The 41,506-nt window shown below is 73.7% G+C and carries 40 protein-coding genes and 3 pseudogenes; 20 read left to right on the top strand and 23 right to left on the bottom strand.

Going from position 1 to position 41,506, the window contains the following annotated elements:
* The first annotated feature begins 193 nt into the window (after positions 1-193).
* On the top strand, positions 194-349 hold the full coding sequence (locus IE329_RS35610) for a DUF6131 family protein (protein ID WP_190215182.1): 156 nt from the start codon (positions 194-196) through the stop codon (positions 347-349).
* 921 nt (positions 350-1,270) lie between these two features.
* Here IE329_RS35610 and IE329_RS35605 read toward each other — a convergent pair.
* Positions 1,271-2,251, bottom strand: a complete 981-nt coding sequence (locus IE329_RS35605) for a DMT family transporter (protein ID WP_190215181.1) — start codon at positions 2,249-2,251, stop codon at positions 1,271-1,273.
* Positions 2,252-2,318: 67 nt separating this feature from the next.
* Between IE329_RS35605 and IE329_RS35600 the strand changes: the two genes are divergently transcribed.
* Positions 2,319-3,152, top strand: a complete 834-nt coding sequence (locus IE329_RS35600; RefSeq protein WP_229928026.1) for an AraC family transcriptional regulator — start codon at positions 2,319-2,321, stop codon at positions 3,150-3,152.
* 191 nt (positions 3,153-3,343) lie between these two features.
* On the opposite strand, the gene IE329_RS35595 is transcribed toward IE329_RS35600, so the two are convergent.
* The 3 genes and pseudogenes from IE329_RS35595 to IE329_RS42230 all read right to left on the bottom strand — a co-directional run.
* Positions 3,344-3,514: a hypothetical protein gene (locus IE329_RS35595; RefSeq protein WP_190215180.1), complete on the bottom strand. Its 171-nt coding sequence runs from the start codon at positions 3,512-3,514 to the stop codon at positions 3,344-3,346.
* A 7-nt stretch (positions 3,515-3,521) separates the two neighbouring features.
* Positions 3,522-3,743 (bottom strand): XRE family transcriptional regulator, encoded by a 222-nt coding sequence (locus IE329_RS35590; RefSeq protein WP_229928025.1) that lies wholly within the window; start codon positions 3,741-3,743, stop codon positions 3,522-3,524.
* A 254-nt stretch (positions 3,744-3,997) separates the two neighbouring features.
* Positions 3,998-4,611, bottom strand: a pseudogene (locus tag IE329_RS42230) (transketolase-like TK C-terminal-containing protein); the annotation flags it as partial.
* Between the two features lie 524 nt (positions 4,612-5,135).
* Between IE329_RS42230 and IE329_RS35580 the strand changes: the two are divergent.
* The gene (locus tag IE329_RS35580) at positions 5,136-6,188 is read left to right on the top strand and encodes an AI-2E family transporter (RefSeq protein WP_229928024.1); all 1,053 of its coding nucleotides are present in this window, start codon (positions 5,136-5,138) and stop codon (positions 6,186-6,188) included.
* A 471-nt stretch (positions 6,189-6,659) separates the two neighbouring features.
* Here the strand turns inward: IE329_RS35580 and IE329_RS35575 are convergent, their stop codons facing one another.
* Together IE329_RS35575 and IE329_RS35570 are read right to left on the bottom strand one after the other, a co-directional pair.
* Entirely contained in the window at positions 6,660-7,139 is a 480-nt protein-coding gene (locus IE329_RS35575) for a nuclear transport factor 2 family protein (protein ID WP_190215177.1), read from the bottom strand.
* Positions 7,140-7,546: 407 nt separating this feature from the next.
* Complete coding sequence (locus IE329_RS35570) at positions 7,547-8,812, bottom strand: hypothetical protein (RefSeq protein ID WP_190215176.1); 1,266 nt, start codon at positions 8,810-8,812, stop codon at positions 7,547-7,549.
* A 524-nt stretch (positions 8,813-9,336) separates the two neighbouring features.
* Here IE329_RS35570 and IE329_RS35565 point away from each other — a divergent pair.
* Positions 9,337-10,068, top strand: coding sequence for a hypothetical protein (locus IE329_RS35565; protein WP_190215175.1), 732 nt, complete (start codon positions 9,337-9,339; stop codon positions 10,066-10,068).
* On the opposite strand, the gene IE329_RS35560 is transcribed toward IE329_RS35565, so the two are convergent.
* From IE329_RS35560 to IE329_RS35540, 5 genes are all read right to left on the bottom strand, one after another.
* A complete protein-coding gene (locus tag IE329_RS35560) occupies positions 10,025-10,309 on the bottom strand; it encodes a LexA family protein (RefSeq protein ID WP_190215174.1) in 285 nt (94 codons plus the stop codon). The two genes, IE329_RS35565 and IE329_RS35560, sit on opposite strands and share 44 nt — an antisense overlap.
* A 134-nt stretch (positions 10,310-10,443) precedes the next feature.
* Positions 10,444-11,100 carry a DUF6461 domain-containing protein gene (locus tag IE329_RS35555; protein ID WP_190215173.1) on the bottom strand — a complete coding sequence of 219 codons (657 nt, stop codon included), beginning with the start codon at positions 11,098-11,100 and terminating at the stop codon, positions 10,444-10,446.
* Positions 11,101-11,302: 202 nt separating this feature from the next.
* Positions 11,303-11,680, bottom strand: a complete 378-nt coding sequence (locus tag IE329_RS35550) for a hypothetical protein (protein ID WP_190215172.1) — start codon at positions 11,678-11,680, stop codon at positions 11,303-11,305.
* A gap of 46 nt (positions 11,681-11,726) precedes the next feature.
* Positions 11,727-12,182 (bottom strand): PIG-L family deacetylase, encoded by a 456-nt coding sequence (locus IE329_RS35545; RefSeq protein WP_190215187.1) that lies wholly within the window; start codon positions 12,180-12,182, stop codon positions 11,727-11,729.
* Between the two features lie 459 nt (positions 12,183-12,641).
* Complete coding sequence (locus IE329_RS35540; RefSeq protein ID WP_190215171.1) at positions 12,642-14,921, bottom strand: MMPL family transporter; 2,280 nt, start codon at positions 14,919-14,921, stop codon at positions 12,642-12,644.
* 175 nt (positions 14,922-15,096) lie between these two features.
* Between IE329_RS35540 and IE329_RS35535 the strand changes: the two genes are divergently transcribed.
* The 3 genes and pseudogenes from IE329_RS35535 to IE329_RS41165 all read left to right on the top strand — a co-directional run.
* A complete protein-coding gene (locus tag IE329_RS35535) occupies positions 15,097-16,269 on the top strand; it encodes a sensor histidine kinase (protein WP_190215170.1) in 1,173 nt (390 codons plus the stop codon).
* On the top strand, positions 16,244-16,906 hold the full coding sequence (locus tag IE329_RS35530) for a response regulator (protein WP_190215169.1): 663 nt from the start codon (positions 16,244-16,246) through the stop codon (positions 16,904-16,906). The genes IE329_RS35535 and IE329_RS35530 overlap by 26 nt, the downstream gene beginning before the upstream one ends.
* A 75-nt stretch (positions 16,907-16,981) precedes the next feature.
* Positions 16,982-17,177 (top strand): annotated as a pseudogene (locus tag IE329_RS41165) (IS5/IS1182 family transposase); the annotation flags it as partial.
* A 118-nt stretch (positions 17,178-17,295) separates the two neighbouring features.
* Here IE329_RS41165 and IE329_RS35525 read toward each other — a convergent pair.
* On the bottom strand, positions 17,296-17,727 hold the full coding sequence (locus IE329_RS35525) for a VOC family protein (protein ID WP_190215168.1): 432 nt from the start codon (positions 17,725-17,727) through the stop codon (positions 17,296-17,298).
* A 645-nt stretch (positions 17,728-18,372) separates the two neighbouring features.
* Here IE329_RS35525 and IE329_RS41930 point away from each other — a divergent pair.
* From IE329_RS41930 to IE329_RS35500, 5 genes are all read left to right on the top strand, one after another.
* Entirely contained in the window at positions 18,373-20,007 is a 1,635-nt protein-coding gene (locus IE329_RS41930; protein WP_190215167.1) for a hypothetical protein, read from the top strand.
* Between the two features lie 15 nt (positions 20,008-20,022).
* Complete coding sequence (locus IE329_RS35515) at positions 20,023-22,158, top strand: WD40 repeat domain-containing protein (RefSeq protein WP_229928023.1); 2,136 nt, start codon at positions 20,023-20,025, stop codon at positions 22,156-22,158.
* A 318-nt stretch (positions 22,159-22,476) separates the two neighbouring features.
* Positions 22,477-22,680, top strand: coding sequence for a hypothetical protein (locus tag IE329_RS41925; RefSeq protein ID WP_190215166.1), 204 nt, complete (start codon positions 22,477-22,479; stop codon positions 22,678-22,680).
* Positions 22,681-22,825: 145 nt separating this feature from the next.
* Entirely contained in the window at positions 22,826-23,452 is a 627-nt protein-coding gene (locus IE329_RS35505) for an RNA polymerase sigma factor (RefSeq protein WP_190215165.1), read from the top strand.
* The gene (locus tag IE329_RS35500) at positions 23,452-24,204 is read left to right on the top strand and encodes a hypothetical protein (protein ID WP_190215164.1); all 753 of its coding nucleotides are present in this window, start codon (positions 23,452-23,454) and stop codon (positions 24,202-24,204) included. Before IE329_RS35505 ends, IE329_RS35500 begins: the two co-directional genes overlap by 1 nt.
* Before the next feature lie 90 nt (positions 24,205-24,294).
* On the opposite strand, the pseudogene IE329_RS35495 reads toward IE329_RS35500, so the two are convergent.
* The 3 genes and pseudogenes from IE329_RS35495 to IE329_RS35485 form a co-directional block, all read right to left on the bottom strand.
* Positions 24,295-24,690, bottom strand: a pseudogene (locus tag IE329_RS35495) (transposase); the annotation flags it as partial.
* Between the two features lie 22 nt (positions 24,691-24,712).
* On the bottom strand, positions 24,713-24,964 hold the full coding sequence (locus tag IE329_RS35490; RefSeq protein ID WP_190215163.1) for a hypothetical protein: 252 nt from the start codon (positions 24,962-24,964) through the stop codon (positions 24,713-24,715).
* A 140-nt stretch (positions 24,965-25,104) separates the two neighbouring features.
* Complete coding sequence (locus IE329_RS35485) at positions 25,105-26,079, bottom strand: helix-turn-helix transcriptional regulator (protein ID WP_190215162.1); 975 nt, start codon at positions 26,077-26,079, stop codon at positions 25,105-25,107.
* A 79-nt stretch (positions 26,080-26,158) separates the two neighbouring features.
* Between IE329_RS35485 and IE329_RS35480 the strand changes: the two genes are divergently transcribed.
* Complete coding sequence (locus tag IE329_RS35480) at positions 26,159-26,893, top strand: alpha/beta fold hydrolase (RefSeq protein WP_190215161.1); 735 nt, start codon at positions 26,159-26,161, stop codon at positions 26,891-26,893.
* Between the two features lie 380 nt (positions 26,894-27,273).
* On the opposite strand, the gene IE329_RS35475 is transcribed toward IE329_RS35480, so the two are convergent.
* Both IE329_RS35475 and IE329_RS35470 read right to left on the bottom strand, forming a co-directional pair.
* Complete coding sequence (locus IE329_RS35475) at positions 27,274-27,738, bottom strand: phage tail protein (RefSeq protein WP_190215160.1); 465 nt, start codon at positions 27,736-27,738, stop codon at positions 27,274-27,276.
* Between the two features lie 58 nt (positions 27,739-27,796).
* Positions 27,797-28,516 carry a flavodoxin family protein gene (locus tag IE329_RS35470; RefSeq protein WP_190215159.1) on the bottom strand — a complete coding sequence of 240 codons (720 nt, stop codon included), beginning with the start codon at positions 28,514-28,516 and terminating at the stop codon, positions 27,797-27,799.
* Between the two features lie 265 nt (positions 28,517-28,781).
* Here IE329_RS35470 and IE329_RS35465 point away from each other — a divergent pair, with 265 nt between their 5' ends.
* Positions 28,782-30,200, top strand: coding sequence for an MFS transporter (locus IE329_RS35465; RefSeq protein ID WP_190215158.1), 1,419 nt, complete (start codon positions 28,782-28,784; stop codon positions 30,198-30,200).
* Positions 30,201-30,370: 170 nt separating this feature from the next.
* Positions 30,371-30,670, top strand: a complete 300-nt coding sequence (locus IE329_RS35460; protein WP_190215157.1) for a hypothetical protein — start codon at positions 30,371-30,373, stop codon at positions 30,668-30,670.
* Between the two features lie 133 nt (positions 30,671-30,803).
* Here the strand turns inward: IE329_RS35460 and pip are convergent, their stop codons facing one another.
* The 5 genes from pip to IE329_RS35435 all read right to left on the bottom strand — a co-directional run bounded on the left by pip (position 30,804) and on the right by IE329_RS35435 (position 35,988).
* Complete coding sequence (gene pip / locus IE329_RS35455) at positions 30,804-31,802, bottom strand: prolyl aminopeptidase (protein ID WP_190215156.1); 999 nt, start codon at positions 31,800-31,802, stop codon at positions 30,804-30,806.
* Between the two features lie 113 nt (positions 31,803-31,915).
* Positions 31,916-33,241, bottom strand: coding sequence for an AI-2E family transporter (locus IE329_RS35450; protein WP_190215155.1), 1,326 nt, complete (start codon positions 33,239-33,241; stop codon positions 31,916-31,918).
* A gap of 182 nt (positions 33,242-33,423) precedes the next feature.
* The gene (locus tag IE329_RS35445; RefSeq protein ID WP_229928022.1) at positions 33,424-34,647 is read right to left on the bottom strand and encodes a winged helix DNA-binding domain-containing protein; all 1,224 of its coding nucleotides are present in this window, start codon (positions 34,645-34,647) and stop codon (positions 33,424-33,426) included.
* Entirely contained in the window at positions 34,644-35,405 is a 762-nt protein-coding gene (locus tag IE329_RS35440; RefSeq protein ID WP_190215154.1) for a glycerophosphodiester phosphodiesterase, read from the bottom strand. The genes IE329_RS35445 and IE329_RS35440 overlap by 4 nt, the downstream gene beginning before the upstream one ends.
* Positions 35,406-35,574: 169 nt before the next feature.
* On the bottom strand, positions 35,575-35,988 hold the full coding sequence (locus IE329_RS35435) for a TOBE domain-containing protein (RefSeq protein WP_190215183.1): 414 nt from the start codon (positions 35,986-35,988) through the stop codon (positions 35,575-35,577).
* A 397-nt stretch (positions 35,989-36,385) separates the two neighbouring features.
* On the opposite strand from IE329_RS35435, the gene IE329_RS35430 reads away from it, so the two are divergent.
* Positions 36,386-36,580 (top strand): hypothetical protein, encoded by a 195-nt coding sequence (locus IE329_RS35430; protein ID WP_308438428.1) that lies wholly within the window; start codon positions 36,386-36,388, stop codon positions 36,578-36,580.
* Between the two features lie 115 nt (positions 36,581-36,695).
* Here the strand turns inward: IE329_RS35430 and IE329_RS35425 are convergent, their stop codons facing one another.
* On the bottom strand, positions 36,696-37,889 hold the full coding sequence (locus IE329_RS35425; protein WP_190215153.1) for an ROK family transcriptional regulator: 1,194 nt from the start codon (positions 37,887-37,889) through the stop codon (positions 36,696-36,698).
* Between the two features lie 145 nt (positions 37,890-38,034).
* On the opposite strand from IE329_RS35425, the gene IE329_RS35420 reads away from it, so the two are divergent.
* The 4 genes from IE329_RS35420 to IE329_RS35405 all read left to right on the top strand — a co-directional run bounded on the left by IE329_RS35420 (position 38,035) and on the right by IE329_RS35405 (position 41,455).
* Entirely contained in the window at positions 38,035-39,261 is a 1,227-nt protein-coding gene (locus IE329_RS35420) for an MFS transporter (protein WP_190215152.1), read from the top strand.
* Positions 39,262-39,385: 124 nt separating this feature from the next.
* On the top strand, positions 39,386-40,114 hold the full coding sequence (locus IE329_RS35415; RefSeq protein ID WP_190215151.1) for a TVP38/TMEM64 family protein: 729 nt from the start codon (positions 39,386-39,388) through the stop codon (positions 40,112-40,114).
* 153 nt (positions 40,115-40,267) lie between these two features.
* Positions 40,268-40,792, top strand: a complete 525-nt coding sequence (locus IE329_RS35410) for a DinB family protein (protein ID WP_190215150.1) — start codon at positions 40,268-40,270, stop codon at positions 40,790-40,792.
* A 270-nt stretch (positions 40,793-41,062) separates the two neighbouring features.
* Entirely contained in the window at positions 41,063-41,455 is a 393-nt protein-coding gene (locus tag IE329_RS35405) for a cell division protein SepF (RefSeq protein WP_190215149.1), read from the top strand.
* Positions 41,456-41,506 lie beyond the last annotated feature (51 nt).

Here is a 41,506-nt window from a genome sequence, read left to right as displayed (position 1 = left end):
CATCCTCCTGAGCGGCCTCACCGCCACCCTCGCCCCGCAGCCGTAGCGGCCCCTCGCGCAGGAGCGCCACGGGCAGGGACGAAACGGCACAGCACCCCATTCCTCACAGCCGGCACGGAAAACAGGAAGCGAAGCATCACCTCCGCACCGACGGAGAATCTGCATCGACGGGGGGCCAGCATCGGAGACCATCGTGATCGTCCTCGGAGTCATCCTCCTCGTCATCGGGTTCCTCACCAGTCTTTCCTTCCTCTGGACGATCGGCATCGTCCTGCTCGTCGTCGGCCTGATCCTGTGGGTCATGGGCGCGGTCGGCCACGAGGTCGGCGGACGCCGCCACTACTACTGAGCCGTCCCCACCGGTTCCAGGCCTCCGGCACCACGTCCGCGAAACCGCACGGCCCCCTCGTCGGCGCCGTGGGCCCGATGGTTTCCAGCGCCCGGCCCCCCAGCGGGGTCGGGCGCCCCCTCACGCTCGGCGTCGATGCGGGCGCGCAGCAGGGTGGCCCGGGTCGCATGAGGGCGCGCAGAAACGGACACCCGGAGCGGTGGACCGTCAGCAGGTGCCGGTCATCGGCCGGCTGTGAGCCCAGGCGCAGCAGCCGTCCCATGGCCAGGCAGACCCCGACGGCCAGGCCGATGGTGGCGAAGTTGGCGCCGGCGAGGCGCAGCAGGCCACCGAGCCGCCCGTCGGTCGCCCGCGGTCACGCCCGCTCCGGCGTCCGGACAGGGCACGCGGTGCACAAGGCGAGGCGACCTGCGGGCACGGGCACCGAGGACAGGCTTCCGGGGCTGCCCCGCTTCTCCGCCTGCCTGTGGTTGCCACGCAGCACAAAGCCTCGAAAACCCTTCACGGACGACCCTCTCCCTCATCTCTGCTGCACGGTTCGCTCCTGCCCACGACCAGGCCGGCACACCGCGGCATCGAACTGTGGCGCGCGCAGGACCTGTCGAAACCTTGGAACCGTGATCGTCTGCCCGCCCCGCTCGTGAGCACTCCCCCCGCGCCGATCCGGGCGGCTCCGGCACCGTGCTTCGCCGGGGCCGCCGTCACCGTCCAGCGGGAGCGCGCTTCGCTGCGGCCCTGCCGTGCATCACCCGATGCGTACAGGGACCACGTGAGCGATGCCCCCGGTCGCGGCGATGGCGATCAGCCGTTCCCGGCGCCGGCAGTGCCTGCTCGCGGGCTGCGACGTCCTGACCGGGCTCGCTCGTGCCGGCGAAAGCAGTGGTGCGCGCGGGCTCGGTACCGCGGAGCACAGCCGCCGGGTCAGCGGCGGACCACATCCTCGGACTCACCCCGGCCGGCGGGCCCAACACCCCGGTGGTGCCGGGCAGTCGACCGCCACGGCAGCCGTCCCTGCGTGACCGCGAGGGCAGCCCCCGACAGCAGCACCAGCGCGCCCGCTCCCTGCAGCGCGCCGAAGGACTCGCCGAGCAGGATCGTCGCGCACAGCGTGTTGACGACCGGCACGGCGAACATCATCAAGGAGGCCGACGCGGGGCCGACGGCCGCCACACCCCGGTAGTAGAACAGGTTGGCGACAGCGGCGGGGCCCACGGCCAGATAGGCCGTGTTCAGCCACACCCCCGCCGGCAGTGTGCTCCAGTGCATGCCCGGGATGTCGGGCGCGGCGAGCAGGCCGAGCAGTACCGCGCCGGCACAGGTCGCGTAGGTGGTGGCGCGCAGGGGCTCGACAGCGGCCATCACCTTGGGACCGACGAGTGTGAAGGCCGCCCAGCACACCGCGCTGAGGAGGAAGAGCGTGTCCCCTGCGAGCTGGGTCGAGTTCCCGTGCGTGCTGCCTCCCGCGCCGAGGAAGAAGACCACCGCCCCGACCAGTCCCAGGGTGAGTCCGGCCAGCCGCGCCCTGGAGGCCGTCTCCCGCCTGGTGACCAGGAGGAAGGAGCTGGTGAGGACGGGGCTCATGACGGGAATGAGGATGCCCGCGTCGAGCGAGGGGGCGAGTGAGAGCCCCCAGAAGAAGAAGCCGTTGTAGGCGAAGACGCCCAGGACGCCTGCCGTCATCGCCCGCCGTCCGGCTCGCGGCGGTACCCTCGCGGACCGGTTGCCGAAGATCGCCACGGCCGCCAGCAGCGCCAGTGCGCCCCCGCCGAAGCGCAGAAAGGCGGCCACGGTGTGCGGGACGTGCTCCACCACCGACTTCGAGCTGGAGAACGCGCTTCCCCAGAGCACCATGGTGACCATCAGCAGCAGGTAGGGGCTGCCCGTCCTCTGTTTCGCTTCCATCGCCCCACCCTGGCCGCCCGGTCCCCCACAGGTCTTGAACGCTGGTGCGCGGGCCACAATGGGAGGCATGGGGATCGGGGACGGCTGGGCGCGGTACTGGCGCGACGGGAGCCGCCCGCTGGAGGCCATGCACGCGCACTTCCTGGACCACGTCTATCCGCCGCACAGCCACGACTCGTACTCGTTCGGCATCACCGACGCCGGTGCCCAGCGCTTCCGGTGTCGCGGCGCCGCCCACACCAGCGGCGCCGGGATGGTGATGGTGTTCAACCCGGACGAGGTGCACGACGGCCGGGCCGCGGCGGAACTCGGCTACCAGTACCGCATCGTGCACATCGGCCCGACGCTGCTGAGGGAGATCCTCACCGACGCGGCTGACGGCAGGATCACCGCGATGCCGCTGTTCCCGCAGCCGGTGCTGACCGATCCCGTGCTCGCCGGGGCCCTCGCCCGGCTGCACTCGGCCCTGTCCTGCCAGGCGGACCCGCTGGTGCGCGACGAGCGGCTGTCGGCGGCCGTCACCGCGATCGCGCACCTCGGCGCCGCCCACCCGCCCCGCACCCGCTCGCTCACGGGGGGCGCGCAGCGCAGAACCGCAGTGCACGCCCGCGAGTTGATCCGCGAGGCGTATCTGCGGCCGATCCCGGCCGAGGAACTGGCCGACTCGGTCGGCTGCAGCCGGTTCGCGCTCTACCGGGCCTTCCGCGCCGAGTTCGGCCTGGCCCCCAGCGAATACCAACGCCAGCTCCGGCTGCGCCACGCCCGTTCGCTGCTCACCGCCGGCGCCGCGCCCGCCGAGGCGGCCGCGGCGGCGGGCTTCGCCGACCAGGCCCACTTCGGCCGCTGGTTCCAGCGGATGTACGGCATCACCCCCGGCACCTTCGTCCGCGCGGCGATCTGAGCGGAGATTCGACGGCGGCCGCACCCGGAGGTCGTCACGGTCCGTAGACCTGGAGCCGGTCCTCCACGCCTCCGGCCGGCTGCGCTCCGGGCCGTTCGCCCGTGGTGAGGTGCGCGGCAGCGGCGGTGTGACCGTGTGGACGCGGCAGGCCCCCGGCGGCCCCCTCCGGTCGGCGCGCCGAGCGATCGGTGTCAGCGCACCGCGTGACGGCCGGTGCCTCGGCGCAGCCGCAGACCGGCGTAGGTGAGGTCGGCGATGAAGAGGGCGATCGCGATGATCAGCAGGTAGAGGAGTCCGTGGGCGACGGCGCCGATGATGCCGAGCACCATCGCCAGCAGGAGCAGGAACAGGAAGAGGACCATGGCGCGACTACCGTTCTCCTAGGGGGTCGGCGGACCGAGGCAGGGCGAGCACGTCGGTGAGCTCCGCCAGTTCCTCGGGCGTGGGGCGGACGGGCCCTTCGGTGCCGTCCTCGGCGAAGGCACGGATGCGGGGGGTGCGGATTCCCGTGAGGTCCGCGACGGCTTGAGCGGTCAGATGCCGTCGCCGCATGGCTCGACTCAGGATTCGGGCAAGATCGGTGTCGGTCACAGCGGCCCCTCAGCATCGGGATCCTCGTCCCCGGTCGTCTGCCCGGCTGCTGGACAAGTAAGCCGGTACCTGTGCTGAAGGAACAGGGAGGCGGCTGCGGACCCGGCCGGCCCCGCGCCGACCGCGTGGACCGTGTCGACGGAGGAGCCGGCACCGGGGAAGCCCTCGCACCGGCGAGGTGGGGGCGCCCCGCGCGGGGTCGGCTGCATGCGCGGACCACCGGTGCCACCGCCGCCCTTGCCGGGTGCCGGCCGTCATCCCGTCCCGGCGAGGCTCTCGCGTGCGGCGGCCACCGCCTCGGCGGTGAGGCCGAGCTCGGCGTAGAGCCGCTGGTGGTCGGCGGAGGCGCCGAAATGGTCCAGGCTGACGATCCGGCCCCGCGGGCCGACCCCCTGGCGCCGGCCGAGGGCCACGCCGGCCTCCACGCTCACCCGCGCGGTGAGGGCGGGCGGGAGGAACTCCTCGCGGTCGGCCAGCACCTGGGCCGCCAGGGCCAGGTGCACCTCCGATCCGGTTGCCATCAGCAGCACCTGGGGCTGCTCGCCGTCGGCCGCGTCGCGCAGCACGCAGCCGCCGAGCGCGGCGCCCTCCGCGCGGGCGCAGCCGTCCGGGCCGCGGTCGAGGACGGGCACCTTCTGCGCTTCTCCTGCGAGACCGCCCCCGACCAGGACTTCGACGGGTTGTTGCTGCCCGCGAGGTCGGCGGAGCCGCCCCGCAGTTCGGGCAGGACAGGTACCAGGGCGGTCAGCACCTTGCCGGAGGCGGCGCGGGTGGCCAGCCCCCCGGGGTCGGCGGGAAAGGCGGGGATCCGGGTGTGCCAGCCGTCGGGCAGCCGGGGCTCCCGCAGTCGGTCCAGCAGTGCGGCCCGCCGGCGTGGGTACCGGCGCCGCGAAGGCCGGTCGGGTCAAGCTCATCGTGCTGCTCGCCCTGCTCCTGTTCGATGCCGGCTTCGCGGTGAAGAACCTCTGGTGGGTGGCCGTCGTCCTGCTGGTGCTTTGGCTGGTCGGCTTCGTTGCCCGTGGCACCCACTCCTCCGGGCGCCGCGACCGCTGCACCGCTGGAGGGCCGGCCCGGTACCGGACCTGGGCGGGGTGCACGCGGCGACGCGGCGACGCGGCACCCCGCCCGCGCGCGCCCGCCGGTCGGCCACCGGAGCCCCCAGCAGGCAGGGAGCGGGTTCCGTGGCGTGTTCGGGGCGGAACGGGGAACACGGGCGGTGGGCTACGGCGGGCGTGGCCCGTGGGAGAACGGAATCCGGGCATGAAGGTGCCGCCGAGGTTGCGGGTGATGACGACCACGGCGTCGGGGGAGGTCCGACGCCGGCTGTTCGTGCCGGAGGGGGCCGCCCCGTCGTCGGCGCCGGCGGCACCTCCGGCCGGGGAGCCGGCGTCGGTGGCACGGCGGGACGCGGGCGGGGTGCTCGCGTCGGTGCCCTGGTTCTCGGCGGGCCTGCGGTTGGCGCTGGGTGCGCTGGTCGGCTGGTTCCTGTTCGAGCAACTGCTACGGCTGGAAGCACTGCTGACGCTGCTGGTGCTGTCGGCGTTCATCGCGGTCAGCCTGGAGCCGGTGGTGGCCGCGCTGTGCCGCCGGCGGCTGCGGCGCGGGTGGGCGGTGGCCACCGTCCTGAGCGTGTTCCTGTTGTTCGCCGCGGGGTTCCTGGTGCTGGTCGTACCGCCGGTGAGCCGGGAGGCCGGCGTCCTGATGCGCAGCGTTCCGGGCTGGTTGCAGCAGTTGCACGACCATCACTCCGCGCTGGGCCGGATCGAGGACCGCTACCACCTGGTGGCGCGGGCGAAGCAGGCCCTGGGCGGCGACGGCGGGCCGGGCGTGCTGGGTGGCGTCCTCGGCGCGGGCCGGCTGCTGCTCGACACGGTGACGTCGCTGGTCGTCGTGGTCACCATGACGCTGTACTTCATGGCGGGGCTGCCTGCCATCAAGGAGTTCTGCTACCGCTTCGTCGCCGGCCGCCGTCGGGACCGGGCCCGTGAGCTGACGGAGGAGATCCTGTCGCGGACCGGTCGGTACATGCTGGGCAACGTGGTGACCTCGGCGATCGCCGGGATCGCCACCGCCGTGTGGTGCGCGGCGGTCGGAGTGCCGTACGCGGCCGCGCTGGGGGTGTTCGTGGCGCTGATGGACCTGGTGCCGATCGTCGGCTCGACCGTCGGCGGAGTGGTCGTCAGCCTGGTCGCGCTGGCGGTCTCCTGGCCGGTCGCGCTCGCCACGGCCGGCTTCTACGTCGGCTTCCGGCTGCTGGAGGACTATCTGATCATGCCGCGGACGATGCAGTTCGCGGTCGACGTGCACCCCTTCGTCACCGTGGTGGCCGTCCTGGCCGGCGGCGCGCTGATGGGCATCGTCGGCGCGCTGGTCGCCGTCCCCGCCGCGGTCGCCCTCGGCCTGGTCCTCGACGAGTTCGTGTTCCCCCGACTGGACGGCCGGTAGTCGCGGGGAACGACAGCACGGGCATCTGTCCTGCCAAGCGGACATCGGCGCGCCGGGCCCGTCGAGGGGCTGCCCACTTGGACGGGGGCAGGCGAGGCGGGTTGGCGGGCGGTGGGGCCGGGCGCCGGAAGATCCGGTGTATTCGCCGTTCCCCGTGAGGCATTCGACCAGGAACAGCCCCAGACTGTATCCGTCGGCAGGTGCCACTCCTTGGCCGCGGCCTCTTCGAGGGCCGGCAGCGGTGCCGGTGATCAGGCCGGTGCGGGGTCAGTACCCCGTCGTCGGCGGCACGCCCCTGGTCGAGAGGGAGGTCGTCCACCGGCCGTCCACGGGGCCTCCCCTTCATCAGGGACCACCTGCCGTAGTGCAGCCAGGAGTGCCGCGTCATGGTGTGGGCGTTGTCCGAGCCGGGCGGCATGAGCGTCCGCCGCCGCACGGTTCCGGATGCGATCGGGGTCATGGAAGCCGGTGTCAGGCGGGCGACGCATCCGTGCCGGGGAGCCGTTCGGTCCCGCCGCCGAAGGGAAGGAAAACAGTGCGGCCGGCGAGGAACCAGGCACCCTCGACCCTGCGGAAGATGTCCTCGTAGTGGCCGACGTTCGCCGGGAGCCCGGGCTGGGTCATCCCGCCCGAGTAGCCGTCGACCCGGTATGTCGTCAGATACGAGACAGCCCGCGCTGCCGCCTCGGACTCCACCGTGACCAGGATGTTCGTCATCAGACGGCGCGACAGCCTGTCCGCCGGACGGGAGGCGAAGTAGGCGCGCAGGGCCTCGCGCCCCTCAATGCGCCGGTCCCCGAAGGGCCAGTGCCAGACACCATCGGGCGTGAACAGCTCAGCCACCGAACCCGGGTCGCCGAGGTCAAGGCGGTGGACGAAGTCCACGACGATGCGCTCGCAGGCGCGTTCCGCGAGCATCCGCTCGACCGGGGGAATGATCTCGTCGTCCATGCCCCCTTCTATCAGCCCGAACAGGTTCCGGGGCAAGAGCTTTTCCGCATCAGCAGTGCCCGGGAAGGCCGGCGGCGCCGGGGACGGGTGACGGTCGTCCGATGAAGCCCCCGTTCCGGGGACCGCACCGGGAGCGGCTCACCAGCGGGTCCCCGCGGGCGCGGGGAGCAGACGGTGTCATGAACGCCTGGCACTCGGTCGAGGGACCCGCCACCTGGTCCCAGCGCCCGCGGGGTGCCGTGTTTGGGGGGGTGTCCGACCCTTCGCTCCCGGCTACGGCCCGACCCCACCGGAACTCCCTGACCTCCCGGATGCGGCCGTCGGCGGTGCACCGGCGGACTCGGCAGGAGCGGCCGGTGTCGCCCCTGCGACGGGGGAACCGGTCGCAGGGGCGGAACCGCGAGGGACTACGGTCGCCAGACCACGGCCAGGTGGGACGCGTACATGGCGCCGCCGTGGAGCAGTTGGACCCCGGCGACGAGACCGGCGTCGTTGACGAACAGGGCGGCCGCGTACTGCTCGCCCCCGGCGAGCGGCAGCACGGTGGCCGTGCCGTCGGGGCTCCAGCGCACCGCCTGCTGGTACTCGCGGGCGGGAATACCGCTCCAGGTGTATCCGACGACGGTGGCGGCGGCGTTGATGCCGCTGGGGACGGTGCCCGCTGTGCCGGCGGGCGCCGCGAGCGTCCTGCGCGCACCGTCGGGGCGCCAGAGGGCCGCGTCCTGCCGGGCGGTGTCCGGGTCGGCGGGCGGCACGGTGCCCGCGATGTGGCCCGAGGCGTTGAGGGCCGTGGCACTGGTGCCCGCGCCCAGATCCCGGCGGCTGTGGCCGGCGCCCCAGACCAGGGCGTGCCCGGCGCCGGAGTCGGGATCCGTCGTCCCGCCACCGATCACGGTGCCCGCGTCGTTGATGCCGGTGGCGGACGTGTAGCGGTAGGCCGACGGTGCACCGAGGGCGGTGACGGCCCCGCCGGGGCTCCAGAGCACCGCGTGCCGGGGGTCGAGGGGGCCGGCCCCCGCGGAGTAACCGACCACCGTGCCAGAGCTGTTGACCGCGGTGGCGACGGTGCGGACATCGCCGGCGAGCGCGGCGAGCGAGATCACCGTGCCGTCCGGGCGCCACGCCACGGCGTGCTCCTGTCCCGCGTCGTTCCAGGAGTACCCGACCGCGGTTCCGCCGCGGTTGACCGCGGTGGGCCGGCTGTAGAGGTCGCCGGGCAGCGCCGCCAGGGCGGCGGGGGCGGCGCCGGGGGCCCAGCGCACGGCGTGTCCGCCGCCCGGCAGGCCGGACTGCCAGGAGAACCCGACCACGGTGCCCGCGTCGTTGAGCGCGACGGTCCTGCCGTAGTGGTCGCCGGGGAGCGGGTCGAGGACGGCGACGGTGTGGTCGTTGTCCCAGCGCACCGCACGGGGACCGTCACCGGGGCTGCCGGAGGACACGCTCCCGATGACGACGCCGAACCTGTTGACCCCGGTGGGGTCGCCGTAGGGGGCGCCGGGCGGGGTGGGCAGCACGACGGCCACCGAAGGGGCCGTGCCAGGGCCGGCGGCTGCCGCGCTGGGTACGGCCGGCGCCGCGAGGGCGACGGCGGCCGTGGCGGTGGCCACCGCGACGGCGGCCCGTAACGCGCCGGTGGTGCGGAAGATCGCTCGGGTGGCTGCGGGTGTGCTCATGACGTTCGGTTCCTGTCTCGTCGACTGTGCAGATCGGCTGGACGGTGACTGGACGGGCCGGCTGGCGCCGGCCCTCATGAACTGCGCACGGTGCGAGGGCCGTTGACGCGACGTACGGCGGCACCGGCCGGCCCTGACCGACGCCCGGTGCGGCCTCCAGTCTCCGCCACTTCGGGGCGCACCCGCAGGCCGTTCGGAAAGCTGCTGCCCCCGGGACGCAGGGGGCGCAACCTCCTCCCGGAGGCCCCCCGCGCACAGAACCGGGCCGATCCGGGAGCAGCAGCAGACGGCCCCCGCCCTACCTGGAGGCGGGCAGGAGCGGGAGAGCCGGCCGAGGATGGCCGTCCGACCGGCCGGGTCGGGGTCGTGGGCGGGCTTGCGGGACACCGGCCGGGGTGCCCTCCGCGATGGGTGCCGGTTCGGCCGGCGGTGCACGACGCAGCCGCGGTCAGCGCGTTTGCCGGACCGGCGTCGGGCCCGTAAGTCGGACCCGCTCTCCCTTCGGGGCCGGTACCTTGCTGATCATGGGCCTGCGGGAAGCGCTGCCCCGCCTCAAGGGACCGGCCGGACCGGCCAAGGGAGTTCCACGCATGCATACGTACCGGTCGATAGCCCTGCTTGGCGTCCTGGCCGTACTGGCGGTCGGATGCACCACGGCCGATTCCGCCGCCGAACCGGCCGGCGGGACCGTCACCTCGGCGGGCGACGGGAGTGCCGCACTGACGCCGGAGCTGCCCGCCAAGAACGAACTGACGGCCCCGCAGGCCGTCGGTGACGCTCGGAAGATCATCCGAGCGGGCTACGCGCAGCAGATGGGCGTGCAGTTGGCCTCGCTCTTCGCCGAGCGCTCGCCGGCCGCCGTCGCGGCCGGGTTCGACATCAACAAGCCGTTCTACTTCGCCGGGGTCAACCTTCCGCGGCCCTACCCGCAGGACCTGGCGGGGCAGGCAGATCTGGCTCTGCGGGCGGCAGCGCTGGCCAACACGTCCAACACCACGCTCACCCTCGCCTCCACCCCCGCCCAGGGCTTCGCGACGAAGGACACAGCGGTGGTGTTGCACTGCACGGTGGCGACGTTGCGCGGATCGGCCTCCTCGCACGACATCCCGGTGTGCGCCTGGGCTGACAGCTGGACGATCGGCGTCGTAGCGGCCTTCAGCACGAAGATCGAAACGGGGCAGGGAGCGGCCGACCTGCAAGGGGCGGCTGATCTCACCATCGCCACGCGCACCGCTGCAACGCAGTCGAGCCCCTGACCCGACCGCCTTCGTCCGGGGAGCCGGCCCGCCCCGGCCCGCTCCACGGGCGGCGGAGGAGGGAGACGACCGTGCCGGGGATGGTCGCCTGCCCGGCGGGGACCGGATCGTAGGCGGGGTGTCGGGGGATCAGCCAGGTGCGGCCGCCCACGATCCGCAGATGCTTGACGGTGGCCCCGCCGTCGCGGGGGGCCGCGACGACGTCCCCGCACCGGGCGGTGTCCTGGCGGCGGATCGTCACCCCGTCACCGGATGAGGATCAGCCCACCGTGCAGCACCGGCAGGTGACACCAGCCACCAGCAGACGGAGATCAGCCGGAGCCGTCCTGCTCGGCCTCCCAGCGGTCGGCAAGTTCCTTTCAACGGCCCCACCCGTCAAGGAGTCACGCTCCGGTCGGCGAGCAGGACGGCCGGCAGCGGGGCCTCCAGCACCACGGCGCGCGGGAGCGCCAGACCGAATTGCCGCTCCAGCACCGCCAGGGTCGTCCGGTGCACCTCCCGGTGCGTTCGTTTCTCGTCCGGCAGGCCTTCCATGCTCAGCAACCCCCTGACCTTGTCCACGAGTTCGGGATCTCCCGCGACCTGGCCGTTGCCCCAGGAGTCGTCCAGGTGCAGATTGAACGAGCAGACCGTCCGGCCGTCCCGGTGGTAGTGGAAGGTCGGCGGCACCGGCTTGCCGTTCTCCTCCTCGTACTCCAGCAGGAAGACGTCGGCCCCGCCCTCGGAGATCGCCGGATCGTTCCGGAATTCCCCGAACCAGCCCCCGTACGCCACCGCGAAGGTCCACCCGCCGCTCACCCCCAGGCGTAGCCCGATCCCGTCCCAGGCGTCCCCGTACTCCGAGTCCAACGCTTCGACCAGTCCGTCCCCGGTGAGCTCCCCGACCGGCTCCACGGTCCGCTCCGACCACTGGGCCGAGGCCGCGATCCGCGCCGCCAGCACCTCGACCCCGAGCCCTCGGGCCAGGACGACGTTGTAGCCGCCGAAGGCAATGCTCCGTGGCTCCGCGAGCCAGGCGATTCCGTCCGTCATGCAGGTGATCCTGCCGCACCACACCGACACACCCGCCCCGGGCCGCCGGACTGCTCCGATCCGGCTGCCCGCCCGGGTCGGGTACCCGGAACCGCGGCCGCGGCCGCCGCCGTCGGCCGCGGGCGGGCCGGTGGCGGTACCGGCAGGGCAGGGGGCAGCCCGGACTCTCCGAAACCTGTGTACCCACCCCCGGCCCGCCGGGTCAGTGCCCGAAGTGGAGTCGCCGGCGCGTACGCGGCAGAGCGGTGCTACCGACCTCGTCGGTCGGCCTCGGTGCCGCCGGTTGTCCAGGTGCTCGGTCGCCCTGGCCGGCCTTCCCCGCGACCGCGAGCCGAGCGGAGCGGATGAGCCGGCGACGTCGGCCGGCCCGGGCGGCACCGACCTTGATCATGACGAGGGCGAGGCCGGCCACCAGTGTCAGAGCCACACCGGAGAGGAAGATCGCGAGGCCGGTCATGGTGGCGATCTGGTGTCCGAGGATCGTCACGTCGTAGCTGGGACCACCGGTGTTGTCCGCGATCAACAAGCCGACGAAGGCTCCGGTCGCCCCGAGCAGCAGAAGGCCGAGCAGCAACAGCATGGCGTACACCCTTTCGTCGAACGCCCCCCGGCTGTCGGGCATGCGTCTACCCGCCGAAGTGGCCCCGAAGCCTCCGCCCGTCCCCAGCACCTCGCAGGGCGCTCCGAGGCCGGGCCGGGCCCGCCACGACGGGCCCCGCTGAGAACGCCGGGCCGCACGACCGCTTTCGGTGAGGTCCGGCTCGTGGCGGGCGATCCAGCCGTCGGGACTCAAGGCCCACGCCTTGCAGGTCGTCGTTCAACCGGCCGAAGGCGTGGTGCAGTTCCCGGGTGCGGACGGCGGCGAGGTACCGGGCGGCCGGCGCCCCGCTGTGGGGGTGGGAGGCCTCCCCGTTCGTGACGGACACCAGGCGAAGCCGGACACCGGCCGCCGCCGGGACTGCGATCGTGCCACCGAGGCAGAGGACCTCGTCGTCGGGATGGGCCGCCACGATCAACGCCCTGGGCCGGGCGGGCCACTTCGGTGAGCACAGGCCGAGCCGGCCGGCGGCGCGCACCCGCATCGTCCGAAGTGCGGCGGCGGCGTCGACACCTCCGAGGTCGGCGTCGACGGCTGCGGTAGCGCTGTCCAGCCGTGCGTCGACGGCGGCCGGGCGCGCGTCGGCGGCGCCGAGGTGCGCCAGGGCGTGCGGGTCCAGGTCCCAGGTCCGGGAGGCAGTCGGCGGTGTGCGGGCGACGGCGCGCGCCGCCGGGCCGGCGGGCGGCACCCCGATGTCCGCCGTGGGGGAGGCCGGGGTGCTCCAGGCAGGCTCGCGGGCCGCCCACCGGCGTGGCGCGGGCGTCGTCGAAGGTCGGTCGCCACCCGATGCGCACATCTCCCGACAGCTACCTCGCCGGTCTCCTCCTGCGCGCCTCGATGATCTGGATCAAGGACCTCACCAGGACCACCCGATGATCACGACCCGACATGCCCCTGGGTGACGCGCTGAGGTGCCGGACGCCGACGGCGGGCAGGAGTCGAGTCAACGGTCGGCCAGCCGTGGACGCGGGGCCTCACCCGTGGATTCAGCGTCGGTGTCGTCGGTGCCGACCGGGCCGCGGGGAAGCATCCGGTCAAGCCACTCGGGCAGCCACCAGTTGGCCCGGCCGAGGAGTGTCATGGTCGCCGGTACCAGCACCATGCGGACGACCGTGGCGTCGATGAAGATCGCGGTGGCCAGGCCGAGCCCGAACATCTTGGTGGAGGGGTCCTCGGCGACGGCGAAGGACAGGAAGACCGCCACCATGATGAGGGCGGCCGAGGTGATGATCCGGGCGGTGCGCGAGACGCCCTCGACGATCGCCGTGCCGTTGTCGCCGGTGCGCAGGTACTCCTCGCGTACGCGGGAGAGGAGGAACACCTCGTAGTCCATCGACAGGCCGAACAGGATGGCGAAGAGGAACATCGGGATGAACGACACGATCGGAACCGTCGCTTCCAGCCCGATGAGTGCGCCTCCCCAGCCCCACTGGAAGACCGCGACCATGACGCCGTAGGCCGCGCCGATGCTCAGCAGGTTCAGCAGGACCGCCTTGAGCGGTACGAGTACCGAACGGAAGACCAGCATCAGCAGCAGGAAGGACATCGCCAGCACGGCGGCGACGAGCACCGGCAGGCGTTCGCTGGTGCGGCGGCCCACATCGGACAGGCTCGCGGCGGCGCCGCCGACGTGCGCCCTGGCCGGGCCGTGCCCGATCGCCGTGGGCAGCACGTCGGTGCGCAGCCGGGCGATGGTGTCGGCCGTGGCCTTGTCCTGGGGACCGGTGGTCGGGAACACCACGAGGGTGGCGATGCCGGTGGCCCGGTCGATGTGCGTCGGCGCGACGGATGCGATGCCCGGATCCGCCGCGACCGCCCCGACGATTCGGTCCAGCGCTCCCGGATCACCGGTGGCGTCCGCGGCGATGACGAGGGGACCGTTGGTGCCCGGGCCGAACCCCTCGGCGACGAGGTCGTAGGCCCGGCGCTCGGTACGGCTGCGGGGCAGTGAGCCGTCGTCGGGCAGGCCGACGCGCAGGCCGAGCACGGGCAGCGTCGCGGTCAGCAGCAGACCCGCCGCACCTACCGCGTACGGCACCGGGTGGCGACTGACGTGCCCGATCCAGCGGCGCCACCCGGCGGCGTGGGCGGCGCCTGCCGCCGGGTGGCGCCGCCGTGCGAGTCGGCCCGGCCTCCCGGTCCGCAGTGCCCGGCCGATCCGGCCGATGCGGCCGGCCCGGGCCAGGCGTGGGCCGGCGGCGCCGAGGAAGGCCGGCAGCAGCGTCACCGACGCGACCACCATGATCAGAACGACGATCGAGACGGCGAGCCCGCCCACCGTCATGAACGGGACGTTCGCGACTGCCAGGCCGAGGATCGACACGACGACGGTGCCGCCGGCGAAGACCACGGGCCTGCCCGCCGTGGCCACCGCCCGCCCCGCCGCCTCGCGCGGATCGAGCCCGCGCGCGAGGTACTCCCGGTGCCTGGCGAGCACGAACAGCGCGTAGTCGATGCCCACTCCGAGCCCGACCATGCTGCCCAGGACCGGTGCGAAGGTCGGGACGTCCGTCACCCCCGCCAGTACCGTCATCGTGGCGACCCCGACGGTCAGCCCGAAGACCGCCATGCCGATCGGCAGCGCGGCGGCGACGAGCGAACCGAACGCCAGGAACAGGATCGCGGCCGCGGCGAGGAGGCCGATCAACTCGCTCGCGCCGCCGTCGGCGTCGGAGAAGGCGTAGAAGAGGCTCCCGCCCATCTCGATGCGCAGGGGCAGTTCGGCACGCAGCCGGGCGCCGAGGTCGACGAGGGCGTCGAGGTCCTCGGCCGACAGCCGGCTCTGGTCGGGGTACTGCACCCGGACGACCGCGATCCGCCCGTCGGCCGAGACGAGGCCGCCGCGCACGGCGGTGTCCCCGCCTGCGTCGAGTGCCCCCGCCGGGTCGCTCGTGCCGAGCACGTGCGGCAGCCGCTGCACCTCGGTCTGCAGCCGCACGAGAGCGGTGCGCGCACCGTCGTGGCCGAAGAACGTGGCGGCGCCGTCTAGGGGGGTGACGACCACTTGGGCGGTCATCCCCTCCTGGCCGGTGCCGGCCCGCTCGATCAGTTCCGCGGCCCGTTGGGAGTCCAGTCCCGGAGCCGTCATCGAATCCGCATTCCGCCCGCCGAGGGCGACGGCTGCGAGGACGGCGAGCGTGGCGACGACCAGCCATGCCGCGATCACCCGCCAGGGATGGCGCGCGGCGCCTGCGCCCAGGCGCAACAGGGCTTTCGAGAGCATCGGGTCCTCCAACCACTTCGTCGGCCGTCCTTGTACGGCCGCCGATGTCGAGGCTCGTCGCCCCGGCGCTCCGCGGCATCGGCCCGCGGGTCGCGGATCCCCCGGCCCCGGGGCGGAGTGACGACCCGTCCTTTCGGCCGATGCGCGGCACGCCGCGGTCCCTAGGCTGGGAACCATGCTCCGAGACGACCTGCGAACCCTGTGGACCGAACCCCGGCCGCCCGACCCGCCCGCCCGGGTGCGGCGGGATTGGGCGCTGCTCGCCGCGGGCCTTGCCGGTGTGGCGCTGGAGGCCACTCTGCGCGAGAACCTCGTGTGGCGTCCGGTGGCGGTGGTGTTCGCCGTGTGGCTGTGCCTGCTGCCCCTGCGGCGCCGGACCCGCCCGCTGGCGACGGCCACGCTGGCGTTCGGCTCGGTGATCCTGCTTCAGGTGGCCTCGCTCGTCGCCGCACCGCGCGAGCCCGTCGGCCTGTACACCGGCGCGGTCGTGCTCGTGCTGGTGTACGCGCTGCCCCGGTGGGGATCGGGACGGGAGATCGTGCTGGGCGGCGCGATGATCGTCGCCGCGTGCGCACTGTGTGCCTTCACGGACGGGACCCCGGTCCTCGAACAGGTCGTGGGCTTCGTCTTCGGGCTGCTGCCCGGCGTGCTCGGGGCTGCGGTGCGGTTCCGGGTGACCGCTCGCGACCGGGAGTTGGAGCAGGTGCGCTCGCGCGAGCGCGAGCAGCTCGCCCGGGAACTGCACGACACGGTGGCCCACCACGTGTCGGCCATGGTGATCATCGCCCAGGCGGGCCGGGTGCTCGCGGGCACCGACCCGTCCGCCGCGGTCGAGGCGCTGGAGGGGATCGAGGAGGAAGGGGCGCGCACCCTGGAGGAGATGCGCGCCATGGTCGCCGCGCTGCGCCACCGCGGGCTCGGCGCCGAGCTGGCGCCCCCTGCCGGCGTCGCGGATCTGGAGCGCCTGGTGCGCACCCCCGGCGGTCGCATCAGGGTCGATCTGGGGCTCGACGGCGAGCTGGACACGCTGCCCCCGGCCGTGGACGCCGCCGTCTACCGCATCGTGCAGGAGTCGGTGACCAACACGCTGCGGCACGCGGTCGACGCAACCGAGGTCGTCGTCCGGGTCGCCGCTGAACGGCACACGGTACGGGTGAGCGTGCGGGACAACGGCCGGCGCACCGGCCGGGGTCGCGACGGATACGGACTTACCGGACTGCGCGAGCGCGCGACCCTGATCGGCGGCACACTACGAGCGGGCCCGGGCACCGACCGGGGCTGGCATGTCGAGGCCGAGCTGCCGAGAGCGAGGAGCGAGAGCGGTGTCCATACGCGTCCTCGTGGCTGACGACCAGACGATCATCCGCACCGGGCTGCGGATCATGCTGAACGCCCAGCCCGGCATCGAGGTGGCCGGCGAGGCCTCCGACGGACAGGAAGCGGTCCGTATGGCCCGCGAACTGCGCCCCGACGTCTGCCTGTTCGACATCCGCATGCCCGTACTCGACGGACTCGAGGCCACCCGGCTGGTCGCCGGCCCGGGCGTCGCCGACCCGCTGGCCGTGGTCGTCATCACCACGTTCGACCTCGACGAGTACGTCTACGGCTCGCTGCGCGCCGGCGCCCGCGGATTCCTCCTCAAGGACACGGGACCAGACCTTCTGGCCCAGGCGGTACGGTCCGCGGCCGACGGGGAGGCACTCATCGCGCCCAGCGTCACCGTCCGTCTGCTCCAGGCATTCGCGGACCTGCCCGCCGGCCGGCCCGCGGCCCAGCCGGTCTCACCCGTCACGGCCCGCGAGGAGCAGGTGCTCCTCGCCGTGGCTCGCGGGCTGACCAACACCGAGATCGCCGATGAACTGCACATCAGCCTCAGCACGGTGAAGACGCATCTGGCCAGCCTGATGGCCAAACTCGGCGCCCGCAACCGGGTCGAGATCGCGATGTGGGCCTACGAAACGCGCCGCATCCTTCCCGGAACCTGAGCCGGGTACCGGGCCATGTCCCAGGAGTCCCCGCCCGGACATCAGTGCACCGGGCGGGGACTCCGGGCAGCGGTCGGCACTCCGGGCAGCGGGCTGATCATGCCGCACCGCCGGCGCAAGGGCGAGGAACTGCCCGACTGGAAGCAGGCCCACAGCAAGGCCCGCAAACGGGACCTGGAAGATCCTGCGCGACTGCCACCTGAAAGACGACGGTGTGCGCCACGCGATGCCCGGCGTTGCCCGCCTGCACGACCTCGCTCTCCCGGGATGACTCCCGCCGCGTGCGGGACCTGAGAGGTCCACGGGAGAGCGGCCTCGGGGAGCATCGGGGCAGCCGATGTTCCCCAAGGCCGGAGAGGGCTCCCCCACCTCGCAGTCCCGGTGGAGAATCAGGCGAGGCAGAACTCGTTGCCCTCGATGTCCTGCATCGTGATGCACGACTCGTTGACGCCATCGGCGCGCTGCGTCAGCACGTGCTTCGCGCCGAGCGCCATCAGCCGTGCGCATTCGGCCTCGAGTGTGGCGAGTCGCTCCTCACCCACGAGCCCGGCGCCGGCCCGCACATCGATGTGCAACCGGTTCTTGACAACCTTGCCTTCGGGAACTCTCTGGAAGAGCAAGCGCGGGCCCGCACCCGAGGGATCGGTGCACGCGAAGTAGACCTCTTCCTCGGGTGGCAGCGAGCGGTGGTACTCCTCCCACGTGGCAAAGCCCTCCGGGGCCGTCGGCACGACGTACCCCAACACCTCGCACCAGAAGGCAGCGAGGCGCGCAGGCTCCGCGCAGTCGAAGGTCACTTGGATCTGCTTGATCGTTGACATCGGCGCACGATAACAGGGCCCTGCTCATCTCCGCAGGTCGGGGGGCCCGCACGTGGTCGGGAGGAGGCGTCTGCCACCCCTGTTGTGCCGTTCGGTCGTAGAGGTGAGCGGAGGCCAGTACCCCCGAAGGGAACCTGGGATGCGATACCGGCCAGCCCCTCTCGTCCTGCCAGACATCAGTTACGGGACAGCCCTCGACGCACGGTACGCGCCGCGGTCAACTCTCGTAGAACCACGGTGTGCCCTCAGCTCGGTGACCAGACACGCGCCACCGAGGACTGCACAGCGACGCCCCCTCGGGCCGCCGGCTGCGACGTCCGTTTTCGACCAGGGCCAGCACTTCGCGGCAGGCAAGCTCTGGAACGCGGCTCTAGCCGACGCGCACGCCGCCGCGACCTCGGCGCCGGCATCCTCTCCGATTTCTCCTACCGGTCGATCTGGCTCGATCTGGCTGACCCAGCCTGGCCCCGCCGTCGAACCGCTCAACCAAGCCCTCATCCACACCCGGCACCCCACCGCGAGAGCCCGTCCAGACGCAGGCCCGGGCCGGCGGCAGCGGGGAACGCACTCGGATGACGGCGTGTCAGAGTGCGCCCGTATCGTACGAGGCGGGGCGTTGACCGGCACCGAAGGGGCGCTGCAGGTATGCCGAACAAGATGGTCCAGTGGGGCGAGGAGTTCTTCTGGAGGCGGGGCGTGGAGCTGCGCTCCGGCCTGGTGCCGGACAACGACATGGGAACGTCCGTCGTTCAAAGAGGCTTCGAGCCCTGCCTGTTGGCCGTCATCCGGCTGTCGATGAGCAGCTCGACCGACAGCCGTACCACCTCGGGCTGGTTCCGCGAGACGCTCGCCCGGACCGGTCACCTCCCCCGAGCGGTTGAGCTGGCGTCCGCGATCAGCGACGGGCTCCAGCAGGGCGAAGAGCTGTATGCCCTGGTGAACGCTGCAGCCGACGCGGGAGACCTGCACAGCGCCCAGGCGCTGGCCGAGTCGATTCCGCTGCGGGGAGCGCAGGACCGGGCGATGGTGGACCTCGTGGCGGCATGGGCCCGTGCCGGTGACCGGGACAGGGCCGCCGCTCTGGCTGAGCAGATCCGCTATCCGCACAACTGGGGGGCGGCCTGGGCCGGGCTGGCGAAGGCGGTGCTGGCCCGTGGCGACACCGTAGGGGCGCGTGGGTTCGCGGCCCGCGCCGACGACGAGGTCCGTTCCTATGTCTTCGACGGCACCGGAGAGGTCCTGGCCGTCCTGGTGGAAGTGGCCGCAGCCACCGGCGACCGGGCCTGGGCGGCTGCGCTCGCCGACCGCGTGGAGGACTTCGCGCGATCCCGTCACCGGAACACCGGGTCCCGGCCCCCGGCCCTGGCCGCGGTACTGGCCTGGGAGGCCCAGAACGGAGACCTCGACCGGATCGATGCTCTGCTGCGCCCGTCACCGAGGCCTCCCGCCGCGGACGGGCCCGCACTGTGCGGGTGGGTGCCGGGGGCATCCGCGGCCCTGGACGGACCCCGGACCGGGACCTCGCCGGAGGAGCCGGACGACCTGGGCGGGACGGGAGGGGAGGAGGCGGAGCAGGCCCGCGTGCCCGCCGCCGGACCTTTCCTCAGGGCCCGGGACATGGCTCGACTGTTGGACGCACTCGCCGGAACAACCGACCACGACGTGGCCCTCGCCCTGGCCGACCGCGCGGAGCGCCTGCTGGACACCGGCCTCGCCTCTGACCGCGCCCTTCTGGTGACGTCCGTGTCACGCCTGCTGGCCCGGCTGGGTCAGGTCGAGCGAGCCATGGCTGTCGTCGGCCCGGTCGACCCCCGTCACCGCGCGGCGCAGCAGGCGATGATCGTCGAGCAACTGGCCCGCCACGGCTGCACGGACCGGGCCGAGGCTCTCGCCCGTGCGATAGCCGACGACGAGACTCGGGCCAGGGCGCTGATCACCCTGGTGCGGGAGCTTGCCCGGCGCGGCGATCCGGACCGGGCCGAGGGACTCGTCCACGTGATCACGGACGAGTGGGCACGGGGCGAGGCGCGGGTGGCGGTCGTCCGGGAGCTGGCTCGGCGTGGCGACCGGGAGCGTGCCGAGGCACTCACCCGCTCGGTCGTGCACCGTGCGACACGAGCCCGAGCCCTTGCCGGACTTGCGGAGCTGTCGGAGCCGTCCCGTGCCCGCAGGCTCGCCGCTCAGGTGGTACTCCTGGACGGCTGGACCGCTGCCCTGCCCGTCCTGGAGCGGATCGCGCCCCGCGCAGTGGCCGTGGTCGCCGATCAGCTGACGCTCTGATCCGGATCGCCTCCGGTGATCACCGAACCCCTTCTCGTCCCCGCCGATTGCGAGCCCTGCCCCATGATGATTCCGAAGCTGCCCTTGCACGACCCTCGTTGGCGCGACCTGCGCGGTGCGAGGGCCGAGGATGTGAAGGCGATCCTGGAGCAGATGGCGGCCGCCACCGGGACCGGAACGGGCGATGGATGGCGGCAGTCCTGGGCCTGCCTGGCCGAGGACCTGATCGACGACGGAACCGTCTCTGACGGGGCCTACGCAGCCCTACCGCATCTCGTCGAGGCAGCGGCGGCGTTGCCGGCGGGCCAGGCTGTGGATTTCTGGGTGGACCTGGGATTCATCGTGACCGCGGAGGACAGGCCTCCCGTTCCGGCCGACCTCCGGGCCGGGTTCAGCGCCGCACTGCGCCTGGCCGAACAGGCGGCGCTGCGGAGCTTCCTCGTCGCCGATGCTCCCGCGCGGGTCTGCGCCCGTCTCGCGCTGAGCTGCGTCGCCTTCGCCGGCCACCGGAGCGGCGCGGCACTGTGGGATCTTCAGTTGCAGGAAGGCCACCTGTTGCTGGTGTGTCCCGGCTGCGGGTACGACACCGAGATCCCCGACTTCTTCGTGGATCCGGTGCGCCCGCCGTTCGAAGCCCCGGGGCTGCCCGCTTCCGCCGATGCCCGTCCGGCAGGGCACCCCTGGGGTGAGGTCGCCGACGTGCTGCGGGGTGCGGCGCTCGGGGAGGGCTGGGAGGCCTTCCTAGGAGTGGCGCGCAGAGCCGCCGAGGCGGAGGTGCCCCCCGAGACGCCGGGGCAGGCCGCCCTGTGCTTGGTCGCGGGCATGGTCGCGGCCAAGGGCACCCCGCAGTGGGCCGGGAGGGAATGGGCCCGCAAACTGATGCTGCTCACCGGTGGTTTCCGCTGTTGGAGCTGCGAGCAGACGTGGACGATCGCTGACGGTCTGTCGGGTGACCCGGACGACGCCCACCCCCGGAGCCCCCTTCCGCAGACCCCGTCACCGGGCCCTCTGCCGCGGATCCTGAAACCGCAGATCCTGATACCGCAGGCGGCGGCCGGCGGCGGGGCAGGCGCTGCGACGAAGCCGGAAGCAGCCGGTCGAAGCGGCGAAGCCGTGACCCGGCCCCGTCAGGACGGAAACGCCCTGCTCGCGGCCGGCAGCGTGCCCTGGGGTCCCGTGCCGGTGTTCTCCGCTGCGGTGCCCGGTCCACTCGGCGGTGTCAACTCACTGGCGGTGGTGACCCGTCCCGACCGGTCGGTGCTTCTGGCCGGAGCTGGGGACGCGGGGGTGGTGTGCCTGTGGGATCCGGCCGACGGCCGACTCGTCCACGGGCCGCTGGAAGGGCATCCTGACCCCGTCCTGTCGATGGCGTCCCTGCTCCTGCCCGATGGCCGGGTGCTGCTGGCGAGCGGCGGCGGCACGGGGACGATCGCCCTGTGGGACACCGTCACCGGGCAGCCGGTGCTCGAACCGGTCGTGAACTGGCTGGGCGAGGTGACCGGGATGTGCACCGCCGTCGTTCCCGACGGCCGGACCCTGCTCGTCAGCGCCACTTCCCGGGGCGCGGTCCGGTTGAGGGACCCGGCCTCCGGGGAGACCATCGGACGGCTCAACCCCTCCGGGCGGCCGATCCACGCGATCACCGCGCTCCCGATCGCCGCCGGGCACACGCTGATCGCGGCCGCGGACGCCCAGGGTGGCGTTCAGGTGTGGGACCCGGCCGTCGACGACCCCTGGGACCGGGGCGCTGCGGTCCAGCTGAACGAACGGGCGCTCAAGGACGCCGACCACCGGGTGGCAACTGTGGCAGCGGTGCCCAGAGCCGAGGGAACCCTGCTGGCCACCGGGGACAGGCGCGGCGTCGTCATGCTCTGGGACCCGGCAACCGGTGCGCCGGTCGGCGACGGCCTGCCTCCCGCGACGAGCGCCGGTGGCACCCCGGCCATGGCTGCCACCACGTTGCGGGGTGGGCGCACCGTCCTGGTCACCGCCCTCAAAGGCGCGCGCAGCCTCCGGGTGTGGGAACCGGACACCGGCTCTGTGCAGCGCATCGCCTTGGACGTCGTGGTCACCTGCGTTGCCACTGCGGGCCCGGTCCTGGTCGTCGGACACGACGCCGGAGTTCTCGGACTTCCACTCAGGCAGCAATGATCCGCAGGCCGCGCGCCCGGGGCGGATCACAGCCGGGATGCGGAGCATCCTCGCGCGAGGACGTCGCCTCACGGCGTCGCCGGGCCGGACCGCGTGGCCGGTCAATCGTGTGGCCCGCAGTTGGTTGCGGACGAAGGTCTTCGGGGTGCCGGCCGCCTCGCCCTGGTCGGTGACGGTCTTCATCGTGGCGGGGCTCGCGGCCGCGCACTCGTCGGCGGGGGCGCCCCAGACGATGCTGGACACAAGGGTGTTGCTCCCGGCGAAGTTGAACACCACCTCGGTCCGGGATACGCCGCTTCGAACTGCTTGCCGATCTGCGTGAACCTCTCCAGCGACGACGCCGCGGCGAGAACGGTCACCGTGCCGCTCACCGTCGCGGTCGCGGACGAGGCGGCAGACGCTGAGCCCGAGGTGGAGGAGCCGCCGGACGAGGAGCACCCGCTGACCAGGAGCATGACGGCGGTGCAGCCGCCTGCCAGGGCGCCTGGTGCTGGTGTGGTGTTCGGACGGGCGTCACAGTGACGGCATGCCGAACGACCACCGGCCGCTGGTCGGCGGTGGTGATTCCGGGCGCATGCGACGCTCTGGAGACCATGGGCGGGACCCGAACCTTCGATGTGGTCCACATCACATGGAACCCCTGCGCCCGTGACTGGCGGAGATAGGTATGGATCCAGGATTTCGGGCCCGCATACGGGCAGGTGACGAGGGCGCGTTCAGCGTGCTGTTCCGCGAGCACGGCAAGGCCGTGTACAACCACTGCTTCCGGCTGACCGGTGACTGGGCGGGGGCGGAGGACTGCGCCTCGCTGGTGTTCCTGGAGGCATGGCGCCTGCGGGAGAAGGCCGAGCCGAGCGGGGGGAGCTTACTGCCGTGGCTGCTGGGGATCTCGACCTACGTGGTGCACCGGCGCCGCAGGGTGGCCCGCCGGCACCACGCACTGATGGAGCGGATGCCCGAGCCCGGGCTGCTGCCCGACTTCGCGGACGAGGTGGTCGGACGCCTGGAGGACCAGGAGCGCATCGCGGCGGTGCGGCAGGTTCTCGACCGTCTTTCACGGTCCGACCGGGAGGTGCTGGCCCTGTGCGTGTGGGGCGGGCTGGACTACGCGGCGGCCGCCCACGCACTCGGAGTGCCGGTGGGCACGGTCCGCTCCCGCCTGTCGCGGGCCCGGCGCCGACTGGACAAGCTCGCCCGGAAGAATTTCGGTCCAACCATGGAACTCGCAGCCGCAGGCTGGCAGCTAACAGATGACCGCACCGATGCGGTCGGGCCGCAGGAGAGGAACGCGTGATGAACCGGGACCAGGACGACGACCTGCAGACGCTGCGTCGGATGCTGCGGGTGCCCGCCGAGCGCGACTTTCCGGCCGGCCGCCGGCACCAGCGTGAGGAACATCTGATGACCAGTTGGCTGACCATGTCCCGCCGTGACGACAAACGCCGGAACCTTGGAGTGCGCATCGCACTGCCGGCGGGTCTGGCCGCCGCCGCGGCGGGTATCGCCCTGACCGCACTGCCGGCCCAGACCGCGGCCGCCTACACCCTGCAGACCGCGAATGACGGCACCGTCAAGCTCACCATCGTCAACCCGGCGGGCAAGATCGACCTTGGCGGGCTGCAGAAGGACCTGGACCGGCTCGGCGTCCACAGTCGCATCTACGCCGGCGACCCCGACTGCCAGGCCGCACTGCCCGGCCAGGCGGGTCCCTCGCCGTCCACCTCGGCCGGCACTGCACCCGAGGCCTCCCCGTCCGCCTCCGCGAGCCCCCCGGCCGAGGCCGGGTACGAGGGCTGGGGGATCGACAGCGAGCACGGCAAGCTCGTCCTGTCCGTCAGCCCCAGCAAGATGCCCGCAGACAAGCAGCTGCAGATCGTCTTCCCGCTGGCGAAGACCGACCCTGCTCACGCCTCCGCCGTCCTCACCGGGGGGCTGGCGGACGGCCCGGGCCCCGACTGCATGCCTGCCCTGCCGGCCGGGTCCGTCTCCTTCTCGGACCAGAAAGCCGTGACTCGGCCGGGGGAGGCACAGCCGTCGCGGACGTAGGCAGGCCGTTGTCATGCCGTCCCTGTCACGCTGCGAGCGTGGCGGGGACGGCGTCGACTTCCGGACTGTCAACGCGGGCGAGTCGGCGGGTCATGACGGTGATGGCGCTCCGGGCGAGGTGGGCTTGGGTGTGGGCGGGGGGCGTTCGTAGTCGCGGCAGTTGCGGCGGGCTCGCACGAACCACGCCGGCGATCGCTCCACCACCCACCTTCGGGGCAGGACGATGAAGCCTTGGGCGTCCGAGGGTCGTCGGACGATCGTGCCGGTGATGTTGAGCTCGCGCCTCACCCGGTCGACGAGTTCGCCGACGAGTTCGCCGACGTGGGCGGAGTCCGCCCAGACCGCCCAGACGGTGGTGATCTCGGAGTGGGAAGCGTGCAGGCGGGCCAGGAGCCGGCGGGCGCCGTCGCGCTCGGGGACGTCGGCGGGGGTCACCAGCAGGTCCACCATCAGGCCGCCGAGGTCGACGGCGAGATGTCGCTTCCGGCCGGTGAGCCTCTCCGCCGGCTCAGTCGATCACTGGCTCGCCCTCGAAGTCGGCGAGGGCCTGGCCGTGTTCAGCACCCGTCTCGCCCTGATCGTCCTGACCGCCCGCGATACCGCCGGCCCGGACACCCCCGCGTCCCGGAACCTGCTGCGGCATCCGACCAACCGAATGGGTGAATCCGGTGGTGGGCACGCGCTGCGTGCCCACCACGTGGGCACCCGGAAGACGCGATGAGCCCCCGGCTTCCGGAGCGGCCGCCCGTTCGATCGCCACTCCGCCCACCCTTCCGTCGCTGTCGCGGCGAATGCGTACACCTCGCCCCCGGCGGTGGTGGCCAGGCTCGCTCGACCATGCAAGGCGATCGCAGGGACGCTGTTCCGAGGGGGGAGGTCCCGTAGCGGTGAATGCGTAGTTCACCGCGGCAGGGCTCCGGGCTGTCGTTCGGCGGCGGCAGCGAGTTGCCCCGCCAGGTCCCTGAGGGCTTGGCGGAGTTCGTCGGGGCCGTGGATGGTGAAGGGCCATTCGAGCGAGGCGAGCAGGTGTGCCATGCCGTCGAGGCGTTCCGCCCGTGCCTGCAGCAGGACGCCGGTGGGTTGGTCGGTGAGTGTGATGGCCGTGCTGGGCAGGCGGCGGGCGATCTCGTCGAGGGGGCCGTGGATGGTCACCTCGACCTGCCAGCGGTACGGCCCCTGGGCGAGGGTCGCAGTGAGGTGGGCGACCGGGTCGAAGCCATCAGGGGCGGCGAAGGTCTGCGGGCGGGGGGTGACGGAGGCGATGCGGTCGATGCGGAAGGTCCGCAGGTCGTCGCGGAGGCGGTCGTGGCCGACGAGGTACCAGCGGCCGGTGTGGAAGACCACGCCGTAGGGATCGATGTCGCGCTCGGTCTGGGCCTGCCGCCAGGACAGGTACTTGATGCCGACGGTTGTCCTGCCGCGCGAGGCCTGAGCCAGGGCCAGCAGGACACCGCTCCCGGGTGCCTGCGCGCTCACGGCGTTGGCGGTGAAGGACAGAGTCTCCCGCATGGCGGCGAGCGGCTCCCGCAGGGCCTGCGGAAGCACCCTCTCGATCTTGGCCCGGGCGCCCGCGCCGGCCAGCACGGTCGTACCCATCCCGAGGCGTTCGGCCGCGAGGAGTCCGAGGACGACGGCGAGGGCCTCGTCATTGGTGAGCACCAGGGGCGGCATCCGGTAGCCGCGGGCCAGTCGGTAACCGCCATGGCGGCCGCGCTCGGCCTCCACGGGGATGCCCAGGTCGCGCAGGAGGGCGACGTACCGGCGGACCGTGCGGACGTCGGTGTCCAGCCGGTCGGCCAGCTCCGTCCCGGTGAGCCCGGCGTTCGACTGGAGCAGTTCCAGCAGTGTCAGCACGCGGGTCAGGGGATGCGACATGGATCCTCGATATTTCAGGGCTGATTCTGTCCTGTATCGACTCTACGCTCCCCACAGCACCTCAATTCAGGGAGATCACATGACCACCTTCGTACTCGTTCCCGGCGCCTGGCTCGGCGCGTGGGCCTGGCAAGACACCACCGAAGCGCTGCGGGGGCACGGCCACACGGCGCTGCCGCTGACACTGACCGGCCTGGCCGAGCGCGCCGGGGAGGGCGGGCCCCAGACGGATCTGGACGCGCACATCGCAGACATCACCGACTTCGTCGAGAAGAACGACCTGCGCGAGGTCACCCTGGTGGCGCACAGCTACGCGGCCGCCCCCGTCACCGGGGCGGCCGGGCGGCTCGGCGACCGGTTGGAGCGCGTGGTCTACGTGGACAGCGCCCCGTTCCCCGAGGGCATGCGCATGCTCGACCTCATGCCACCGGAGGCGGCGGACCAGCTGAGCCAGCAGGTCGCGGCCCACGGCGACGGCCGGCGGCTGCCGATGCCGCCGTTCGAGGTCCTGGGTCTGTCCAGCAGCCTCGACGGGCTGGACGAGGGCCGGCGGGACGTGCTGAGCGCGCGTGCCACCCCTCAGCCGTTCGGCACCTACACCCAGCGCCTCGCCGGTCCGGTCGAGCCCGGACCCGGTGTGGACCGTGTCCTGGTCGCCTGCCGCGACTTCCAGGGCCTGCTGGACAGCGGGGTGCCGATGCTGGCCTTCCTCAACCACGCGCCGTGGCGGCGCTTCGACCTGCCCACCGGGCACTGGCCGATGCTGTCGGCGCCCGCCGAGCTCGCCGACATCCTCCACACGGCCGTCTCCTGACCGGGACCGATGCACAGCGCATGCTCGACCACGAGAGCGTCCGCGGGCTGCGGGCCCGCGCGCAGGCCCTGGCCGGCACAGTGCGGGAAGCCTCCGCCGCGGCGGTCGTCCGTCGGGTCCTCGCCATCCAGGCCCAGGACGCCATGGCCGCCGGCCTGGGCATCCGAGTACGCGGGCGGGACGTCACGGCCGCCGGCATCCGCTCGGCGTACGAGGACGAGCGGAGCATCGTGCGCGGCTGGCGCCGAGGGGCTCCACGTCCGCGACGAGGACATCGGGCACGACTTCGCCAGCTGCACCAGCAGCACGCCCCTGGACGCCTCCAGCGGCAACAACGTCCGCCACCGGCTCGACACCGGCGGCAACCGCGCTGAACTCGGTCAGTACTCGTTCTTGACGACGAAGTACGAACCGCGGATGGTGCCGGCGAGCTTCGACTTCTGGCGTGCGAACTTGAACCGGGAGGCGAGCTCCTCCGGGACGTCCATCCCTTCGGAGAGCTTGAACCCGACAGCCCGCTTCTTGGCGTCGTCGACGGTGTACATCACGTTGACCGACAGTCCGCTCTCGTAGAAGACGTAGGCCATCCGGATGTTCTCGACCTGGAAGGCCGTGGCTTCGAGCGGCCGGGAGGAGATGACGATGTCCCGTTCCTCCTTGAGGATCCGGTGCACCCAGTCGACGGCCGCCTTCGCCTCGCCCGCCGGCTCCACCGTGAAGACGTGGTCGTACTTGTTCTTGAAGTAGCGGGCCTCGTTCGCCCGCAGACCGGCCAGCGCGTCCGCGACGGGCGACGACTCCAGACCGACGGTCGAGACGGTGACGAAATCCACGGTGTAGGTCACGGCAGGCTCCTTCTCATGAGCATCGGTGGGCGACAGGGCTCCGGCCTGCGTGCCGCGCTCACCGGTGCTCGGGGTTCTCGAAATCGAAGCGGCACCCCGCGTCCCACTCCGAGCGCTGGTTGCCGTGCGCCGGGATGCCGCCGGCGTCCTTCAGCATCCGCGCCATGTGCAACAGGTTCCACGTCATGAAGGTGGTGTTCCGGTTGGTGAAGTCGTTCTCCGGCCCGCCCGACCCCTCGTCCAGGTACGACGGCCCCGGCCCCGCCTCCCCCACCCACCCCGCGTCCGCCTGCGGCGGGACCACGTACCCCAGGTGCTGCAGGCTGTACAGCACGTTCATCGCACAGTGCTTCGCACCGTCCTCGTTCCCCGTGATCAGACATCCACCCGTCCGGCCGTAGTACGCGTACTGGCCCTCGGAGTTGAGGATCGACGAGCACGCGTACAACCGCTCGATCACCTGCTTCATCACCGAGGAGTTGTCACCCAGCCAGACCGGGCCGGCCAGGACGAGGATGTCCGCGGCCATCACCTGGGAGTAGATCACCGGCCACTCGTCGGTCTCCCAGCCGTGCTCGGTCATGTCCGGCCAGACGCCGGTGGCGATGTCGAGGTCGACGGCCCGGAGCACGTTGGTCGTCACGCCCTGGCGCTCCATGATGCCGAGGCTGACGTCGATGAGTCCCTGCGTGTGGCTGCGCTCGGGGGAGCGCTTGAGCGTGCAGTTGATGACGAGGGCGCTCAGGTCGGCGTAGGACGTCGGGGTGGTGGCTGCCATGGACGTGTCTCCTCGGGGGGATGCCCGGAGCGGCCGGCGACCTGCCGTCCGCCCGTGCCGGACCTCGGCCGGGCTCCGTCGTCCAGTCCACCAGTCCGGGCCGGACGGGGCGCGCCGGACTGGGCCACCCGCCTGGTGCCGGGCTCCCCCGGCCGGCGTGGCGGCTGGGCCAGGAGGGTGGGCCGTCCTCGCGCCCGGCTGCGCGGGCGCTCGGTGCCGGTGACGGCACCGGAGAATCGCAGGCGGCGGACGAAGGGAGCCGACGGTGGCCGGGAACCGGGACAGGGCGGTACGGGACAGGGCGGTACGGGCCGGGGCCTTCGTGTCGGTGGCCGTGGCGCTGTTCTGCATCCAGCTCGACTTCTTCGCCCTGAACCTGGCCGTCCCCGGCATGGCGGCCGAGCTGGATGTCACCGTCTCGGCCGCACAGTGGACGCTGTCCGCGTACATGCTCGCGATCGGGTGCTTCTTCATCGTGGGCGGGCGGCTCGGCGACGTGTTCGGCCGGCGGCCGGTGCTGCTGGCCGGGACCGCGCTGTTCGCGGCCGCCTCGGTCGGGTGCGCACTGGCGCCGGATCTCGCGGTCCTGGTGGTGGCGCGGGTGGTCCAGGGGGTGGGGGCCGCGCTGATCTTCCCGACCGCGGTCTCGGTGATCAGCAACACCTTCCCGGAGCGGAGCCGGGCGCACGCGCTGGGCGCGGTCTTCGGGGTGGCGAACATCGGCACGGCGCTCGGCCCCTTCGTGGGCGGCGGGCTCACCGACGGGCCCGGCTGGCGGTGGATCTTCTGGCTGCTGGCGCCGCTCAGCGGGCTGGCCCTGGTGATCGGGCTGGTCTACGTACCCGACTCCCGGGACGAGTCGGCGCCCCGGCAGCTCGACCTGTTCGGCTGTCTGACCGTCGTGTGCTGCCTCGCCGCGCTGACCCTCGCCGTCGAGCGCGGCAGCGCCTGGGGCTGGACCACCGCCCGTACCCTCACCCTGCTCGCGGTCGCCGCGGTGAGCGGGGTGCTCTTCGTGCTGCGCGAGCGGACGGCCCGGCACCCCCTGGTCGACCTGCGGCTGTTCCGCAACGTCTCCTTCGACCTGGTCACGGCCGTCGGATCAATCTGCAACATGGGGTACGCGGTCACGGTGTTCATCGCGACGCTCTACCTCCAGGGTGTCCGGGACCTGTCCGCGCTGGCCGCGGGGACGGTCTTCCTCGCCCCGGCCGTCGTGGTGGCGCTGGCCGGTCCGACGGGCGGGTGGTTGGCGCCGCGCGTCGCGCCGGCCCTGGTGATGGCGTCGGCCGGAGCGCTGGCGGGCAGCGGGATGATCGTCCTGACGCTGGTGTCGGCCTGGTGGCTGTACGTGCCGGTGTTCGCCTGGTGCGGGCTCGGCCTGGGACTGGGGTGGACGTTCTCCAGCGTCGCCACCCAGCAGGTGGTGGCCCCGGCCCGGGCGGGCGAGGCCTCGGGGGTGGTCCTCACCTGCCTGGTCACCCTCGGCGCGGTCGCGCTGGCCGGCGCGGCCTCCGCCGTCGCGTCCCTGACGCCCCGCCACGGGCCGGAGGCCGCGTACGACGCCGTGCTGCGCACCGGTGGCGCGGTCGTCCTGGCGGCGTCGGTGCTCGTTCTGCTCGTCAGCCGGTGGCTCGCCGCCCGGGGCCTGGTCCCGTCGCTGTCGGTACGGGCCGGCCGCTGAGTCCTCCCCGTCGGGGGACCCGGACGCCGGGAGGCCGAAGACAACGCACAGCGGGACAAAGGGGCCGGTGGACGACCCGTTGCCGGCGGCGAACGGTGGACGGGGTGTGTGATCGCCCCGCGGCGGGGTACGGAGCGTCACACAGCGTGTGACGAGACGAGGAGAAGCCGGTGAAGACGGATCAGGACGGCAGAACGCTCGCACAGGCACTGAAGGACCGGGCCGGGGCTTTCGTCAACAGCCATGTCGACCTCTGGGTCGGGGTGGAACCGGACGCCACCCTGGTGCTGGCCGGGAACGACGCCCAGGCGCTCTTCCAGGCGGCCGCCGACTGGCTGGCGGACGACCCGCAGGACGTGCTGGACGTCGGCTGGGAGCGTCAGGCGGCCGAGCCGACCCAGGCGTTGCGGATCCGGCTGGTGCCGCGCGGCACCGCCGGTGCCACCGTCCCGGCGCCCGCCGTGGGCTGAGGGACGGGGAAAGAGGCGGAACGCACGACGGGCGGAGGGCGGCCGGAACGAGCCGTCCTCCGCCCGTCGTCCGTCCGCCGCGACCGGGCCAGGACCTCCCGGGGCCGGTGGCGGGCGAGCGGCCGACCGGGTGTCAGGAAGCCTCGGCGTGACGGGCGATCGCGGCCAGCACGGCCCGGCGCAGCGCGGGGCTGCCGGTGTGGCCGGAGTCCTCGACGATCACGAGTTCGGCGTCCGGCCAGGCCGCGGCCAGCTGCCAGGCCGTCCGCAGCGGGGAGCCCAGGTCGAGGCGGCCGTGGATCAGGGTGCCGGGGATGCCGGCCAATCGGTGGGCGTCGCGGAGCAGCGCGCCGTCCTCCAGCCAGGCGTCGTGGGCGAAGTAGTGGGCGGTGATCCGGACGAAGGCCTGGAGTGCCTCGCTCGGACGGTCGCTGTACTGGCCGGGTTTGCCGAGCACCTCGTGGGCGATGACGGCGTCCTCCCAGGCGCACCAGTCGCGGGCCGCCGCCGTCCGGGTGGCCGCGTCGGGGCTGTTCAGGCGGCGGTTGTAGGCGGCCACCAGGTTGCCGTGGCGCTCCGGTTCGGGCAGGGCGTCCCGGAAGGCCTCCCAGGGGCCGGGCAGGAAGCGGCCGACGCCGTGGTAGAGCCAGTCGGTCTCCTCCGGCCTGGTCATGGTGACGCCGTTGATGACGATCCCGGAGACCCGCCCGGGGTGGCGTTCGGCGTAGGCGAGGATCAGGGTGGAGCCCCAGGAGCCGCCGTACAGCAGCCAGCGGTCGATGCCGAGGTGCTCCCGCAGGAGTTCCATGTCGGCGATGAGGTGCTCGGTGGTGTTGTGCTCCAGGCTGGTGACCGGGTCGGCGGCGTGCGGGCGGCTGCGGCCGCAGCCGCGCTGGTCGAAGAGGACCACGCGGTGGCGCGCCGGGTCGAAGAGCTGCCGGTTGCCGGGTCTGCAGCCGGAGCCGGGGCCGCCGTGCACGACCAGGGCGGGCTTGCCGTCCGGGTTGCCGCAGGTCTCCCAGTAGACCTGCTGGCCGTCGCCGGCCGCCAGGAGTCCGTGGGCGTAGGGCTCGATCGGGGGGAAGGGCTCGGTGGGCGGCGCGTGCTCGGGGGCGGGGTGCTGCTGGGCCACGGCGGCGGTCCTCCGGATCGGTGGGGGCGACCTCGCGAGGCTACCTCCGGGGGCCGGCGGCCGCGCGGGCTTTCCCGGGCGCCCTGGGGTTGTGGTGCGCGGTGGACGGACGGTCAGGAGCGCTCGCCCGGCGGGGCGTTGCCGGAGCCTTCGCCCTGCGGTCCGGCTTCGCCCGGCGCGGTGCCGCCGGGCGCGCTCCCGGGCCCGCCCGCGGGGGCGAGCCGGTGGCCCGCCGGGCCCCCGGTGCCGCGCAGGACGGAGATGATGCCGAGCACCGCGGCGCTGACCGGGACGGCGAGCAGGGCCCCGATCACGCCCGCGACTCCCCCGCCCGCGATCACCACCACCATGATGGTGGCCGGATGGAGCTGGACGGTCCGGCTCTGGATCAGCGGCTGGAGGATGTAGCCTTCGAGCGCCTGCACGGCCAGCACCACGCCGAGCGCCCAGAGCGCCGTGGCCAGCCCGCCGTCCGCCAGGGCGACCAGGACGGCGACGGTGCCCGAGAGGAAGGCGCCGACGTACGGGATGTAGGCGCCCATGAAGACCAGGGCGCCGAGGCCCGGGGCGCCCGGCACCCCCAGCACCACCAGGCCGACGGTGATGAAGAAGGCGTCGATCAGGGCGATCACGGTGGTGCCGCGCATGAAGCCGGCGGTGGCGGCGAAGGCCTCCTGTCCGCAGGCGATGACCGTCTCGGCCCGGTGCGCGGGCAGGACGGAGCGGATGCTGTCGCCCGCCCGGTGGCCGTCCCGGAGGAAGAAGAAGACCAGTGCCAGCGAGAGGATCGCCCCGGTCAGCAGTTGGACGGCGACGCCGAGGCCGGAGAGCAGTCCGCCGGCCAGCGAGCTCACCAGCGAGCTGCCCTCGCCCGGGGCGCTCTGCAGGGCCTGCTCGATCTTCTGGCCGGTCGGGCCCAGCCAGTCCGCCAGCCGGCTGCCGGCGTCCTGCAGTGCCGAGCCGATCTGCGCGGCGCTGTGGGACAGCGAGTTGACCAGCAGGGCCAGCGCGCCGCCGACGGCCAGGACGAGCACGACGCAGGTCAGGGCGGCGGCCCCGCTGCGGCCGAGCCCCCGACGGGTCAGCCAGGGCATCACGGGGTACAGCAGGGCGGTGCCGAGCAGTGCCAGGATCAGCGGGACGGTCGCGGCGCGCAGTTCGACGACGGCGAAGACGAACAGGACGGCGACGGTGATGAAGAGGATGACCGCCGCCGACCAGGCCGCGGCGGCGCGGACCGGGCGGGGCAGCAGCGCGTACGGGGGGCTGCCGTCGTCGGGTCCGTCCGGTCCGTCCGGCCCGTCCGGGCGGGTGCGGTCAGGGGCGGCGCCGGGTGTGGCGGGGCCTGCTCCGGCGCGGCGGGCGGCGGGCTCGGCGCCGGCCCGTTCCGGGGGTTCCCCGGGTGGCGTGCCGTGGTCCGGTGTGCCCTCTGCCGCCATCCCGCCTCCGCCGCCGTCCGGTGTGCCCTAGGTACCCATTGGGGACATACCAGCACACAATCTGACGGAAAGCCCGGTCTGCGGGCTCTGCGGCGTGGCCACCGACGGCCGGCGTCCCCTGCGGTGTGGCCGCCCGAGGCCGGCCGCCCCTCGGCCGGGCGGCGTTTCGAGCGCGACGGCGGCTACGCCAGCTCGGGCGGTTCGATCCGGAGCACCCCGGTGCCGCCCGTGAACTCCAGCAGCCGCCCGGCCTCCTCCTCGACGGCCGCCGCGTCCCGCCGGCTCAGCGCGGTGAAGGGCCGGACCCGGACCACCCAGGTGCCCTGACCGTCCGGGCCCCGAGCGGGCCCGCCCCCGCCTTCCGGGGCCTCGCCCCGGCCACCGCCCGGCGTCTCGGCCCGGCCGGAGCGGCGGGCCCGCTCGGGGCGGACCTCGGTCAGCTCCCAGCTGCCCGCCACCAGGCCGTCCACCAGCAGGCTGCCGAGGACCAGGCCGTTCACGGTCATCACCCGGGAGCGGTGCTCCTCGGGCAGGATCCGGCTGCGGTCGGCGTGCGAGAGCAGCAGGTTGTCGAAGGGGGCGACCAGCCGGACGGGCGCCGGGGTGGCGGCGTCCGGGCGCGGGGCGTCCGGCAGGTCGTACAGGGTCCGGCCCTGCTCGTCCCGGAAGGTCGTCAGTTGCGGGGCCAGCGCGGCCAGGACCTTGCCGAGCCGGGTCAGGCCGCACCACTTCTGCACGTCGGTGGCGGTGGCCGGGCCGAAGGCGGCGAGGTAGCGCAGGACCATCGCGTCCAGCGAGGGCCGCTCGTCCGGCCGCCGGCCGAGCCAGTGCTCGGCCGTGGTGTGCGCGGCAGGCCCGCTGCGGCCCCAGATGCCGCGCGGCGGGACCTGCACCAGCGGCAGCCGGCAGCGGACGGCCTGGGCCAGCGCGGCCGGGTCGTGGCCGGGCAGCTCCTCCGCGAGCAGGGCGCCGAGCTGCTGGAAGGTCCGTGGCTCCTGCTCGACCAGCGCCCGGCCCGCCCCGGCGAGCTTGTCGACGTCGACGCCGGCCAGCCGCTTGCCGTAGGTGTTGCGCAGCGCCTGGTCGAGGACCGGTTGCAGCAGCGGGCGCAGCGTCAGGCAGTCGTCGGCGGTGACCAGGTGGATGGTGCCGCGCTGGAGGGCGATCCGGACCACCTCGCGGTGCTCCATCAGCTCGGTCAGCTGCCCGGGGGTGAAGCCGTCGAGGCGGGACCAGAGGCCCAGGTACGGCGGTTGCGACACGGCCTGCGCCTGCAGTCCGAGCAGGTGCCCGATCATCCGGGCGGGCGTGGTCGCGGTTCGCTCCAGGAGGTGCTGCCGGGCCAGCAGGGCGCGGCCCAGCTCCCGGGTGCTGAGGGTGGCGGCGGCCTGGTTCCGGGCGGTCACCGGGTACCGTCCAGGACGGACCTGAGCACCGCGATCCGGTTGCTGGTGATCGAGTCGACGCCGCAGTCGCGCAGCCTGCGCATGGTGCGGCGCAGGTCGGCCGTCCAGGTGCTGACGGCCAGTCCGGCCTCGTGGGCGCCCGCGACGAACTCCGGGCCGACCAGGCCGAACGGCGGGTTGACCCAGTACGGGCGCAGGTCGGCCAGCAGGGCGGCGGCGGGTAGCCGGGGCTGGGTCCAGGTCAGCGCGATCCCGGCGGCGTCGTCCAGCTCCCGGACGGCGAGCATGGCGGCGACCGGCCCGCACCAGGCGACCCGGTCCGCCAGGCCGAGGCCGGCGACGGCGGCGTGGGCCGCGGCGGCCGGGGCGGCGGCGTCCAGGTCGATCAGCAGCCGGGCCGCCGGGGTGTCGGCCACCGCCTTGAGGGCGGCGGCCAGGGTCGGCACCCGGAGCTCGCCGGCGCCGACGGCGTCCAGCTGGTCGAGGGTGACCGAGGCGAGCGGGCGCGGGTCGCCCCAGAGGCGCTCCAGGGTGCGGTCGTGCAGCAGCACGGGCACCCCGTCGCGGGTCAGCCGGACGTCCACCTCGACGGCGTCGGCGCCCGCGGCGAGCGCGGAGGCGACCGACGCCAGGGTGTTCTCGCGGTGGCGGTACGGGTCGCCGCGGTGGGCCACGGCGAGCACCCGCGGGCGGGCCCCGCGGGCGTCCACGGCGGGCACGGCACGCTGCGCGGAGGACGGGGACGGGTGGGCGGGCATGGGTGCGGCGACCTCTTCCGGATCCTGGGCGGGCGTTCCTGGGCGGCGGGCGTTCCTGGGCAGTGGCGCCAGGACGGTACGGCCGTCGGAGCGGCGGTCCCGGCCCTTCGGCCGGGCCGTCCGTCCGGCGGCGGCGGGCAGGAGGACGCCTACCCGCGTTCGGCCGCGGTCAGGCGCGCTCGACCATCACATTGGTCGACTTGATGACGGCGGTGGCGGCGGCGCCGGGCACCAGGCCCAGCTCCTCGGCCGACTCCCGGCTGATCAGCGAGACCACCCGGAACGGGCCGGCCTGGATCTCGACCTGCGCCGCCACGTCCCCGAGCACCACGTGCGTGACGATCCCCGGGAAGCGGTTGCGGGCCGAGGAGGGGCGTCCCTCGGCCTCGGGGTTGTCGCTCCGGGCCAGCTCGCGCGCGAAGGCGGCGAGCTGGGCGCCGGGGATGATCCGGTGACCGTGCTCGTCCCGTTCGGCGGCGACCCGCCCGGCGTCCACCCACCGCCGCATGGTGTCGGCACTGACGCCGAGCATCGCGGCGGCCTCGCCGATGCGGTACGGGTTGACCGGCGCGGGCAGGCCCATGTGGAACTCCTGGCGGTGTGTCGGCAAATCCACTGTCGCGGCCATCCTGCCGTACGGCACCGGCCGATCGCGAAGCGGAGCGCCGCCCTTCGGCCGCCCGCCCGCCGCGCGCGGGGCCGGGCGGTGGCGGAGATTCAGCCATGATTCCGCCGTAAAGTGGATCAACCGGACAGGCGTCCGCCCGCCCTCGGCCGGATCGCCGGTCGGCCCCGGACGGAAGGCGAGGATGGACGGGTCATCGAGGCAAGGCTCGGCGGGTCACGGCGCCGCACGATTCGGCCGGGCAGGGATCGCCCGGGTACGGGCTCCCGGCGGCCGGGCGGCAGGCCGGGCCACCGAACCGGTGCCGTTCGCGTTCGCCGCGGGGGCGCGGGGGGGCGGGCCCGCCCCGGGGTACGTGAGCAACGTGGCGCCGCCGGCCCGCGCGCGGGCGTCCCTGCGGACGGTCTGCGGACGGGCGGCGGTCGGCCTGCTGCTGGTGGCCGGCCTGGTGGCGGCGGTGGCCCTGGGCACCCCGGCCCTCTCGGCCCCGGGCACCGGCCCGGGCACCGCTCCGGGCGCCCGGCCCGCACCGGCGCGCGGCCACCACTGAGGCCCCGGGGCGAACCGGACGGGCCGAACCGGACGGGCCGAACCGCGCGGGCCGAAGGGCGCCTGACGGTGCAGGACCTGTCCGGACCGGGTCCGGCCGGAACACCGCCCGTGGTTCAGGGCCCGCCGAAGAGGTCCCGGCGGGCGGCGTCGCAGGCGAGCAGGACGGCGCCGCCGAGCACCCCGCCGCCGCCGACCACGCCGACCCGCACCTCGGTCCGCAACGGGGAGAGCCGGGCCAGCCGGCCGGCCACCCGGCCCGCCAGCTCGGCGCCGCCGGCCCGGCCCACCTCACCGCCGAGCACCACGCAGCCCGGGTCGAGCACCACGCAGATGGAGGCGGCCCCGACGGCCACCCGGTCGGCGAAGGCGTCCAGGAAGGGCGCGCCGGCCGGGCCCGCCGCCACCGCGGCGTGCACCACCGCTTCGGCCGCCGCGGCGTCGCCGGCCTCGTCGGCGGGCAGTCCGAGGTCGCGGGCCAGCGCGCAGACGGCGCTGCTGCCGACCAGGGCGTGGAAGCCGCCCTCGCAGTCGGAGGCGGTGGGCAGGCGGTCCGTCCCGGGGACGGGCAGGAAGCCGATCTCGCCGGTGCCGCCGGAGGCGCCGCGGCGCAGCCTGCCGTCCAGCATCACGCCGGCGCCGGTGCCGTGGCCGAGCCAGAGCAGGACGAAGGTGTCGCGGTCGCGGGCGGCGCCGGCGCGGTGCTCGGTGATGCAGGCCAGGTTGACCTCGTTCTCCAGGATCAGCCCGGTGCCGGGCAGTTCGCGCAGCGCGGCGATCAGCTCGGTGTGCCAGCCCGGCAGGCCGCCGGTGTTGTCGAGCCGCCCGGTGGCGGGGTCGACCAGGCCCGGGATGCCGACGGCCACCGTGTGCAGCTGGTCGACGCCGGCCCGGCGGGCGGTGTCGAGCAGGGTGCTCACGGTCCGTCCGGCGAGTCCCCCGGCGCCGTGGCCGGCTTCGGGGCCGGCCGGGATCTCGGCGGTGGCCAGCGTCTGGCCGGCCAGGTCGGCGATGACGATGCTGACGCCGACGGAGCGGACGTCGATGGCCGCGATGTGCGCGCGGGAGGTGACCAGCGCGTAGAGCCGGGCGTTCGGGCCCCGGCGCGCCTCCCCGCGCTCGCCGGCCAGCGCGACCAGGCCGCCGCGTTGCAGCCGGTCCAGCAGGTCGGCGACGGTGGGCCGGGAGAGGCCGGTGAGTTCGCGCAGCTCGGTCGCGGTGAGCGGGCCCTGTTCGAGCAGCAGGTTGAGTGCCAGCCGGTCGTTGATGGCCCGGGCGGTGCTCGGTGTCGCCGTTCGAACGGAGGTCATGAGGCTGCATCCTTCCAGACTGCGTCGCTGCAACTGTTTCTATCAGGGTCCCTTCCTGATAATTTATCGGACCGGGCGCCCATCCGGGTTCCCCGACCATGGACGGAACCGTCGCGTCCGCCCCGCGACTCGGAGGGAACCTGGAATGCCCGAGATCCTGAAGGACCCACGCCGGGCCCGGGTGAGCATCGCCCTGGTGTTCGCCCTGCACGGCTCGGTGACCGGCACCTTCGCCACCCGGATCCCCTGGATCCAGCACCACCTCGACCTCGGGCCCGGCCAGCTCGGCCTCGCGCTGGTGATGCCGGCGATCGGGTCCTCGCTGGCCATGCCGCTGGCCGGGCGGATCGTGCACCGGTTCGGGGGCCGGGCCGCCACCGGCGCGCTGATCACCCTGTGGTGCCTGTCGCTGGCCCTGCCCGCGCTCGCCCCCTCGCTGCTCTTCTTCTGCCTGTCCCTGCTGGTCTACGGCGCCACCGCCGGCATGGCCGACGTGGCGATGAACGCCCAGGGCGTCGAGATCGAGGAGCGGCTCGGCCGCTCGATCATGTCCGGCCTGCACGGCATGTGGAGCGTCGGCACCCTGATCGCCTCCGCCGTGGGCGTGCTGGCCGCGCACCAGAACCTCGACGCCCGGCTCCAGCTGGCGGTCACCGCCGCGGTGCTGGCCGTCCTGGCCCTGCTGGCCTCCCGGCAACTGCCGGACATCCGGTCCAAGCCCGGCGAGGAGGCGCCGCCGCACTTCGCCCTGCCGCCGCGCAGCGCGCTGGCGATCGGACTGGTCGGGTTCTGCGCGGTCTTCGCCGAGGGTGCCTCGATGGACTGGAGCGGTGTCTACCTGCGGGACGTCACCGGGGCCTCGGCGACCGTCGCGGCCGCCGCGTACACCGCCTTCGCGCTCACCATGGCGGTCAGCCGGCTGGCCGGCGACGCGGCGATCCGCAGGCTCGGGCCGGTGCCCGCGACCCGGGTCAGCGGCGCGATCGCCACCGTGGGCGGCCTGCTGGTGGTCTTCGCCGACACGCCCTGGCTGGCCATCCCCGGCTTCGCGCTGATCGGGATCGGGATCGCGGTCGTGGTGCCGCTGGCCTTCGCCGCGGCCGGCCGGACCGGCGGGAACCCCAGCCAGGCGATCGCGGGCGTGGCGACCGTCACCTACACCTCCAGCCTGATCGCGCCGGCCGTGATCGGCGTGCTCGCCGAGGCGACCTCGCTCAGCGTGTCGTTCGCGCTGGTCACCCTGCTCGCGGCGGCGCTCATCCTCAGCGCCGGGGCCCTGCGGCGGCCGCCGTCCGCCGCCGGCCAGGCCGAGCCGGCGGCGGGCGGCCCGGTGGAGGCCGTCGGCGGCATACCGAGCGACGCCCGGCGCTGACCGCCCCGTCCTCCCCGCGACGCACCGGGCGACGCCCGCCCCCGGCCGGCCACCTCCCCCGCGGCGGGCCGGGGCCCCGGCCCCGGCCGGCCTTCCGGCCGGGGGCGGCGGCTAAGCTCGCCCGGTGCTCGCTCCCCAGCCCTCCCCGCCGGCCCCGCCCGCCCCGCCGGCCCGGCCGTGGCCGCACCGCGTGGCGCTGTCGCCCTGGACCAGGCCGGCCCTGCTGGTGGTGATCCTCGGCGCGGCCGCCGGCTCACTCCTCCTCTGGGACCCGGCCGCGCTGCTCTCCGGCGGCCTGACCTCGGCCGTGCCGGGGGTCTGGCAGGCGCCCGCCTTCGTCGCGGTGTACGCGCTGGGCACGCTGGCCTTCCTGCCGCGGCCCGCCCTGAACGCCGCCGCCGGCCTGCTGTTCGGCATCGAGCAGGGGCTGCTGCTCGCCGTTCTCGGCACCGCCCTCGGCGCCGCGCCGGCCTTCGGGCTCGGCCGGTGGCTCGGCCGCGACGCGCTGCGGCCGCTGCTGCGGGGCCGGGCGCTGACCGCGCTCGACCGCCGCTTCACCGAACAGGGGTTCCGCAGCGTGCTGCTGCTCCGGCTGTTCCCTGGGCTGCCGTTCCAGGCGGGCAACTTCGCCGCCGCGTTCTCCGGGGTCCGGTTCGCGCCCTTCCTGGCCGCCACCGCGATCGGGGTGGTCCCGTCCACCGCCGCCTACGTGGTCGCCGCCGCGAGCGCGCGGACACCGGGCTCGTCGGCCTTCGTGGTCTCGGCGGCGGCCATCGCCCTGATGGTGCTGATCAGCCTGGTGTCGGTGTGGCGGGCCGCCCGGCGCCGGCCGCGCGCGGCCGAGGCCGCCTGAGACCGCGCCCGTGCCGAGCGGGCCGGCCCACGGGCGCCCCCGGCCTCACCCGCGCCGCCTCCGCCGCGCCGCACCCGACGGCGCCCGGGCGCCCTGGCGCGCCGCCCGACTATTCGGTCGCCACTGTCGGTGCTCTGCGCCAGGATGGCCGCCATGACCACCACCACGAGCGGCACCGACCGCATCGAGCCCCCGTTCGCCGCCGACGAGAACGCCATGCTGGCCTCCTGGCTCGACTTCCACCGGGCCACCCTCGCCGTGAAGTGCCAGGGCCTGACGGACGAGCAGTTGCGACTGCGCTCCGTCCCGCCGTCCACGCTCTCGCTGCTCGGGCTGGTACGGCACATGGCCGAGGTCGAGCGGCACTGGTACCAGGGCATCCTGCTCGGCGAGGAGCACAGCGAGGGGCTCTACTGGTCCGCCGAGGACGAGGACGGCGACTTCAACGGCGTGGACACCGCGGACACCGCCGAGGCTTTCGCCACCTGGCAGGCGCAGATCGACCTCGCCCGCCGGGCCGCCGAAGGCCTCCCGCTGGAGACGGTCGGCCGGCGCAAGCGCCGGGGCGCGGACGTCACCCTGCGCTGGATCCAGGTGCACATGATCGAGGAGTACGCCCGGCACAACGGGCACGCGGATCTGCTCCGGGAGCTTGTGGACGGCTCCACGGGGGAATGAATCCACTTCCCCCGGATTGACGGACGGTCAATTCGGGGCTGACCCGTACCGGTATCGTCCACCCGCGCAACCATACGGCGAGCTGGGGCGTCGCACCTGTTGTCCGGGTCGGCCCGGACGCACGGCGCGCCACGACCCGTACGGCGGTCGCGAGCGGGCACCGAACCGGTGATCAGTGCGATACTCGGACAGTTCCGACGAGTGGATGACGTGTCAAAAGGGCACGCGCACCCGGGGGGACGCGTTCGGGACGAGACAGGGAGGCGCGGCATGGGAGCACTTCGCGACGAGCACCACAACGGGTGGCTGATGCCCTCCGGGAACTACCCGGCCGCGGCGTACGACGATCCGTGGGCGGACCAGGAGACGATGCCGGCCGCCCCGGCTCCCACGAAGATCGTCTCCCTGCGGCCGACCGGATTCGAGGCGGCCCGGACGGTCGGCGAGCACATCCGGGCCAGTACGCCCGTGGTGATGGACCTGACCGAGATGGACGACGCCGAGGCCAAGCGCATGGTCGACTTCGCCTCCGGTCTGATCTTCGGCACCTGCGGCGGGATCGAGCGGATCGCCCGCCGGGTCTTCCTGCTCACGCCGGCCGATGTCGAGGTCATGGTGATCGACCGGCCGCTGGACGAGACCGGGTTCTACAACCAGAGCTGAGCTTGTCGTTTTACCTCCGGTGATCATTTCCAGAGTGTTCGAGCTGGTCAC

It is taken from the genome of Kitasatospora indigofera (assembly GCF_014655955.1).
Taxonomy (GTDB): Bacteria; Actinomycetota; Actinomycetes; order Streptomycetales; family Streptomycetaceae; genus Kitasatospora; species Kitasatospora indigofera.
The sequence above is the reverse complement of the archived record's forward strand: the minus strand, read 5'-3'. Positions and strand labels throughout refer to the sequence as shown.

Bases quoted from the DNA above. Each gene is read 5' to 3' on its own strand.
- IE329_RS35595 (WP_190215180.1), bottom strand. From the start codon at position 3,514: ATGGTCCTCTTCCTGTTCCTGCTCCTGCTGGCGATGGTGCTCGGCATC.
- IE329_RS35440 (WP_190215154.1), bottom strand. From the start codon at position 35,405: ATGCCCGCCCACCCGTCCCCGTCCTCCGCGCAGCGTGCCGTGCCCGCC.
- IE329_RS35540 (WP_190215171.1), bottom strand. From the start codon at position 14,921: ATGCTCTCGAAAGCCCTGTTGCGCCTGGGCGCAGGCGCCGCGCGCCAT.
- IE329_RS35405 (WP_190215149.1), top strand. From the start codon at position 41,063: ATGGGAGCACTTCGCGACGAGCACCACAACGGGTGGCTGATGCCCTCC.
- IE329_RS35410 (WP_190215150.1), top strand. From the start codon at position 40,268: ATGACCACCACCACGAGCGGCACCGACCGCATCGAGCCCCCGTTCGCC.
- IE329_RS35600 (WP_229928026.1), top strand. From the start codon at position 2,319: ATGGGGATCGGGGACGGCTGGGCGCGGTACTGGCGCGACGGGAGCCGC.
- IE329_RS35425 (WP_190215153.1), bottom strand. From the start codon at position 37,889: ATGACCTCCGTTCGAACGGCGACACCGAGCACCGCCCGGGCCATCAAC.
- IE329_RS35555 (WP_190215173.1), bottom strand. From the start codon at position 11,100: ATGACGGACGGAATCGCCTGGCTCGCGGAGCCACGGAGCATTGCCTTC.
- IE329_RS35545 (WP_190215187.1), bottom strand. From the start codon at position 12,182: ATGCGGGTGCGCGCCGCCGGCCGGCTCGGCCTGTGCTCACCGAAGTGG.
- IE329_RS35535 (WP_190215170.1), top strand. From the start codon at position 15,097: ATGCTCCGAGACGACCTGCGAACCCTGTGGACCGAACCCCGGCCGCCC.
- IE329_RS35550 (WP_190215172.1), bottom strand. From the start codon at position 11,680: ATGCTGTTGCTGCTCGGCCTTCTGCTGCTCGGGGCGACCGGAGCCTTC.
- IE329_RS35565 (WP_190215175.1), top strand. From the start codon at position 9,337: ATGGGCCTGCGGGAAGCGCTGCCCCGCCTCAAGGGACCGGCCGGACCG.
- IE329_RS35480 (WP_190215161.1), top strand. From the start codon at position 26,159: ATGACCACCTTCGTACTCGTTCCCGGCGCCTGGCTCGGCGCGTGGGCC.
- IE329_RS35450 (WP_190215155.1), bottom strand. From the start codon at position 33,241: ATGGCGGCAGAGGGCACACCGGACCACGGCACGCCACCCGGGGAACCC.
- IE329_RS35525 (WP_190215168.1), bottom strand. From the start codon at position 17,727: ATGTCAACGATCAAGCAGATCCAAGTGACCTTCGACTGCGCGGAGCCT.
- IE329_RS35575 (WP_190215177.1), bottom strand. From the start codon at position 7,139: ATGGACGACGAGATCATTCCCCCGGTCGAGCGGATGCTCGCGGAACGC.
- IE329_RS35485 (WP_190215162.1), bottom strand. From the start codon at position 26,079: ATGTCGCATCCCCTGACCCGCGTGCTGACACTGCTGGAACTGCTCCAG.
- IE329_RS35435 (WP_190215183.1), bottom strand. From the start codon at position 35,988: ATGGGCCTGCCCGCGCCGGTCAACCCGTACCGCATCGGCGAGGCCGCC.
- IE329_RS35605 (WP_190215181.1), bottom strand. From the start codon at position 2,251: ATGGAAGCGAAACAGAGGACGGGCAGCCCCTACCTGCTGCTGATGGTC.
- IE329_RS35500 (WP_190215164.1), top strand. From the start codon at position 23,452: ATGAACCGGGACCAGGACGACGACCTGCAGACGCTGCGTCGGATGCTG.
- IE329_RS35505 (WP_190215165.1), top strand. From the start codon at position 22,826: ATGGATCCAGGATTTCGGGCCCGCATACGGGCAGGTGACGAGGGCGCG.
- IE329_RS41930 (WP_190215167.1), top strand. From the start codon at position 18,373: ATGCCGAACAAGATGGTCCAGTGGGGCGAGGAGTTCTTCTGGAGGCGG.
- IE329_RS35470 (WP_190215159.1), bottom strand. From the start codon at position 28,516: ATGGCAGCCACCACCCCGACGTCCTACGCCGACCTGAGCGCCCTCGTC.
- IE329_RS35570 (WP_190215176.1), bottom strand. From the start codon at position 8,812: ATGAGCACACCCGCAGCCACCCGAGCGATCTTCCGCACCACCGGCGCG.
- IE329_RS35420 (WP_190215152.1), top strand. From the start codon at position 38,035: ATGCCCGAGATCCTGAAGGACCCACGCCGGGCCCGGGTGAGCATCGCC.